This window comes from Pseudomonas sp. PDM22 (assembly GCF_014851965.1).
Taxonomy (GTDB): domain Bacteria; phylum Pseudomonadota; class Gammaproteobacteria; order Pseudomonadales; family Pseudomonadaceae; genus Pseudomonas.
The window spans coordinates 1-57,671 of sequence record NZ_JACVAR010000009.1; the positions used below are offsets into that span (position 1 = coordinate 1).

The following is a 57,671-nucleotide window of genomic DNA, read 5'->3' on the forward strand; positions in this document are numbered from 1 at the left end:
AGGGCAGCAGCATCGATGCCACCCTGGTGGCTCACGATGCCGCTGGCAACAGTGCCGACGTGAAGGCCAGCCATGCGTACACCGTGGACCTGACCGCACCGGTAGCGACCCTGACCATCGACACCGTGGCCGGCGACGACATCGTCAACCTCGAGGAGTCGAAGGCCCAGCAGACCATCAGCGGCAAGGTTGTCGGCGAGTTCCAGGCCGGTGACGTGGTGAGCTTCAAGCTCAACGGCACCGACTACAGCGCCAAGGTAGCGGCAGACGGCAGCTGGAGCGTGAAGGTAGCCGGTGCGGACCTCGCAGCGGAAACCAACATCCACGCCACCCTGGTGGCTCATGATGTCGCCGGCAACGTCGGCCTCATCGTGGCCGATCATGGATACACAGTGGACATCACGGCGCCATCCAACCCGACCATCGATCAAGTCTACGACGACTATGGCAGTATCCAGGGACCGATACCGCAAGGTGGTGTAACCGACGACAAGACTCCAGCTTTGTCAGGCGGGGCCGACGCCGGTTCCACCGTGGTTATCTATGACAATGGTGTGAAAATCGGTACAGCCACAGCGACTGGTGATGGCAAGTGGACCTTCACTCCAAGTACCGACCTCAGCGAAGGCGAACACAAGTTCACCGTCGATGCGACCGATGCGGCCGGCAACACCAGCGCCAAGTCCGATGTGTTCGATATCATCACCGACTACCACACGGACAAGCCCGTCATTACCTCGGTGTTCGACGACGTCGGCAGCAAGACCGGCAATTTGAGTCCGGGCGATATCACCGACGATACCAAGCCGACTATCAGCGGTACCGCCGAAGCCAACAGCGTAGTCACCATCTATGACAAGGGGCTGGCAATCGGCAGTGCCACGACAGGTCCGGACGGCAAGTGGACCTTCGAGCCAACAACGGAGTTGGCAATCGGTGCGCACAGCCTCACGGTTCAGGCTACTGACCTGGTGGGTAACGTCAGTGTCCCGTCCGATAGCTTCGCCTTCACGGTGCAGTTGGGTTCCATCGGTTTCGAGGACTTCGAGGAGTACTCCACCTACCAGAACGGTGTAACGCTGAAATCTGGTGTAACCGTCAGTTGGACGGGCAACACTTCCGTTGCCGGTGCCGCTGTGGAGTACGGCGGTAGTGTGGCGCAGGGCGTAACAGGTAAGGAGTTTATTCTGTGGCAGGGTACTGTCAGGATGACGCTTCCTGACGGAGGCAGTCCTTTCGTCTCCATCGCCTCCGGAGGAGTGGATGGAGCCGGTACGTCGCATATCAAATACTACGACAGTCAGGGTTCGCTGTTGGGTACTGTTGCTATTGCGGGAGGTCTCGGCTGGAAGACTAACAAGTTCACTGCACCAGATGGCAAGATCGTCGCCTACTTGGAAATCGACACGGTCGACCTTGCTGGTATCGCCCTTGACCACTTGGTCTGGGGCGCGGAAGGTGTCGCCAGCCACGCCATGCTGCTGAGTTCGACGAACCCTGTGAGCAGCGAGGCGCTGGATACCTCGCTGGCGGACCCGGCGGCACAGCAGTCGACCGTCACACCGGAAGGTCAGGATAGCAGCGTCTACACGGCACAAGCGATGCAGGCGCTGGGGCTGAGTATGCCGAATGCTATGCATGTCATTTCTGGTATGACCGACACTTACTACGGCGCTAACGATGGCAGCGTGGTTACCCTGAAGTACGTCGCCGACCAGTACCTGGCCAGTGACGCCAACAAAGGCATCCACGGCGGTGACGGTGTCGACGTGCTGAAACTGACCGGGCACGACCAGGTGCTCGACCTGACGCTGGCCACTTCTCAGGGCAAGCTGACCGGGATGGAGGTCATCGACCTCGGTGGCGCAGGCCACAACACCCTGACGCTGTCGCTCAAGGACGTGCTGGAAAACGGCCAGGCCGACCTGTTCCACAGCACCGACAAGCACAGCGTGCAGATGCTGGTGCAGGGCGACGCCAGCGATACCGTCAACCTGGCTCAACTGCAGGGTAAGGACGGTGCGACGGGTGGCAGCTGGACCGACAAGGGCGCCGTGATGGTTGGTGGCACCTCCTACGAGGTCTACCAGCACTCCAGCCTGGACGCCGAACTTCTGGTCCAGCAGGCGGTGAAGGTCAACCTGGTCTAAGCGCTGGCCGGTGCGCGGCATCCGCCGCGCACCGGCACTCCTCACCCTTTTCTAGAACGTACCCTGCCGCCAGGCGGCGGGGTACTGGAGATACGAACATGGCAATTTCCCTTATCCGCCCGCTGCGTCAGGCCGTCTGCCTGGCCGTGCTGGGCCTGGCTGTGAGCCAGGGCGCCGTTGCGGCGACGAAGTCCATCTATGGCGAAACCTATACCCGCGAGGAACATGTCATCGCGCAACAGGCGCAAATCGTGATGTTCCGTGGCAACGACGGCGGCAAGCAGGCCGCCCACGTCTACATCGACGGCCAACTGCAGAGCGCGCTGATGCCCGGTGGCTACACCGTGTTCTGCACCCCCGCGGGCGAGCACTCGGTGGAGTCGTACATTGGCGATGCGCCGCAGTACACCGGCAAGCGCAACCCGCAGAGCTACGCCAAGCTCGACGGCGGCCAGACCTACGTCCTGGAAGCGCCGGTTGGCGCCAACCAGAGCACGCCGATCGTGCACACCGGCAAGGACGCCGAGCAGAGCCTGCAGGGCATGCGTCGGCAGATCCACGTGATCAGCCGTGCCGCCTCGGTGGTGCCGTGCCAGACGCAGACCAAGACCACTGTGGGCCTGCGCAGCGACGTGCTGTTCAAGTTCGGCAAGAGTGGCTACAACGACCTGACGCCGGAAGGCCACGCCCAGTTGCGTCAGGTTGTGCAGCAGATCCAGGGGCAGGGCGATGCCATTCAGAGCATCGAAGTGGTGGGTCACGCGGACCCGATCGGCAAGGCCCTGGCGAACCAGCGTCTGTCGCTGCAACGTGCCGAGACGGTGCGTCGGGTGCTGCTGGAGCAGGGCATTCGCTCCGAGCTGGTACAGGCCTCCGGTCGTGGCAGCAGCGAGCCGGTGGTGCAGTGCAACAGTGGCTCGCTGAAGTCGCGCATTGCCTGCAACGAACCTAACCGCCGGGTAGAGCTGGTCATCCAGGGGCTGCACACCAGCGAGTAAGCCTGGCCCGGTGAACAGTGCCAGGGAGTGGTCCCTGGTGCTGTGCCGGCAAAGAGCATCCCTTCGAGCCCGACAGCGTTCCACCTACCTCGCGTTGTCAGGCTCGAAGGGGGCACCTCCACACAAGGGCGTGCCGAATGCCCCGCAAACATCCCTCCCGGGGATATCTCTAGTCTCCCTCCCGCCCCAGATGCTCCTTGCGCCACGCCGCCGGCGAGACGCCGAACTGCACCGCGAACCAACGGGTGAAGGAGCTGGGCATCGAATACCCCAGCAGGTCGGCGATGCGCCCCAGTGAATAGCGCGGGTTTTCCATGTAGCGCAGCACCAGCTCGCGCCTGACCTCGTTGATCAGGTCGGAGAAGGTCACGCCGTTGTCTTCCAGCCGGCGTTGCAGCGTGCGCACGTTCAGCCCCAGCGACTGGGCGATCTGTTCGATGGTCGCGCGGCCCATGGGCAGCAGCAGGTAGATGGACTTGCGCACCTCGTTCAGGGTGCTGCCGTCGGTGGCGCCGGGCAGGGAGTCGACGAAGCTGCGTGCATGCCGCGCCATGGCCGGGTCGGCCATGGGGTTGGCGGCGTCCAGGTCGGCGGCGGGGATGACGATGCCGTTGAACTCGCTGCCGAACTCGATCTTGCAGCCGAACACCCGGCGATGCACCTGCATGTCCGCCGGGGCGTCGTGGCTGAAGTTCACGCTGATCGGCCGCCAGTGCGGGCCGAGGAGGGCGGCGCAGAGGCGGTAGAGGGTGCCCAGGGCCAGTTCCAGGCCCTGGCGCATGGGCATCGGCGGCACGGTGAGGAGCTCTTCGCGCAGGATCGCCAGCTTGCCTTCCTGGTCGATGTACAGGGCCAGGGATTCGTTGAGCAGATGGCGGTAGCGAATGATGGTGTCGATGGCCTCGCGCAGCGTCGCCTGGTGCGACAGCAGCAGGCTGATCACGCCGAAGTCGGCGAGCTGCCGCGATTCGGCCATGCGCAGGCCGAAGGTCTCGCAGCCGCTGATGCGCGCCGATTCCTCCAGCAGGGTCACCGCCGTGGCAACGGGGATGCGCTGCTCCGGGTGCTCGAGCATGGACTGGGACAGGCCCACCGCGCTCAGCTGCTGATGCGGGTTGAGGCCCAGGTGGCGGGCCACTTCCAGGTAGTTGGTGAGGGCCGCAATGCGAACCATTGGGGTCATGCCGATCGCCTTCTTGTTCTTGTGGTTGCTCCGTGCCGAAGGGGTCCGTGGACGCCCTGTGGCCAGAGTGCACGCTGGCTGGGTCGATGACGTCAGATTCTAGCGACAGCTGTTACCAATCGTGTACGAAAGTTCTCACTTCGGCCAGTGCCTGCGGCGCTCTGGAATGCACCGTACGTCCCGGTAGGCCCGCCACGCGTGGAGTCGGCGGGACAGCAGGCTGGCCGGGGCCTGTCATCAAATGCGAAGTGCCTGACGCTCAATGCAAAGCACCTTCACCGGTGCACCTCTACTGTCTGTCCAACAAGTTCGAAATCACCCAAAGGTGAACCGGTGAGCAACAACAAGACTTCCACCACCGTCCTCATGGTCCCCGGCTTGCGCGACCACGTCGCCGAGCACTGGCAGACCCTGCTTGAGCAGCGCCTGCCCAATGTGCGCAGCGTACCGCCGCTGACCGAGAACAAGCTGGACCTGAATGCCCGCATCGAAGCCATCCAGCGTGAGCTGGAAAGCATCGACGGCGAGGTGATCCTGGTTGCCCACAGTGCGGGTGTACTGATGGTCGCTCACTGGGCGGCACGCTACAGCCGGCCGATCAAGGGCGCGCTGCTGGCTACTCCGCCGGATCTCGACGGTGACTGGCCGGCGCACTACCCCAAGCCTGCGGTCCTGGCCGAGATGGGCTGGTCGCCGCTACCGCTGGAGCCGCTGCCGTTCCCCACACTGGTGGCCTGCAGCGACAACGACCCGCTGGCGAGCCCCGAGGCAGTCCAGTGCATGGCCCGCCACTGGCGCGCCAGCGTGGTGGAGCTGGGCCGGGTCGGCCACCTCAACCCCGCTTCGGGATTCGGCGACTGGCCAGAGGCCGAGACGCTGATCCAGATGCTGGATAGCTGATTCACCCAGGCCATTCACTGAACCAAGCAACCCCCAGTTCCGGCGCTCGCGCCGGGGCAGGCCCCCGTGCGCCCTGGCGCACGGCCAAAGGGGCTGCGGGACGGGCCCGGAAAGCGTCCCGACCACAACAAGAAACGGAGCACACGAATGCATCATCAGAGCAACCCCCTGCAACGCTGCCTGCTGGCGACCGCAGTCCTCGCTGCCATGGCCGGCCAACCGCTGCTGGCCTTCGAGCTGGACACCGGCAACCCGGACTTTTCGATCCGCTTCGACAACACCGTCAAGCTCAGCTACGGGCAGCGCGTCGAGTCGCCCAACAGCAAGATCGCCGGCACCGCCAACACCAACGACGGCGACCGCAACTTCTCCTCCGGCACCCCGGTGACCCAGCGTTTCGACCTGCTCAGCGAACTGGACTTCGTCTACCGCGACAGCATGGGCTTCCGCCTGTCCGCCGCCGGCTGGTACGACCACGCCTACGATGATGTCGGCTCCGACAACCCGTTCCCCGGTCAGAAGGGCAACGCCGGCCACCTGGTCAGCCGCAACGGCACGGTGATCGCCCCGCGTGGCGCGCAGCCGGCCACCCACGGCCTGAGCAACTTCGCCGACCGCTACTACAACGGCCCGTCCGGTGAACTGCTCGATGCCTTCGTCTTCGCCAGCCACCAGGTCGGCGACGACATGCAGCTCAGCGGCAAGCTCGGTCGCCACACCATCTACTGGGGCGAGACCCTGTTCAGCGCCGCCAACGGCATCAACTACGGCCAGTCGGCCCTGGACCTGGGCAAGCTGTACAACGTGCCCGGCACCGAGGCCAAAGAGCTGTTCATGCCGCGCAACCAGCTGTCCGCCTCGCTGACGGTCAACCCCGAGCTGACCCTGGCCGCGCAGTATTTCCTCGAGTTCGAGAACTCGCGCTTCCCCGAAGGTGGCACCTACATGGGCCCCTACGACATGCTCAACGACGGCGGCAACGTCTTCTGGCTGCCGCTGCCCGCGCTCAACGCCTTCTACGGCGCCCCGCGCGGCCATGACCGCGAGCCGGACAACACCGGCGACTTCGGCCTGATGGCCAAGTGGAGCCCGGAATGGCTCGACGGCACCCTGGGCTTCTACTACCGCAATACCTCCGACACCCTGCCGGCGGTACTGGTGAATGCGCCGAACCTGCACAAGCCCGGCCTGGCCGGCCTGCAGGGGATGAACTACGTCACCGCCTACGCCGACGACATCGACATCTATGGCATCAGCCTGTCCAAGGAAATCGGCGGCGTGAGCGTCGGCATGGACCTGAACTACCGCGAGAACATGCCGCTGGCGAGCAACTTCACCACGGTCAACTCCACGCTCTATGCAGCCTCCAAGCGCGGCGCTGTCAACGGCGCCAACCTGATCGGCGAGATGCCCAGCGATGGCGACACCGGCCTGGCCCGCGGCAAGACCTTCCACGTCGTGCTCAACGGCCTGGTGACCTTCGGCGCCACCCCGCTGTGGGACGCCTCGTCGCTGGCCGTGGAAGGCACCCTGACGCACCTGATCGACGTCACCGAAGGCGAGCAGACCTTCAAGGGCGACTCCAGCTACCGCGGTGTCGACAAGGTCACCACCAACGCCTACGCCATGTCCGCCAACTTCACCCCGACCTGGTACCAGGCCTTCCCGGGCGTCGATCTGTCCATGCCCATGGCCTACAACGTCGGCCTGCACGGCAACTCGGCGGTGCAGCTGGGCGGCAACGAAGACGCTGGCAGCTACTCGGTCGGCGTGGCCGCGGACTTCCACCAGAAATACCGTCTGGACCTGAAATACGTCGACGCCTTCGGCCCCTTCGATACCTGCGAGAGCGGCCGCGACAACAACACCCCCGGCGCCAACGGCCAGTACCAGTGCATCCCCGGCCAGATCACCTCGCAAGGCGGCCTCGCGCCCCTGCTGAAGGACCGCGGCATGGTTACCGCTTCCCTGAAGGCCACCTTCTGATTTCACGTAAGGCCTCGACTTCGAGGCAGGAGAAAAACAGCATGAACTTCAAGCCCACCCTGATCGCCACCGCCCTCGGCCTGACCCTCTGCGGTCTGGCCCAGGCCGCCGTTTCCCCGCAGGACGCCGCCCAGCTGGGCAGCACCCTGACCCTGGTCGGCGCCGAGAAAGCCGCCAGCAGCGATGGCGCGATTCCCGCCTATGCCGGCGGCCTGACCACCGCCCCGGCCAGCTTCAAGGCCGGCGACAGCATGCGTCCGGACCCGTTCGCCAGCGACAAGCCGGTGCTGGTGATCGACGGCAAGAACGTCGACCAGTACAAGAACCAGCTGTCGGCCACCACCGTCGAGCTGGCCAAGCGTTATCCGACCTTCCGCGTCGACGTCTACCCGACCCACCGCAGCGCCGCGCTGCCGGACACCGTGCTGGAGAACAGCAAGAAGAACGCCGTCACCGCGCAGTCCCTGGAAGGCGGCACCGCCATCGACAACGCCCTGCCGGGCGTGCCGTTCCCGATTCCGAAGACCGGCGCCGAGGCGATGTGGAACTTCCTGCTGCGCTACCAGGGCGTGAACATCAAGGCCAAGTACGACTCCTGGAACGTCGATGCCTCGGGCAGCGCCAACCTCGCCACCACCGGCCAGGCCTTCATCAACTACCCGGTGTACGAAGACCTCACCCAGCCGGTGAAGGGCTCCGAGGTCTACTACCAGATGAAGCTGTACTACAGCGGCCCGGCCCGCCGCGCCGGTGAGGCGATGATGCTCAAGGACGCCGCCAACCCGCTGCAGCAGCCGCGTCGCGCCTGGCAGTACCTGCCCGGCCAGCGCCGCGTGAAGCTGGCACCGAACCTGGCCTACGACACCCCGAACCCCGGCATGGCCGGCGCCGGCACCTACGACGACGTGTTCGTCTTCAACGGTGCGCTGGACCGCTATGACTGGAAGCTGGTGGGCAAGCAGGAAATGATCGTGCCCTACAACACCTACCGCCTGACCTACGCCAGCGACATCAAGCCGGTGGTCACGCCCAACCACCTGTCGCCGGACTATGTGCGCTGGGAGAAGCACCGCGTGTGGGTCGTCGAAGGCACCCTGAAGTCCGGCGCGCGGCACATCTACGCCAAGCGTCGCTTCTACCTCGATGAAGACAGCTGGGTGGCCGTGGCCTCTGACCAGTACGACGCCCGTGGCCAACTCTATCGCGGCTCCTTCGCCTTCCTCAGCCAGAGCTACGACAAGCGCATCCCGGACGCCACGCCGTTCATGATCTACGACCTGACTGCCGGCTCCTACAACATCAACGGCGTCGTCGGCCCGTACGGCGGCATCAGCTACATCGACCCGCTGGCCAAGACCCAGTGGTCCCCCGAGGCGCTGGCCGGTAGCGGCATTCGCTGATGAAGGGCGCGGCGGCCCGGCTTGATGCCAAGCGGGGTCGCCGCGGCTCCTGCAGCGAAAGCTGCCGGAAAAGATGCGAAGAGAGTTGTGAGGAAAGCACCATGCAGATCCCCTTCAAGCGCCTGATGCTCCTGGGCGCCTTGCTTCTGGCGGGCGGCGCTCAAGCCGGCGCAACGGTCGCAGAGTTCGTCGATGTACTCGACCAGCCGGCGCCCCACAGCGCCGTTCCCTGCCATGTGCCGCTGCTGGCCGTCACCCGCGTCGACAAGCGCCTGGTGAGCGTCGGCCAGCGCGGCCACATTCTCTATTCCGATGACGGCGGCACCAGCTGGCTGCAGGCCGAGGTGCCGGTCAGCTCCGACCTCACCGCCGTGCGCTTCCCCACGCCGCAGGACGGTTGGGCGGTGGGCCACGACGGCGTGGTGCTGCACAGCGCCGACGGCGGCAAGCACTGGGAGCGCCAGCTCGACGGCCGGCAGATCGGCCAGCTGATGCTCGACTACTACGCCGCCCACCCGCAGCCGGACAACGCCACCTGGCTGGACCAGGCGCGCCGGTACCAGGAGGAGGGCGCCGACAAGCCGTTCCTCGACCTGTGGTTCCGCGACGCGAAGGAAGGCTTCGTGGTCGGCGCCTTCAACCTGATCCTGCACACCAGTGACGGCGGGCGCACCTGGGAGCCCTGGAACCACCGCATCGACAACCCGCAGGCACTGCACCTGACCGCCATGGCGGCCAGCGGCGATGACCTGTTCGTCGTCGGCGAGCAGGGCCTGCTGTTGCGCCTTTCCCCGCAACAGGAGGGCCAACAGCAGCGCTTCGTCGCCCTGCAGTCGCCCTACGCCGGCAGCTTCTTCGGTGTGGTCGCGCGGCCGGGCCTGGTGTTCGCCTACGGCCTGCGCGGCCACGCGATCCGCAGCCTCGACGGCGGCGAAAGCTGGAACACCGTGGACACGGGCCTGCCGGTCAGCCTGACCGCCGCCAGCTTCGACGCCAACGGCCGGCTGTACCTGTTCAGCCAGGCCGGCCAGGGCCTGGTCAGCGATGACAGCGGCGCCAGCTTCAAAGCCCTGGACCTGGCCGAGCGCCTGCCTGTCAGCGGCGCAGTGGCCGGTCCCGGACGCCTGCTGCTGGTCGGCGCTCGTGGCGTACGCGAGAACGCGATGCCGGTGCGCTGAGCGCACCGGTGTTTCACCCGTTCAAGAACCATAAGAACAAGAGATAGAGAGACAGCCTCATGGTCGACCTGAAGCAAGGCGAGATGCCTGTAGTCCGCGAACTGCGGGACTTTGACACCCACAGCGGCAACCTGCTGGAGCGCCTGGTGTTCAACCACCGCGCGCTGTTCATCGCCCTGATCGCGCTGGTCACCCTGGTGCTGGGCTACATGGCCGTGACCCGCCTGGAGATGCGTCCGGCCTTCGAGAAGATGATCCCGCACAGCGATCCCTATATCCGCAATTACCTGGACAACCGCGCCGCATTGCGCGGCCTGGGCAACTCCGTGCGGGTGGTGGTGGAGAACCCCAACGGCGACATCTTCGACCCGGCCTACATCGACAGCCTGCGGCAGATCAGCGACCAGCTGTTCCTCAGCCACGGCGTCGACCGCGCCTGGATGAAGTCGCTGTGGTCCCCGGCGGTGCGCTGGACCGAGGTCACCGAGGAAGGCTTCCAGGGCGGCCCGGTGATGCCCGACGGCTACGACGGCAAGCCCGAGTCCATCGGCCAGCTGCGCCAGAACATCGCCCGCGCCGGCATCGTCGGCAGCCTGGTGGGCAACGACTTCCGCTCGAGCATGCTGGTGGTGCCGCTGCTGGACCGCGACTCGGCCACCGGCAAGGGCATCGACTACCGCGAGTTCTCCCGCGCCCTCGACGACCTGCGGCTGAAGTACGAATACCTGGGCGACGCCCGCGCCTTCGCTGCTGGAGAGGAGGGTAAAGGTCCGGTGCGCCTGCACGTGATCGGCTTCGCCAAGCTGGTGGGTGACCTGATCGACGGCCTGGTGCGGGTGATGTTGTTCTTCGGCCTGGCGGTGGTCACCGCCTTCGTCATCATCTTCTTCTACACCCGCTGCCTGCGCAGCAGTCTGCTGGTGATCGGCTGCTCGCTGCTGGCGGTGGTCTGGCAGCTCGGGCTGGTGGCCTGGCTGGGCTACGCGCTGGACCCGTATTCGATCCTCGTGCCGTTCCTGATCTTCGCCATCGGCGTGTCCCACGCCACCCAGAAGATGAACGGCATCATGCAGGACATCGGCCGTGGCACCCACAAGCAGGTGGCCGCGCGCAACACCTTCCGCCGCCTGTTCCTGGCCGGCGTCACCGCGCTGCTGTCGGACGCCGTGGGTTTCGCCGTGCTGATGCTGATCGACATCCCGGTGATCCAGGACCTGGCCATCGCCGCCAGCATCGGCGTGGCGGTGCTGATCTTCACCTCGCTGCTGATGATGCCGGTGGCGCTGTCCTACGTCGGCGTCAGCCCGAAGGCCGCCGCGCGTGCCCTGCGCGAGGATCGCCAGGTGGACCAGCATGCTGGCCTGGGCAAGCTGTGGGACCTGCTGGACCGCTTCACCGAGCGCCGCTGGGCCAGTGTCACCCTGATCATCGCCGCGCTGCTGGGTGCCGGCGGTCTGCTGGTCAGCCAGCACCTGCAGATCGGCGACCTCGACGCCGGTGCTCCGGAGCTGCGCGCCGACTCGCGCTACAACCGTGACAACGCCTACATCACCAGCCACTACGCACTCTCCAGCGACCTCTTCGCGGTGATGGTGAAGACCGCGCCGGAAGGCTGCCTGAACTACCGCACGCTGATCCTCGCCGATCGCCTGGGCTGGGCGCTGCAACAGCATGAAGGCGTGCAGGCGACCACTTCGCTGGTCACCGCGGTACGGCAGATCACCGCCGGCACCTACGAGGGCAACCCCAAGTTCGCCAGCCTGCAGCGCAACCAGGACGTGCTCAACTACGCCGCCCAGCAGGCTTCGGTGAACACGCCGGAGCTGTTCAACACCGAATGCTCGCTGATGCCGGTGATCGCCTTCCTCAAGGACCACAAGGCGCAGACCCTCGACGAAGTGGCCGGCATCGCCGAGAACTTCGCCCGCGCCAACAGCACGCCGGACCGCCAGTTCCTGCTGGCCGCCGGCAGCGCCGGGATCGAAGCGGCGACCAACCGCGTGGTGCGCGAGGCCAACCACCGCATGCTGTTCTACGTCTACGCGGCGGTGGGCATATTCTGCCTGATCACCTTCCGCAGCTGGCGCGCAACCCTGGTGGCGCTGCTGCCGCTGGTGCTCACCTCGATCCTCTGCGAGGCGCTGATGGTGATGATGGGCATTGGCGTGAAGGTCGCCACGCTGCCGGTGATCGCGCTGGGCGTGGGGATCGGGGTGGACTACGCGTTGTACCTGCTCAGTGTGCAGCTACAGATGCAGCGCGCCGGGTTGCCGCTGTCGGTGGCTTACAAACAGGCCGTGGCTTTCACCGGCAAGGTCGTCGCGCTGGTCGGCGTGACCCTGGCGGCGGGCGTCATCACCTGGGCCTGGTCGCCGATCAAGTTCCAGGCCGACATGGGGATTCTGCTGACCTTCATGTTCCTGTGGAACATGCTCGGGGCGCTGATCCTGATTCCGGCGTTGTCGCATTTCCTGCTGGGTGGGAAGAAGCTCTGAGCCAGCCTTGGGCGCGCTCACCGTCGCGCTCAGGTTCCCCCGTAGGGCGCATAACCCGGAACGGGTTATCCGCCGCTCCCACGACGGCGGATAACGCTGGCGCGTTATCCGCCCTACGGTCCTAAAGAGGCAACAGGCAAACCTCGAACGTAGGATGGGTGGAGCGCAGCGATACCCATGCTGTCGCCGTACGGAATCGATGGGTATCGCTGCGCTCCACGCCATCCTACGAGGTGTTCCTCCTGTCGCTTCTGTGAAAGGCAACACCCCATCAATCAAACGCCGGAATCGCCTCCAGCTCATGCAGCAGCCAGTCGGCGAACTCCCGCGCCAGGGCCTGGTTGCCGTGGGGCGGGATGATCAGGAAGTAGGGGTGGGGCGCCGGGAAGTCGATGTCGAACAGGCGCACCAACCGTCCCTGATGCAGCTCCTCGCCGGCGAGGATGTGGTCGCTGATGGTCACGCCGCCGCCGGCCAGGGCGGCGCGGATGGTCAGGTAGGCGTCGGGCAGGAAGACGTTCTGCCGTGCCTGCAGGCCGGGCACGCCGGCGGCAAGAAAGTAGCGGCTCCAGTCGAAGCCGTCGTCCTCGTGCAGCAGCACCTGGCGCGCCAGGTCGCGGGGTTTGCGCAGGTGTTCCTGGGTGTTGAGCAGGCGCGGGCTGCACACCGGAAAGTAGCGGATATCGCCCAGCGCGGCGAAGCGCTGGCCTTCGATGTGCGTCTCGCCGAAGGAAATCACCATGTCTACCTGGCCCAGGTCGCTGCTCATTGGCAGCAGGTGCAGGGCGACTTCCTGGTAGTTGCGCAGGAATTTCTCCAGCAGCGATGACACCCGTGCCAATAGCGCCGGGGCGCAGGCGATGCGCAGTTCGCCGGCGGGCTCCTCGGTGGGCAGCGCGCGGCGGATGTCGCGCAGCTGGTCGAAGGCACTGCTGATCTGCTGGCTCAGCTGGCGCCCGGCCGGGGTCAGCTTGACGCCCTTGCCCTGGCGCTCCACCAGCGCCATGCCCAGTTCTTCCTCGAGCTTCTTCACCTGGTGGCTGACCGCTCCGTGGGTGACGTGCAGCTCCAGCGCCGCGCGGCTGATGCTGCCCTGGCGAACCAGCGCCTCGAAAGCGCGCAGGGCGATGAGCGAGGGCATGCGAAACGCACTGTTCTGACGCATGAAGGACCTTCTTTCGTGAATTTGACTAACGATTCAGGTGGAAATCTATTGAATTGTCGTTAGTTAAATTTGCACAGAAGATGAGCCCAAGCCAACACCGATCAACAAGAAAAAACGGCTGGAGATCCGCCATGCAGCATTTCGTCGACTTGCTCGGCCTGGGCAAGCGCTACGGCAACCTGCAGGTCCTGAGCGACCTCAGCCTGAGCATCCGCCAGGGCGAATTCCTCACGCTTCTGGGCCCATCCGGCTCCGGTAAAAGCACCACGCTGATGATGCTCGCCGGCTTCGTCGAGCCCAGCGAAGGGCGCATCGAGCAGGACGGCCGCGACATCACCCATCTGTCCCCCGACCAGCGCGAGTTCGGCGTGGTGTTCCAGGGCTACGCGCTGTTCCCGCACATGAGCGTTGCGCAGAACGTCGCTTACCCGCTGCGCATCCGCAAGGTGCCGGGCGCGGAGATCGAGCGCCGGGTCGCCGAGGTGCTGGAACGCGTCGGCCTGGCCGGCATGGGCGAGCGCGGCATCAGCCAACTGTCCGGCGGCCAGCAACAGCGCGTGGCGCTGGCCCGCGCGCTGGTGTTCAAGCCGAAATTGCTGCTGCTCGACGAGCCGCTGTCTGCCCTCGACCGCCGCCTGCGCCAGGAGATGCAAGGCGAGCTGGCGCGCATGCACAAGGACTTCGGCACCACCTTCGTCTTCGTCACCCACGACCAGGAAGAAGCCCTGGCGCTTTCCGACCGTATCGCCGTGTTCAACAAGGGCCGCCTGGAACAGATCGGCACCCCGCGCGAGGTCTACGAACGCCCGGCCAGCCGCTTCGTCGCCAACTTCCTCGGCGACACCAACCTGCTGGAGGTCGGCGTGGTGCGGCGCGAGGCCGAAGCCACGCTCTGCGATTTCCGTGGCCAGCACCTGCGCGTGGCCAATACGCCCAATGCCGGCCAGGGCGGCAAGAGCTGGCTGGCGGTGCGCCCGGAACACATCGACCTGCGCCCGCTGCAGGACGCCGGCCGCGACAACGGCCTCTGCGCCACCGCAGGCCCCGCGACCTACCAGGGTGCCCACGTCAATCTCGAACTGACCCTGGAGCAGGGCGATCGCCTCGACCTGCGCCTGCCGGTGTCGCACCCGCTGCTGGGCAGCCTGCGCAGCGGCCAGCGCTACTGGTGCAGCTGGTCGCCGCAGCACTGCCACCTGTTGTCCGCCTGACTAACCCATAACGAAAACAAATGATCGGGGAGCAATCACATGAGCGACTCTATAAAAGCAGGCCGAGGCTTCATCGAAGACGCCATCGAGATCGCCGCCCAGAAGGGCGAGCGCGCCGGCATCAGCCGCCGCGATTTCAACCGCAGCCTGCTGCTGCTCGCCGCCGCCAGTGCGCTGCCGTTCGGCGCCGGCGGCCGGGCCTTCGCAGCCGGCGGCAACCTGGTGCTGGCCAACTGGGGCGGCGATGCGGTGCCGGCCTTCGAGAAGAGCTTCGGCGGCTTCGACCAGGCTTCCGGGCTGACCCTGAAAGTCGACGGCAGTGGCCCCACCGAGGGCGCGCTGAAGACCCAGGTAAGCAGCGGCGCGGTGCGCTGGGACGTGTGCGACGGCGAGATGTATTCGTCCTACCGGCTGGGCAAGGACAAGTTCCTCACCCCCATCGACTTCGGCATCGTCGACAAATCGCTGATCGGCTACGGCGACGTACATGACTTCGGCCTCGCCAACTACACCTACAGCTACGTGATCGGCTACGACCACGAGCAGTTCGGCAAGAACCCGCCCAAGTCCTGGGCCGACTTCTGGGACGTGAAGAAGTACCCGGGCAAGCGCACCCTCTACAAGTGGATGAGCGCCAACCTCGAGTGCGCGCTGCTGGCCGACGGCGTTCCGCCGGAACAGCTCTACCCGCTGGACGTGGACCGCGCGCTGCGCAAGATCGAGGAGCTGCTGCCGCACATCGCCACCCACTGGTCCACCGGCGCCGAGTCGCAGCAGCTGATCCGCGATGGCGAGGTGAGCATGGCGCAGATGTGGCACACCCGCGCCGAACTGGTGAAGAACGACACCGCCGGCAAGATCGACTGGAGCTTCGACGGCGGCATCGTCTCGCCTTCGGTGTGGATGGTGCCCAAGGGTAACCCGGCCGGCGCCAAGGCGGCCATGGACTTCATCGCCTATGCCCTTCGTCCTGAAGTCCAGGCCAAGCTCATGGAGGTCTACAACATGGGCCCGGTGAACCTTGCGGCCAACGACCTGCTCAGCGCCCAGCTGCAGGCGATCAACCCCACCGCACCGGACAACCTGAAGAAGCAGGTGTCGCTGAACAACAAGTGGCACGCCGAACACTACGGCGAAACCCTGGAGCGCTACCTCGCGCTGATCGGTGGCTGAGATGCGACGTTTCGCACCGGGCGTGCTGCCGGTCTACGGCCTGCTGATCCTGCCCCTGCCTGTGCTCGTCGTGGTCGGCTACCTGTTGCCGACCCTCGGCGTGCTCGGCTGGAGCTTCAGCCTGCCGGAGTGGGGCACGCAGAACTACGCGGCCATCGCCGACAACGCCAACCTGCAGGCGGTGATCTGGCGCACCCTGCGCATCTGCCTGCTGACCACCGCGATCAGCGTCGCCATCGCCTACCTGATCGCCTACCGCTGGCGTTTCGCGACGCCGCGCGGCCGGCAGCTGATCGAGCTGTTCGTGCTGCTGCCGTTCTGGCTGTCGATGCTGATCCGCGCCTTCGCCTGGCTGGTGCTGCTGCGCAACGGTGGGCTGGTCAGCCAGGGCCTGATGGCCACCGGCTGGTTCGACGCGCCGCCGCCGCTGGTGCGCAACGAACTGGGCGCGCTGATCGGCATGGTGCACTTCATGGTGCCTTACGCGGTGCTGCCGCTGCTGTCTTCGCTGAAGCAGGTGGACGACAGCCTGCTGCGCGCTTCCAGCAGCCTGGGTGCGAGCCACTGGCAGACGCTCAAGGACATCTTCATCCCGCTGACCTTGCCGGGCGTGGTCGCCGCGTCCGCCATCGTCTTCGTGTTCAGCCTCGGCTGCTTCGTCACCCCGGCGCTGCTGGGCGGCGGCAAGGCCGCGATGCTCGCCGAGTACATCTACGTGCAGATGTTCCAGCTCTCCAACTGGGGCCTGGGCGCAGCGCTGAGCATCGTGCTGATGCTGCTGGTGGTGGGTTGCGCGCTGCTGTTCGGACAACTCATCGGCTTCCGCCGCCTGCTCGGGAGGAATGAGCTGTGACCCCGCAGGGAACCTTCGTCTCCGCCATGCCCAAGCCGGGCAAGCCGCAACTGCCGCGCCCGCCGCTGGGGCGCTGGCTGTCCTGGACCGCGCTGGTGCTGTCCGCGCTATTCCTGCTGCTGCCGATCCTGGTGATCGTGCCGCTGTCGTTCGGCAACCAGCGCTACCTGGCCTTCCCGGACGGCGGCTGGTCGCTGCGCCACTACGCGACGCTGTTCGATGGTGCCTGGCTGGTGTCGATCCTGCAGAGCCTCGGTCTGGCGCTGGTAGTCGGCGCGCTGTCCACGGCGCTGGCCTTCCTGTTCGCCACCGGCATCTGGCTGCAGCGGCGCTTTCGCACCGTGCTGACGCTGATCGTGTTGCTGCCGATGATCGTCCCGCAGGTGGTCTCGGCCATGTCGATCTACTACCTCGACGCGCGCCTGGGCATTCTCGACAACCTGCTGGGCGTCGGCTTCGGCCACCTGCTGATGGCGCTGCCGTATTCGGTGATCGCCATGCTGGTGGCCTACGCGCGGCTCGACCAGAGCCTGTACAAGGCCTCGCGCTCGCTGGGCGCCGGGCTCTGGCCAACGCTCTGGCACGTGCTGCTGCCCAACGTCCGTGGCGGCATCCTCGGCGGCTTCTTCATGGGCTTCGTGATGAGCTGGGAAGAAGTGGTGGTGACCCTGTTCACCAGCGGCCTGAACGTGGTGACGCTGCCCAAGCGCATCTGGGACGGCCTGCGCTACAACCTCGACCCGGCGATTGCCGCCGTGTCCACCCTGATGATCGTCCTGACCCTGGCGGTGATGCTGCTGCGCATGTACCTCGAACGGCATCGACCGCCTTCCTGATCCACCCTGATTTACATCCGGTCGCCACGCTGGCGACCAGCCAATCTGCCTGTCGCTTGCACCTTGTCCCTGAGGAGGGAATCCCCATGCTTACCGCTTTCCCCGCGCGCACCTACCGTCAACGCGTCGAAGCCGTCAAACGCCGCATGGCCGATCGTGGCCTGGATGCCCTGGTGGTCAACTACCCGGACAACATCAACTACCTGACCGGCTTCGACAGCCTGGGCTTCCTCTGGTACCAGGCGCTGATCATCTCGCCGAAGCTGGCGGAGCCGGTGTTCCTCACCCGTACCAGCGAGGAGCCCTGCACCTGGGAACTGTCGTGCATCAACGAGGCGATCTTCTATGACATCGCCAAGCAGGACCCGCTGAAGATCGTCGCCGACGTGCTCGCCCAGGCCGGCCTGTCCCAGGCGCGCATCGGCCTGGAAATGACCGCCTCGACCTTCTCCCCGGCGCAGTACAACGCGCTGCTGGGCTACATGCCCGAAGCGCGCTTCGAGGACGCCGGCCCCCTGGTCGCCGAGAACCGCCTGATCAAGACCGCCGAGGAAATCGAATACCAGCGCAGCGCCGCACGCATGGCCGACCAGGGCATGCTGGCCGCCTTCGAGGCACTGCGTCCGGGTATCTCCGAAGTGGAAGTGGCCGGCATCGTCGCCAACGCCCTGGGCCGCGCCGGCAGCGAGTACTCGGCGATCAGCCCGATGTGCGCCACCGGCCGCCGCAGCACCATGACCCACGCCATGCCACACCGCCAGACCATCAGCCATGGCGACGTGGTGATCCTCGAACACGCCGGCGTGTGCAACCGCTACCATGCCATCCTCATGCGCACCGCGGTGATCGGCAAACCCAGCCCGCGGGTGAAGGAAGTGGCGACCCTGCTCACCGAGGCCTTCAACGCCGCCATCGACATCGCCAAGCCGGGCACTCCGGTGGGCGAAGCCAACCGCGTGTGCAACCAGATTCTCGACCGCATCGACCTGTCGCGCACCCGCGTGCACCGCATTGGCTACAGCCTCGGCCTGGCCTACCCGCCGACCTGGCTGGAAGCGATGATGGTCGACGAGGCGGACGACCATGTGTTCCAGCCGAACATGTCGTTCTCCATCGAGCCCAACCTGTCCTTGTACAACGAAGGCTTCGGGATCAAGCTCGGCGACACCGTGCTGTGTGGCGAGAAGGGCTCGGCGAGCCTGTCGGAACTGCCGCCTGAGCTGACCATTATCGACTGATGGAGGTTCGCCCCCGGTCCGCGTAATGCCGGGGGCGAATCCGTGTTGCGTGTCTGCGCCTGCGCGCGCAGTGATGGAATCCGAGGGTTTCTGATGAGTCACACGATGGATATTTTCTGGCACGACGACGTGCTGCGCCACGACACCGCCGCCGGCGTATTCGAGGCGCCGCCCAGCGACCTGCTGGCCGAGCAGCTGCTGCACCCGGAGAGCAATCCCCGGCTGCTCAACATGCGCGCCATCCTCCAGCGCGGCCCGGTCGCCGACTCGCTGCGCTGGCACGCAGGTCGCCATGCCAGTGAAGAAGAACTGCTGCGCTTCCACGATGCCGATTACCTGCGCGGTATCTTCGAGGCGGACGCCCAGGGCAAGCGCTTCAGCAGCACCACGCTGATGTCCGCCGGCAGCCTCGCCGGCCTGCTGGCCGCCGCCGGCACCAGCCTGCTGGCGCTGGAAAGCGTGCTGGCCACCGGCAACCCGGCCATGGCGCTGGTGCGCCCGCCGGGTCACCACGCCGCGCCGGCCATGGCCGACGGCTACTGCTTCTTCAACAACGTCGGGGTTGCCGCGCGTGCCGCCCAGGCGGCGGGGCTTGAACGGGTCGCCATCGTCGACTGGGACGTGCACCACGGCAACGGCACCCAGGAAGGCTTCTACGACGATCCGTCGGTATTTACCGTGTCGCTGCACATGGACCACGGCGCCTGGGGCCCGAGCCACCCGCAGTCGGGAGCGGCGGATGAGCGCGGCTACGGCGCTGGGCTGGGCAGCAACCTCAACCTGCCGCTGCCCATGGGCTCGGGCGACCAGCTCTACGAGATGGTCTTCAGCCGCTTCGTCGAGCCAGCGCTGCGCGCGTTCAAGCCAGACCTGCTGATCATCGCCAATGGCCTGGATGCCTCGCAGTTCGACCCCAACGGCCGCCAACTGGTGACCATGCAGGGCTTCAACCGCCTGGCTCGCCGCGCCCGCGCGCTGGCCGACGAACTCTGCCAGGGACGCCTGCTGGTGGTGCAGGAGGGCGGCTACAACCCGGCCTACAGCGCCTACTGCCTGCATGCCGCGACCGAAGGCTTCCTCGGCCAGCCGTCCACGCTGCCCGACCCACTGGCCTACATGCCGGAACCGGCCGCGCGGGTGGAAGCCGACCTCGCCGCGCTGGACACCCGGCTGGCGACGGCGGGGTGGAAGTTCGCTTGAGCCATCAGCTCTGGCAGGGTCGGGCTGACCGGTAGGGCGGATAACGCGCCAGCGTTATCCGCCGCGGATGCCCCGGCGGATAACCTGTTCCAGGTTATGCGCCCTACGAGTCGGGCCGGCATGCCGCTGCGCTCTTTGTAGGATGGGTGGAGCGCAGCGATACCCATGCGGATGGCGCAGGAAACTGATGGGTATCGCTGCGCTCCACGCCATCCTACGAACTCTCTCTGACCTCGACATTCAACCGGCTAGCGATGATTGCGATAGCGCTCGGTCAGGGACTGCACGCGGGCGACGTAGGTTTGCGTCTCGGCGTAGGGCGGTATTCCGTTGTACTTGTCGACGGTCATCTCACCGGCGTTGTAGCTCGCCAGCGCCAGCCGCTGATTGCCGTTGAAGCGCTTGAGCAGCCAGGCCAGGTAGCGCACTCCGCCACGGATGTTCTGCCGCGCATCGAAGGGGTTGCTGACATTGAAACGCTCAGCGGTGTCGGGCATCAACTGCATCAGCCCCTGCGCGCCGGCGACGGAAATGGCGTTGGGCTGGAACGCCGATTCGGCATGGATCACCGCGCGCACCAGCGCTCGGTCGACACCGTAGCGCAGCGACGCGGCCTCGATCTCGCGGCGATAGGAACGGGTGTCCAGGCGCAGCGTGGCGACGTTGAAATCCTTCGGCGCCATGCACAGGTAGCAGCCCTTGATGTAATACACATCGATCACATCGACCCGCGCGGAGATCCCGACCGGGCGACGGCTCACGTACTGGCGAACGCCCTTGTGGACGAAGGTGTAAACCCGAACCCGCCCTGCGCCAGGCTCGTCCCCGCGCTCGCTCGCTGGCGCGGCCTTCGACCTGGCGCTGGCAGTCGCGCCCGACTTGCTGGTCTGGCTTGTCTTGCTGTTCTGAAGCGTGCAGCGCGCCCCGGCAACGGCGTGACTGGTGTGGCTGACGGTCCCGTCGCGGGCCTGGCATTTGAACAGGGCGTTGGCGTAGAGCGGAGCGACCAGCAGTGCCAGTCCGATGCAGCCAGGGAGGCTCCTGCGAGCCCATCGCCAGGTTCTGGAACTCATCAAACCGCTCCGCGCCGCGGGCGCCGATCAGGCTGGGGAAGCCTGATCCGGGTAAAGGAAAAGGGCCATCAGGGGCGGTCGTAGCCGGTTGATCCCGGGTGACCTGCCGTTTCGTTTCGCTAGTTATAGCCCTTTCAAACGGTTGTGGAGCTTGGGGGGACGTACGGCTTACCGGCGTTCCAGGTCAGGGTGCAGGTCCGCAGATTCGCGAGCAAGCTCGCTCCTACGCAGAGCGTGTGGCACTCCCTTGTAGGAGCGAGCTTGCTCGCGAACACCTGCAACGCCGAACTCAACCGAGAATGAAATACACCTTGCGCACCGGCGTGAGGTTTTCCCAGGTGCCCTTGAATCCCGCCGCGACCACGAAGGAATCCCCCGGCCCGAAGGTCTTCGCTACGCCATCGGCGTCGGTCAGGCGCACGCTGCCTTCGAGGATGTGGCACAGCTCGTCGTAGTCGCACTCGCAGCGTTCCAGGTGGACGCCGGCTTCCCAGATACCGGCGATGGCGTTCTTTTCCGGGGCGCTGAAGTGCCGCCAGCTGCGGCTCTGGTACGGCGCATCGACGATCGCCGGGTCGTTGATCTCGCGCTCCTGCGGGGCGAGATCGGGGTTGGCGAAGTCGATGACGTGGCGGGGCAGGGTGGACATGAGGTTCTCCATCAGGAATCGAAACCGACGCCGAAGGCATCGAAGGTCTTGAGCAGCAGATCGCGGCGGCCGGTGCGGTCTTCCTTGGCCAGCGAACGCTGAGCCAGGCGCACGCCGAGGTAGCGCAGCGGCTCGGGAGGGAAGGGGAAGGGCTTCTGCGAGGTCATGCGCAGTCGGGTGCGCTCAGTGCTTTCGCCGCCCAGCTGGTCGAGCATGTTCAGCGCAGCGAAGCGGCTGGCCGCCACGCCCTGGCCGGTGAAGCCCAGCGCATAGGCGACGCGCCCGCCGAGCACGCAGCCGGTGAACAGCGTGGTGCGCGCCGAGGTGTCGATGATGCCGCCCCAGGCATGGCTGAACTCGACTGGGCCGAGCTGCGGGAAGGCCTCGCGGAACTGTCCGGCCAGGCGCTGGAAGCTTTCCGGGCGCTGGGTCAGGGCCTCGTCGCGGCGGCTGCCGAAGTGATAGATGGCGTCGAAGCCGGCCCAGAGGATGCGGTTGTCGGCAGTCTTGCGCAGGTAGTGGAACTGGTTGCCGGCATCGGCGATGCCGTAGCGGTCGACCCAGCCGATGGCGCGCAGCTGGTCGTCGGTGAGCGGCTGGGTGACCAGCGAGTAGTCGTACACCGGGATCACGCTGGAGTTCAGGTGGCCCAGCAGCGGCGGGGCGATGTTGGTGGCCAGGGCGATCTGCCCGGCCTCCAGCTCGCCACGATCGCAGCGCAGCATCAGGCGGTCGCCGCGCTGGTGCAGCTCGTGCACCGGGGTGTTCTCGAACAGCTCGATGCCCTGCTCCAGGCATACCCGGCGCAGCTCGGCGGCCATCTTTGCCGGGTTGAGCAGCGCGTAGTTGGGTTCGAAAACGCCGGCCTTGTACAGCGGCGAGTCGAGTTTCTGCGCCAGTTCCGCGCCTTCTAGCCACTCGCAGTCGATGCCGAAGCGCTGGTAGTTGCTCTGCATGCCGCGCAGGCCTTCGACCTGCCAGGGCTGCATGGCGACGCTGAGCTTGCCGCGACGCTCGAACTCCACGTTCATCCCGAAGCGCTTCAGGTCCGCCTCGAACTCTTCGAGATTCTGACGGCCCAGGCGTACCAGGGTTTCAGCTTCTTCCGGCCAGCGGCGCAGGGCATTGCCTACGCCGTGGGAAATACTTGGCGCGCAGAAGCCACCGTTGCGCCCGCTCGCCTCGCCACCGCAGCGACGCGCCTCGACCACCGCGATGCTCGCGCCGGGCCAGCGCAGGCGGGCGTGCAGGGCGGTCCAGAGACCTGTGAAGCCGCCGCCGACCACCACCAGGTCGAAGCGGCGATCCGCTTCCAGCGCCGGTGCGGCGGGAGCGGGATCGAGAGTGTCGAGCCAGAAAGGTCGGGGAGTGGCGTGCGCAAGAAGGGCGGATGTCATCGGAAAACTCCGGCAGAATGTCGGAAGAAAAAGCGGTCTTCGGGCCGCGTCCGAGTTTTGTAATCGCTCCGGGGTGCCCAGGCATACGGCTAGTCGCTCTTTGCGGGCACGCCCGGAGCAGGACAAGCCGGCCAAGACCGGCAGGGGAAAACCATGAGCGCAGAAGCATGAGCGAAGAGCAGGGCTGGAGCGCCACGCTCGAAGGCACGACATACCAGCCCGACCCGGCGAGCGCCGTTACCCACGCGGTGGTCATGCGTTATCACCAGGCCTGGCGTCGTCATGACATCGAGGCGCTGATGGCGCTGTTCGACCCGCAGGTGGAGTACAACGATTTCTTCCAGGGTCGTCGGATTGCGCCGAACGAACTGCGCGAGTACCTGCTGACCAGCATGCCCGCAGCAGGGGATGAGTCGCAGGTCTACGCCGACCGCCTGCGGGTCGATGGCGACACCGCCTTCCTGCAGTATCAGGTGACCCTGCGTGGCACCCAGGGGCTGGTGTCCTTCCGCGCCACCGAGGCCTATACCGTGCGCGACGGGCGGATCATCCGCGTCAACGAGCACGCAGCGCTGATCGGCCAGCCGCAGAAAACCGCCAGCGAGCCGCAGCCGCGCATGGCCGACAGCCGCCTCGGGCTCTCCGCACGGCAGCTGAGCCTGCTGGGTGGCGACATCCAGCAGTACTTCCAGCAGACCCGGCCCTTCCTCAACCCCGACCTGGACATGCCCCAGGTCGCGGCGGCCACCGGCTACACGCGCAACCAGATTTCCTACTTCCTCAACCAGGTACTGGGGCTGAGCTTCTACCAGTACCTGAACCAGCTGCGGCTGCGCCACCTGCTCAGCCAGCTCGACGGCGCTACCAGCGTCACGCGCATCGATGAGCTGGCGCGGGCAGCGGGGTTCCGCTCGTTGTCGACCTTCTACCGCTGCTTCCGCGAGGAGACGGGGTTGTCGCCCAAGGCGTACCTGGAACAGAAGGCGGCTTCGTGAGCGGAGTGCTTTTGTAGGATGGCGTGGAGCGAAGCGATACCCATCGATCACGGGTGACCCTGGCGATGGGTATCGCAAGCTCCACCCATCCTACGGGGCTTCCCCTCGGCTTCGCAGCCGGGCGGTTTGCGAGCAAGCTCGCTCCTACAGACAGTCCCCTCCGCGCGTGCCCGCATGCACGGCGCCCGCGTTATCAACCCCGTGCCCATTTCCCTATGCTCGGCCCACAAGCATTCCAACAAGCTCAGGAGACCTTCGCATGCGCGACCAGCTCTATATCGATGGCCAATGGCAGGCACCCGCGCAAGGCGGCCGCTTCGAGGTGTACGAACCCTCCAGCGAAGCCGTACTGACTGAAGTCGCCGCTGCCACCGGCGAGGACGTGGATCGCGCCGTGCAGTCCGCGCGCCGGGCTTTCGATGAGGGCGAGTGGGGCCGCAGCAGTGGGAAGGAACGCGCCGGCTACCTGCGCGCCATCGCCGACAACCTGCGTGGCCGCCGCGAAGACCTGGCCCGCCTGGAGGTGCAGGACAACGGCAAGCCGCTGCCCGAGGCGCAGTGGGATATCGACGACGCCATCGGCTGCTTCGACTACTACGCCGAGCTGGCCGAAGGGCTGAATGACGAGGGCGAAGTGGTCGCGCTGCCCGACGAGCGTTTCGCCTGCCGCGTGCTGCGCGAGCCGGTCGGCGTGGCGGGGCAGATCATCCCGTGGAACTACCCGCTGCTGATGGCTTCGTGGAAGGTCGCGCCGGCGCTGGCCGCCGGTTGTACCGCCGTGCTCAAGCCTTCGGAACTGACCCCGCTGACTTCCCTGGAACTGGCCGCTGCCGCCGATGCGGTGGGCTTGCCCAGGGGCGTGCTCAACGTGGTCACCGGCCTGGGCCGTGACGCCGGTTCGCCGTTGTCGGCGCATCCGGGCGTGGACAAGCTGGCCTTCACCGGCAGCGTGCCGACCGGGCGCGCGATCATGCAGGCGGCGGCCCAGGACATCAAGAACGTCAGCCTGGAGCTGGGCGGCAAATCGGCGTTCATCGTCTTCGATGACGCGGATGTCGAGGCAGCCGTGGAGTGGATCCTGTTCGGCATCTTCTGGAACCAGGGCCAGGTGTGCAGCGCCACATCGCGCCTGCTGGTGCAGGACGGGCTGCATGATCGGCTGATCGAGCGCCTGGTGGAAGAAACCCGCCGCATCACCATCGGCAACGGCCTGGAACCAGGCGTGCTGCTCGGCCCGCTGGTCAGCGCCGGCCAGCACGCCAAGGTGTTGCAGGCCATCGCAGCCGGCGTGCGCGATGGGGCGAAGCTGGTCACTGGCGGCAAGCGTCCGGCCCATTGCGACAAGGGCTGGTTCGTCGAGCCGACAGTGTTCATCGACGCGCCGCTGGAGAGCGCCGTCTGGCGCGAGGAAATCTTCGGCCCGGTCCTCGCCGTGCGCCGCTTCAAGGACGAAGCCGAGGCGCTGCGCCTGGCCAACGACAGCCAGTTCGGTCTGGCGGCGGCGGTGATGTCCGCTGATCCGGCGCGTTGCCAGCGCGTGAGCCGCGGCCTGCGCGCGGGCATCGTCTGGGTCAACTGTTCGCAGCCGACCTTCACCCAGGCGCCGTGGGGCGGCTACAAGCAGAGCGGCATCGGCCGCGAGCTGGGCGTATGGGGGCTGGACAACTACCTGGAGACCAAGCAGGTCACCGAGTACCTCAGCGACCAGCCGTGGGGTTGGTACATCAAGTGATGTGAGGGGGCGGCGGATAACCTGTTCCAGGTTATTCGCCCTACGCCGGCATGCCCTTGTAGGGCGCATAACGCGCCAGCGTTATCCGCCGTTGGCGTTGCCTGCGTTGTTGTGCGTGTTTCTGCAGCGCTTCGGCGTAAGCGCGGATTCTGTGTTTCGCCCCCTCGGGCGACCAACTTTGCCAAACGACGGATGGCCGCCCCACGCAAAGTAGGCAAAGGTCTTGCCCCGGACATCCGGTTTTTCGCTTAGGCGAAAAATTCCCTCGTTGAACGGGGCGTTCGGAGTGCGCTGATGCTTCTCTGGAAGACTTAAGAGCCAAAGCCAAAGCTGGATCGGTGGGGCCCTTCGTAGGACCGAGGGGGACGCCTAGTCCTTGCTCGCGAACCGCACGGCACGGGGCATCAAACGCTCAGCGCCACCCGCCCCTTGCTGCGCAGGTAGAGGCCGTAGATCAGCCCGATCACCAGCCACGCGCTCCCCATGGCCAGCGCATGAATATCCATGCCATCGAGCACCGTCAGCACCACCGCGATGCCCACGATGGGCACAAGCCAGTGGGCGAACCAGCGCCGGCTGCGGCCCTTGATGCCCAGCTTGACCAGCACCGACAGGTGCAGCAGGACGAAGGCGGTGAGCGCGCCGAAGTTGACGAAGGAGGCGAGGGTGTCGATGCGCTCGCGCATCACCAGGGCGATGCCCAGCGACAGCAGGGTCGACAGCACCAGCGCCACATGCGGAGTGCCGTGGCGGCGGTGCAGGCGGGCGAACAGCGTTGGCAGCTGGCGGTCACGGCTCATGGCAAACAGCACACGGGAGACGCCGACCTGCATCGGCAGCGCGTTGGTCAGCCCAACCATCACCGCGATCACCCAGGCCAGCAGCAGGGCGACCCAGGGGCCGATCTGTGCTGCAGTCAGTTCGTAGATGGCCGCCGAGGCGTCCTTGATCGCCACACCCGGCATCAGGTTGCCCAGCACCCAGGTGGTCACCACGAACAGCGTCGCGCAGATGAACAGCACCAGCAGGATGGCGCGGCCGACCAGCCGGCGGTCGTTGTCCTTCACTTCTTCGGCGAGGGTGGAAATGGCATCGAAGCCCAGGAACGACAGCACGCAGATGGACGTGGCGGTGAACACCTTGCCGACATCGAAGGCGCTGTTGTCGAAGAACGGCGCGGCAGTCAGTGTGCCGGCGCCCTTGCCTTGCGACAGCGCGAACAGCGCCAGCGCCAGCAGGCCGAACATCACCGTGAACTGCAGGACCACCGAAACCATGCTGACGCGCGTAGTGACGGCGACGCCGAACCAGTTGATGCCCAGTGACACCGCCACCAGCAGCACCAGGCACAGCGCGCGGTCGAGGCCGGGAACCAGGATCTGCAGGCCCACCGACATGATCAGGAACACCAGGGCAGGGATCAGCAGGTAATCCAGCAGGATCAGCCAGCCGGCAACGAAGCCCGGAACCTCGCCCAGGCTGTGCCGGGCGAAACCATAGACGGAGCCGGCGCTCTGTACTTCGTTGGACAGCGTGGCGTAGCTCTGCGCGGTGAAGTACATGCAGATCGCGCCCAGCAGGTACGCCAGCGCGATCAGGCCGCCCGAGGCGTCCCAGACGAAGCCGAAGGTGGTCAGTGGCGCCATTGGCGCGATGTAGGCCATGCCATAGGCCACCAGGTCTTTCAGGCCGAGGGTGCGCTTGAGCTGCGCGCCCCCGTGGGGAACTGCAACGCCCATGATCAGGCTCCACTTTTATTGTTGTTGGAAGAAGGGCCCGCCTCGCTGGCGGGCCGCTGGCTCAGCCTGCGAAGGCGGCGTCGCGGTGGACCTCGCGGCCTTCGAGCAGGGTCAGCAGGACCTGGGTCTGACCGATCTCGTAGGGGGAGATGGCATAGAGGTCGCGGTCCAGCAGGATCAGGTCGGCGTACTTGCCCGGTGCAAGGCTGCCGGTACAGTCGTCGCGCCAGGCGGCGTGGGCGGCGTTGATCGTGTAACCCTTGATCGCATCCGCGATACCGATGCGGTGTTGCGCGGTCTGCACCGGGCTGTCGTTGCCCAGCGCCGGGTTCTGCCGGGTGAGGGCGCACTGGATGATCTGGAACGGATCGAAACCGGTCACCCCCCAGTCGCTGCTGAGCATGCAGGTCACGCCCTGGCGCACGAACTCGCCCAGCGGATAGATGTACTGGCTGCGCTCGGGGCCGATCATGGCTTCGACTATGGCGTCGGCCTCGGGGTTGGGTTGCGCCCACAGTGTCTGGTAGTTGGCCAGCGCGCCGAGCTGGTTGAAGCGCGGGATATCCGCCGGGTCGACCACCTGCAGGTGCGCCAGCTGGTGGCGTGAATCCCACTGGCCGTTACGCTCGCGGGCGACCTCCAGGCCGTTGAGCGCGGCACGCACGGCGCCGTCGCCGATGCTGTGCACGTGGATCTGGAAACCCTCGCGGTCGAAGGCGCTGAAGAACTCGTCGATCTGCTCCTGGCTGAACATCAGCTCGGCATTCCCGCCGGTATCGCTGCGGGGCGCGGCCAGCACCGCCGTGCCGTTCTCCAGCACGCCGTCGAGGAAGAACTTGGCCGAATGCAGGCGCACCCGGTCGCCTTGGTAAGTGGCGCGCAGGTCCTTGAGTTCGGCCATCTGCTCGGCCAGCGACTTGTGCGCGAAGATCTTCGACGTGGCGCAGACGCGCAGGGTCAGGTCACCGCGATCATGGGAGGCCTGGTAGTTCTTCAGGTAGTTGCGCGCGGCCATGGCGTCGAGCACGCCGGTGATGCCGCGCGCGTTGAAGGCCTTGCTGTAGTGCGCCATGGCCTGCAGGTAGTCGTCGTCGGTATAGCCGGGGGCGATGCGGTTCATCGCCCAGATGGCGTCTTCCACCAGCCAGCCCTTCGGCGTGCCGTCGGCCAGGCGCAGGTATTCGCCGTTATCCGGCTCGACGCTGCCCGGGCGCACGCCGGCCAGTTCGAAGGCGGCGCTGTTGGCCCAGCCGTTGTGGTAGTCGCTGGCGAACATCAGCGCCGGACGGCCGTCGGTGACGCTGTCGAGCAGCTCCTTGGTGAGCTGTTCGGGCGTGAAGCGTGCAGAGGAGAAACCGACGCCGCGAATCCAGGGTTTTTCCGGGTGCGCCTGGGCGAAGGTGCGGATGGTTTCCAGCAGCTCGTCGAGGGTGGTGGCGTCATACAGCGAGGCGTTGTGGTAGAGGTCGGCGGCGCTGAGCTGGAAGTGTACGTGGGTGTCCTGCAGGCCCGGCAGCATCAGCCGGCCGCCGGCGTCGATGCGGCGGGTGGCACTGTTGGCCAGCGCCTCGATCTCGACATTGGTGCCGACGGCGAGGATGCGACCGCGCTGAATGGCGATGGCCTCGGCGCGCGGTTGGCGCTCGTTCATCGTGCGGATGTCGGCGTGGGTGATGATCAGCTCGGCGGAGGTGGACATGGTGACTCCAGGCAAGGCGGAAGGGTTCGAAAGGATCAGGGCCTGACGGGATCGAACGGGGCGTCATCGCGGAGGCTGCGTATCGCCCGGATGACGGTCGTTCGTCCACGCTGGAAACGGCGCTGGGGAGAGAGCAGGGCGGACTTGCCAAGCGCGTCACCGAACGCGGCACGGGGACGCATCAGGACGAGCGCAGGTAAGCGGGCAAGGCAGCTTATTTTCATTTCTGAGTTCAAAATGCGTGACGATGAGGCAGGGTGGCTTTCCATGGGGAAAGGGCCTTTCTCTTGATTCTTGTTGGCGTTGCGCAGAGGCTAAGGGCCTTCCAGGCGGCGAGTAAGCGGCGCCTTGGAATAACACTTGGGAAAATTCGGACTCAATCGTGGACAAGCTCAACAGCCTGCAGCTATTCGTCATCAGCGCCGAACTCGGCAGCTTCAGCCGCGCCGCCGAGGAGCTGGGCAAGACGCCTTCGGCGGTGGCCAAGTCGGTCGGGCAGTTGGAGCAGGAAGTGGGTGCGCGGCTGTTCGAGCGCACCACCCGCAGCATGGCGCTGACCGAGGCCGGGCAGCTCTATCTGGAAACAGCACGGGAAGTGCTGGAGCGCATGCGCGAGTCCGAGGAGGAAATCGCCCAGCTGCACCACAGCCTCAAGGGGCGCCTGCGCATCAATGGCCCGTTGGCGTTCGGTCGACCCTTCCTCAACGGCGCCTGCGCCAGCTTCATGCGCAAGCACCCGGACATGAGCCTGCAGGTCGACCTGACCGATGCCTACATCGACATGCTTGATGGTCGCTACGACCTTGCCCTGCGCCTGGGACACAGCGACCTGCCGGGGCTGATCGCGCAACCGGTCGGAGAGAGTCACATCGTGTTCTGCGCCAGCCCCGACTACCTGGAGCGCTGCGGCGTGCCGGAGCGGCCCGAGCAACTGGTGGAGCACGAATGCCTGGTCTATCGCCACCCGGCGCTGGGCGAGAGCTGGCTGATCGAGCGGGCCGGCGAGCGGCTGTTGCTACCGCGCAGCGGGCGCTTGAACAGCGATAACCAGGAATTGCTGCTGGAGGCCTGCCTGGCCGGGCAGGGCGTGCTGCCGTGCCCGGTCTGGAGCGTGCTGCCGTACCTGCGGGACGGGCGGTTGCGGACGATCCTCGATGACTGCCATTTTGACCCCAAGGCCTTGGGGTCGGAGTTGCTGGCGGTGTACCCGAGCACGCGAAGGGCAACGCGCAAGATCATCGCGTTCATCGAGCATCTGCGGGATTACCTGCGGGAGCAGAGGTTGGTGTAAGACGTACAACCGTTCGCGGTGGTACGCCGCTCCATTGTAGGAGCGGGCCATGCCCGCGATCCGCCGGCAGGGCCGGCGCCAGCATTGCAGAGTTGCTTCGGCTTGGGTGTATTGCGCCGCCACGGCGTGCGCGCGGGCTTCTTGTTTCGCCCCCTCGGGCGACCTTCTTTGGCAAACGACGGATGGCCGCCCCACCCAAAGAAGGCAAAGGTCTTGCCCCGGACATCCGGTTTTTCGCTTGGGGCGAAAAATACCCTCGTTGAACGGGGCATTCGGAGTGCTCGGATGTTTCGCTGGAAGACTTAAGAGCCAAAGCCAAAGCCGGTCGCTGCGTATTTGTAGGATGGGTGGAGCGCAGCGATACCCATGCTGTCGGTGTGAGGCATTGATGGGTATCGCTGCGCTCCACGCCATCCTACGTTGAGCCGCTGTCAGACCAACCCCTTCCCCTGCAGATGCTCGCGCAGGTAGTCGATGAACACCCGCACCTTGCGCGTGCTGCGGCGGTGCGGCAGGTAGAGCACATGCACCCAGGGCCCGAAGGCGCTCTGGTCGCGCCAGCAGTCGGGGAGCTGTTCCACCAGTTCGCCGCTTTCCAGGTAGGGCAGTGCGCTCCATTGCGGGAGGAACTGCAGCCCCTGGCCGTCGAGCAGGCAGGAGAGCAGGAAGTCGTAGTTGTCGCTGGCGATGCGCGGCACCGGCTGGCGGATGCGGATGCGTTCGCCGTCCTTCTGCACCCACCAGAAGTTCCGGTTCAGCAGCGGGTGACGGAAGATCAGCCAGTCGTGCTGCTCGTAGTTCTCCAGCGTCACGTCCAGGCCCTTTTCCGCGAGGTATTTGGGGCTGGCGCAGAGCATCAGGCGGTTTTCGAGCAGCGGCTGGGCGATCACGTCCGGCAGGTCGATGGGGCCGTCGCGCAGGGCGATGTCGTAGCCGCCTTCCACCAGGTCGACGAACTCGTCCAGCAGGTCTACTTCCAGGCGTACCTGTGGGTGCTCGCGCAGGAAGCGGCAGCACACCGCGTTGAAGAAGGCCGGGGCGAAGGAGGGCGGTGAGACGATGCGCAGGCTGCCGCGCAGCTCGGTCTGCAACTGCTCGACTTCCTCGCTGGCACGCTGCAACTGCATCAGCGCCGAGCGCGCGCCTTCCAGGTAGATGTGCCCGGCCTCGGTCAGCGCCATGCGCCTTGTGGTGCGCTCGAACAGGCGCTGGCCCAGGTCGGCCTCCAGCTGCGCCACGCCTTTGGTGATCGCTGATGGCGTCTTGCCCAGCTGTTCGGCGGCGCGGCTGAAGCCGCCGTGGTCGGCCGTGGCGACGAACATGGTGAGCGCAGTCATCTTGTCCAAGGATTGCTTCCTGATAGGAACAGAAGTTGTGCGGGAAGTCAGTGTTAAAGCCGAGGAGGCTTTTGCTTAACCTTCGTCACAGATCAACAATAACGAAGGCTCTGCGATGAAACTACTGATTCCGGCGCTGGTGTCGGCGGCTTGCGCTTTTTCCTCGATGGAAACTATGGCCGCCGTCGACCTCATCTTCCACGGCGGCAAGGTCTACACCGCCGAACCCGGCCAGGCGCTGCAACAGGCGGTGGCGGTGGAGAACGGTCGCATCTTCGCCGTCGGCTCCGACGCGCAGATCCTCAAGCTGCAGCAACCGGCGACCCAGGTCATCGACCTGCACGGTCAGGTGCTGATGCCCGGCTTCATCGACGCCCACACCCACCTGGTCAAGGGCGGCCTGCAGATGCTCCAGGCCAACCTGGACAACCAGGACCTGCCGCTCGCCGAGTTCGAGAGCAAGCTGCGCCAGTGGCGCGACGACGGTCGTGCGCGGCGTGGCCAGTTCCTCTATGTCGGTGGTGTGCCCACGGCGTATTGGGACGAGCTGGGCGAGCTGCAGCAGCGCTTCAACCGGGGCGAATGGGCAAAGCAGCCGATCCTCCTGGCCGGCGGTGACTATCACACCGGCTGGGCCAACCAGGCGCTGCTCGACCTCGCCGGGATCGACGCCGCCAAGGTCAAGTCGCTGAAGGGCGAGGAGCAGGCCACCATCGGCCACGACGCCGACGGCAAGCCCAACGGCTTCCTGGTGGATGCCGGCCTCTTCCCGGTGCAGGCACTGCTGCCGCTGGCCAGCAACGACGAGCTGCTCAAGGCCCTGAAGGGCGCGCAGAGCTATTACCACGAACTGGGCATCACCGCCTGGATGGAACCCCTGGCCAACGAGAACCCCGGCGGCGACATCCACAACGATTCCGTCGGCGTACTGCCGGCCTACAGGATGCTGGCGCAAGAGGGCGGGCTGACCGCGCACGTCGCGGCCCTGCTGATGGCCGACTCCAAGGCGACCCCCGCCGACCTCGACGAGCTGGACAAGGTACGCCAGCAGTTCATCGGCGTGGACAACCTGACCCTGCCGGGCATCAAGATCTTCGCCGACGGAGTGGCCGAGTTACCCGCGCAGAGTGCGGCCATGCTGGAGCCCTACAGCAACTCGAAGAAGTACGGCGAACTGCTGATCGACCCCAAGCATTTCGGTGAGCTGGTCAGCGCGGCCGACGCCCGTGGCTGGCTGGTGCACATCCACGCCATTGGCGACCGCGCGGTACGTGAATCGCTCAACGGCATCGAGCAGGCGCGCAAGGATCGCCACAGCGGCATCCCGCATTCGATCACCCACCTGCAGATGGTCAACCCCAGGGACTTCCCACGCTTCAAGGCGCTCGACGTGATCGCCGCCATGCAGCTGTACTGGGCCGCCGCCGACGAGAACAGCGTCGACCTGGTCAAGCCCTACGTCAGCGCCATGGCCTTCCTGCACATGTATCCGGCGCGCTCGCTGCTGAAGAACGGCGCGACCATTTCCGGCGCCAGCGACTGGCCGATCACCACGCCCGATCCCTGGAAGGCCATCTACCAGGCGATCCAGCGCGTCGGCCCGAAGGGCGTGCTCAACGCCGCCGAGGACATCGACCGGCAGACCATGTTCCAGGCCTACACCCTCAATGCCGCGCGCACCATGCGCCTGGAACAGAGCATCGGTTCGCTCAAGCCGGGCAAGCAGGCCGACCTGATCCTGCTCGACCGCGACGTGTTCACGGTCAAGCCCGAAGCACTGCGCGACACGCGGGTGCTCAAGACCTGGTTCGCCGGCCGCGAAGTCTATAGTCGTCCAGGCGACAAACTCTGATCCAACCGGAGCGCCCCGCGCTCCGGCCCGTTTAAAAAGCAATTGCAGGAGCCTTGCCGTGATTCTTCACACCTTCACCACCGACATCCGCGACCCGCTGCAGCGTGGCCGGCAGATCGGCGAAACCTTCGCCGAACAGATCCGCCAGACCGTGGCGCTGTACCTGGACTTCTTCCCGCGCGTCGGCGTGGAGTTGGACAAGGCGCGCGCCATCGGCGAAGCCAGCCTCGCGGCGCTGGCCGACTGGTGCCCGGCCCTGGCCAGGGAAGTCGAAGGCCTGGCGCTGGGCGTGTCCTTGCCGCTGTGGCAGCTGGCGGCGCTGAATGCACGCACCGAAATTCTCGCGGTGATGCCCGAGCAACCGGTGGAAGGCGAGTGCTCCACCTCCGTCCATGCCCCGGCTGGCGCTGCTGCCCCGCGCAGCCTGCAGACCTGGGACTGGCACGACAGCCTGGTGCCCCACGGCCTGCTGCTGGGCTTCACCGGTAGCACCGGCCTGACCGCCAAGCTGTTCACCGAGTTCGGCATGCTCGGCAAGATCGGCGTGAACAGCGCAGGGCTTGGCGTGCACTTCAACATCCTGCACCACGCCAGTGACGACGGCAGCGCCGGCGTGCCGGTGCATGCCATCGCCCGCCGCGTGCTGGAAGAAGCCACCAGCGTTACCGAGGCCATCGACATGGCGCGCTCGGCGCGGGTCAGTGCGTCCACCGTGCTGACCGTCTTCACCCGCAATGACGTCCGTGCCCGTGCCGCCAGCATCGAGATGAGCCCGGCGCACACCGCCGTGGTGGTGCCGCGCGAGGATGGCTGGCTGCTGCACACCAACCACTTCCTCGACGGCGAACTGAGCTGGGGTGAGCGCACGGCCGACGTGTCCACCACCTACGCGCGCCTGGAGCACCTCAAGGCCGGCACTGCCGGCATGACTGGCAAGGCCCTGCGCGAGCGCGCCGATGCCTTCTGCGGCGCCGACGGCGACCAGGCGGTGGTGTGCTTCCACCCGGACATGTCCGAGCCGGACACCGAACGCTGGGAAACCTTGCTGAGCATCGGCCTGGATACCAATGGCTGCGCGCTGGAGTACGTGGCCGGCACGCCGAAGAAGCTGGCGGATGAGGGGTTCCTGCGGTTCTGACGCTCCTCCTCCCGTCGTAGGGCGCATAACGCGCCAGCGTTATCCGCCGCCGAGCTACCGGCGGATAACCCGTTTTGGATTGCGCGCCCTACGTATCACCACTTGCCAAACCAACGCCCCGTGACGGCCCGCCGGCCGCCGCGCGGGTTTCGTGTTGCCACAAAAACAAGAGTGAACCGCCATGATCGACCACACGCCCGCAGCTCCCGGCTCGCGCTCGGCCTTTCGCACCTTCTGCGTCTCCGGCATGGGCACCGCGCTGGAGTTCTACGATTTCGTCATCTACGGCTACGCCGCCGCACTGATCTTCCCGCAGCTGTTCTTCCCCGGCATGGATCGCCTGACCGCCGTGTTGGTCGCCTTCGCGGCGTTCGGCGCCGGCTTCTTCGCCCGCCCGCTGGGCGGCGTGGTGTTCGGCCACCTGGGGGACCGCTACGGTCGGCAGAAGGCGCTGGTCGCCACCCTCGTGCTGATGGGCCTGAGCACCCTGCTGATCGGCTTCCTGCCGACCCACGCCAGCATCGGCGCGGCCGCGCCGGTTCTGCTGGTGCTGCTGCGCCTGGTGCAGGGTTTTGCCGCCGGCGGCGAGTGGGGCGGAGCAGCGCTGTTCGGCATCGAGGTCGCGCCCAAGGGGCGTCGTGGCCTGTGGGGCAGCTTCACGAGCATGGGCATCGGCATCGGCGGCATCTTCGGTTCGGCGGTGTTCGCCATCGTCAGCTTCGCCTTCGACGACGACCTCAGCGGCATCGCCTGGCGCATCCCGTTCTGGCTCGGTGGCCTGCTGGTGCTGGTCGGCCTCTATGCGCGCCTGCAGAACACCGCGCCGCAGCCCAAGGCCGCGCCGCAAGCCGAGGCGCGCATGCCGCTGATGGAGGCTTTCCGCCGTCGCCCGCGCGAGCTGCTGCTGTGCATCGGCATCGCCTTCGGCTACGTCACCATTGCCTATATCGGCAGTACCTTCTTCCTCGCCTACGCGACCGACATCGGCTACAGCAGCAGCCATGCCTTGCTGTTCGACTTCTCGCTGTCGGTGGCCATCGTCGCCTCCGCGCCGTTCTTCGGGCACCTGTCGGACCGCTTCGGCCGCCGCGCGGTGATGATCTTCGGCGCGGCCATCATGGCGCTCGGGCTGTTCGCCTTCTTCCCGCTGATCGGCCTGCACAACCTGCCGCTGGCGCTGCTGGCCTATGTCGCCGTGGGCTTCTTCATGGGCGCGACCCAGGGGCCGATCCCGGCCTTCCTCGCCGAGCAGTTCCCGCGGGAAATGCGCTACTCGGGCATCTCGTTCAGCTACCAGATCGGCGCGGCACTGGGCGGCGGCACGGCGTCGAGCATCGCCACCGCCATCCTCATCGCCACCGGGCGCAACCCGTTCGGCGTGGCGCTCTACGGCGCGGCGGCGCTCTTGTTGGTGGCGGTGTGCTCCTGGCTGCTGCGGGAAACCTCGCGCCTGCCCATGGAAGTGATCGACCGCGACGACGCCGCGCCAGACGCCGTCCCGGTGCAGGCGGTCAACTGACCGCTCGTGCCCTGGTGCCCGGCACGAGGCCGAGCACCAGAGCGCAGCCGAGCAGGATGATCAGCGCGCCCACGCCCTGCATCAGCGACAGGCTTTCGCCCAGCACCAGTGCACCCACCAGCACGGCGACCACGGTGACGACGAATTCCACGCTGATGGTTTTCGTGGCGCCGATACGCGCGACGAGCTGGAAGTACACGACGTAGTTCACCGCGCTGAGCACGCAGCCGCACAGCAGCAGGAAGAGGAAGTCGATTGGCTGCGGCGTGCCGGGCACCGGCACCCAGATCAACAGCGGCAGGGTTATTAACCCGCCGATCAGGAAGGCGCCGCAGGTCACTTCCCAGGGCCCGGCGGTGCGCAGTTTCAGGCTGGCGTAGTTGCTGCCGAAGGCCGCGCACACCGCGCCGAACACCGAGGCCGCGCTGCCGAGGATGAATTCGTGGGTGATTGGCACCGCCGGGAAGCCCACCAGCAGCACCATCCCGCAGAAGCCCAGCACCAGCCCGCCCAGTCCGCTCCAGGTGATGCGCTCAAGGCCCCAGAGGCGGCCGATGAGCATGGAGAACAGCGGAATGCCGGCGACGAAGATCGCCGCCATGGCCGTGCCGATGCGCGGGGTGGCGTAGGTCATGCCGATCAGCTGGCCGGCCACCGTGGTGGCGCCGACCACGCAGAGTGGCTTCCACAGCCCTTCGAAATTCAGCCGGCGCCCGGATAGTTTGGCCACCGCGAACAACGTGAAGCTGGCGATCAGCGCGCGGAAGCTGACTGCGCCAACCCAGCCGAACCCGGCGATGGCCTTGAGCAGCACGAGAAAGGACAGCCCCCAGCCGATCGCAAGGAACAGATAGGCGGCAAGGTCGCGCGGTTGCATACGACTCCGGTGGCACAAGGCAGAAGAGGGCCACCGAAAAGCGGCGGCGAATGCGTCCATCTTGCCGGGCGCCCGTGGCGCTTGGGAAGGCGGCGCACCGACGTTTTTCTATCTGCCAGCGGCGCCCTCAACTGCTGGCATTGCAACCTGGCACGACAGTGCGCCGGCGAAGCAGTCTCTGCCAGGCGTTCTACGCCCGCCTGTTCGCCAGGGCCTGCGGATTCGCCATGTTCTTCGGTGTTCCTTCGAAGAACGCCACCACGTTGTCGAAGGCATCGCCGAAGTACAGCTCGTAGCCGTTCTTCTCCACGTATCCCAGGTGTGGGGTGCAGAGCGCGCGGGGATGTTTCAGCAAGTCGTTGTCGGCGGCGAGCAGCGGCTCCTGCTCGAAGACGTCCACGGCCGCGTAGCCAGGCCGACCGGCGTCCAGGGCCTGCAACAGCGCGCCGGGGGCGATGAGCTCGGCGCGGCTGATGTTCACCAGCAGGGCGCTGGGCTTCATGCCCGCGAGGTCCGCGAAGGTGACGCCATGGCGAGTGCTTTCGGACAGGCGCAGGTTGAGGCTGAGGATATCCGCCTCGGCGAAGAAGGCCGCGCGCGAAGCCGCCGCCTGATGACCGTCGGCGATGGCGGCGGCCCGGCTGTTGTCGCTGCCCCAGACCAGCACAGGCATGTCGAACGCCTGGGCATAGCGCGCCAGGCGCTGGCCGATCTTGCCGTAGCCCCAGATGCCCAGCGTCTGCCCGGCCAGCGCGTGGCCCAGGTTGACCTGCCATTGCCCGGCCTGGAAGGCTTCGATGGCCGGGACGAGCTGCCGGCGCGCCGTGAGAATGAGCGCCCAGGCCAGTTCCGCAGGTGCCACGGGCGAGCCCCGTCCCTCGGTCACCACGATGCCGCGCTCGGTGCAGGCGTCCAGGTCGAGGTGGCCGGACACCTTGCCGGTCTGGCTGATCAGCTTGAGCCTGGGCAGCCTGTCGAGCAGCGCAGCGTCGATGCGGGTGCGCTCGCGGGTGAGCACCAGCGCGTCGGCCTCGGCGAAACGCGCGGCCAGCTCGTCCGCCGAAGCGGGGCCCAGGTCATGCAGCACGCGCACGTCGTGCCCGGCCAATTGGCTGTAGCAGTCCAGCGTGCGTATCACGTCCTGGTAGTCATCGGGGATGACGATGTTCATGGGGAGTCCGCCTCTGCGGTCGTTTGGATTACCGCAGGACGATATCCGATCTTCAGAAGGCTTTCGATCCAGAGTGGAGCTTCAGCATTCCTGATGCCTGAACGGCCAACAAGTCGTGCAAGGCATCGCCCAGCTACTCGCAGGCCAGAAACAGCCCGCACAAGGGCGGGCTGAAAACTGTGGCAGGTTCGTGCGTGGCCTCAGCGTGACGCGCGGGCTTCCGCCTCCAGCAGTCTGGCCGCGTCGCCCACACGCATCCATACGCCGCCCTGCCATTCCAGCATGGCCAGCGAATGGTCCTGCACCCTGCGCTGGAAATAGCGCGGGCCGTTGCCTTGCTGCAGCTGCGAATCCCGCAGCACCGGCACCACCTCGTTGCTCAGCCACTGCCGCAGGTTGCGGTTTTCCGGGTGGAAGAAATAGAGCAACAGCAGCGTATACAGGCCGCTTTCGCTGACCAGCAATTCGTCCTCGCGGCAGCCCGCCAACTGCTCCCAGCGGTACTGGTCCGGGTCGAGCTTGCGCGGCACGCGGGCGCTGAAGTGGGTGTTGGTCAGGCGCGCCAGGTCGCGGGCGACGAACCAGGCCTGGTGGTCGATCATCAGCGCGCGCAGGGTGCGGTCGAAGCGGTGGAAGGTCTGGGCAATCAGGCCGGGGTTGGCCGGGAATTCGATCCTTGGGGTCATGGCGTTCTCCTTGCTCAGGGCAGGAAGTACAGCGAGAAAACCGCCCCCGAAAGGGAAGGGAGGCGGACCGTGCAAGGGTGGAAACCGGTTGATCAAACCAAAGACCGGCCGGGCCGAAGCCCGCCTCGCACGGTCCGCCATAGACAGCCAGAGCTACCCCGGTCTGGTAAGAGACCGGGCTATCTCCGCTACGGCATAAGTCTGATCAAACAGGTTTCCACACCTGGCCACGGCTGTTCCGTGGCGGGAGAAACGCTAAGCAGAGGCTTTGTAGGACCGCAATGCCGATGGCGAGTCAGGAACTTCCCGGAAGCCAGCGCTGCGCCGGAAGGATACTTCGCGGCGTAGGAGACAGGTTCAGGAAAGGTGGGAGAGGGTGACAGTCCAGGTGGTTCGCGTATGTAGGCTGGTTCGCCACGACTGGAAGGAAGGCGGATAACACGGCGGGTCATTCGTCCTACAGCTGGAGTGGGCCACTACAGACGGCCGCTCAGCCCCGGCTGGCGCCGCGCACGCTCTGCCTCGAACGGGTGACGCTGGATACCTTGCAGCCTATCGCGCCAAGGCTGCGTGACAGAGGGGGGGTATCCGGTCATACGCCCGCTTCCGGCCGATTGGTGCCTGTGATGTGGGGCAGTTGCCGACCCATAGCGGTCAGTCGATAGATGTTACGAAGCGGGTATCGATACCGAGACACGGTGAGGGCTGCGAGTTGATGAATACGGCTGCTTCATCTCCGTTGTTCAGAAAGACTAAGTAGTCACCGGTCTCAAAAGAAACTCTAAATCCGACAAGCCGAGGCTCCTGTCCAGTCGCAGTATCGAGCACCCCCTCGACGTCACGAACGATCGCTCCCTCCAGATGATCCGCCGATAAGCCAGCAAGGAGGTTTTCTCTCTTCCAAGCGCAAGAAGCGTTGGGCTCTATCTCGAAGAAGACAGGCGTATCAAGCGGTAATGAGTCCGCTCCAACGCTCTCGCCATCACTCAAGAGGTACATGGATAAAACCTCACCTTCGCCGAAGCACCACTCAAGAAAGCCCACGTCTCCTGGGTGTTTCTCGCCATTGAAATAGTATTGGTCATGCCACAGCGCGCTCAGTCGTTTGCCCATAAGCAAGCGGGCGTCGCGTAGATCTCGCGCGGCTCTGTGGGATGAAAACGAAAGGCGGCCAGACATCAGGTTGCTCCCGTGGGGCAGATTGACAATAGATACTACACAGGCCTCAGAACATCCGCTTCTGGCCGTTTTCTGCCTCTGGCGAGAGACCGCTACCGACCCAGGGCGGACGCTCATTTGCCCTGTCCGGCGGCAAGTAGAACGGCCGATGCAATCAGGTTGGATGTTCAGTGTTGCGCTGAAATTCGAATCCGTGCTGAATGGCTTCGCTTCAAGGGTGGCAGTCGCCCGTCTGCTGGATCTGCTATCAATGGAGCCTGGCTCAGGCTGACCTGATCCTGCCCCCTAACGCGGAGACACCCATGCCACATGTCATTATCAAAATGCTCGAAGGCCGAAGTGAGGCCCTCAAGGTCGAGCTGACAGAAGAAATCGCGAATGCATTGAAGTCGGTCGTCGGGTGCGGGGACGAATCGATATCCGTAGCCATTGAGGATGTGGCGCCTGCGGACTGGAAACGGACGGTTTACGACACCGATATCCTCGGTGCAGGCGACAACCTCTACAAGAAGCCAGGTTACAAGCCCTGAGCTTGGTATCCGCGCGGCCTCGACCCTGCCCAGGCTTCTTGCCTATTCTCGCGGTGCTGCCGCGTCGGCGTGGCCGCGCAAGGACTTGAGGTCCAGCCTGGGCGCGATGCCAAACAGACGACTGTACTCGCGGCTGAACTGGGAGGGGCTTTCATACCCGACCGAGAAGGCCGCCCGTGACACATCCAGGTGCTCATTGAGCATCAGCCGACGAGCCTCGTTCAGGCGCAACCACTTCTGGTATTGCAGCGGGCTCATGGCGGTCAGCTGGCGGAAGTGGTGATGGAAGGTCGGCGGGCTCATTTGAACCCTTGCCGCCAGCTCTTCGATCCGCAGAGGCAAGTGGAAGTTCTGCTTCAGCCAGTCGACGGCCTTGGCGATCCGGTATCCCTGGCTATCCACCGAGGCGATTTGCCGCAAACGCGCTGCCTGGTCGCTTCGCAGCAGGCGGAAGTGGATCTCGCGCTGGATCAGCGGGGCCAGCACGGGAATCGCATCGGGGTCGTCCAGCAAGTCCACCAGACGTCCGAACGAGGAGAGCAGGCCTGGGCTCATGGTGCCGATCCCCACCCCTCTGCTGACAGCCCGCTCGCGGGTCGGTGGCAGGCCGCCCTGGGCGATGAGTTCGGCCAGGATGCGAAGGTCGAGCTTCAGCACCAGTCCTACGCAAGGGGCGTCCTCGCTGGCTTGCAGCACTTCCGAATTGGCCGGCAGATCCAGCGAGGTGACGAGAAAGCGCGATGGGTCATAGGCATATCCCTCCGCGCCCACCCAGAGCTGTTTCTCGCCCTGGGCGACGAGGACGATGCTGGGCTCGACCATGCAGATGCACGGCGGTGACGGGCTGTTGCGGCGGAACAGGCTGAGCCCGGCGATTGCAGTGGAAACGTCGCTCGGTTCGGCGATGCGCGCGGCAATGGCCTGTGCCATCGACTGGGCTGGATGCGGGGTGAGATCGGTCATGCTGTTCGGGTCTGACACCTGTTTCGCTAGAAGCTACCGCGAGCTTCGGCTCGCTTTCCATCAAAAAGCTGCACGCCCAGAGGATCAGGCAAGTAATCCAGTGGATTGCGCTACTGATTCAGCCGCGCCTGACCGGACAATGGCCTCCACGAATTGAAGGAGGGCCATTCCCATGCAAGTCAACGCTTATGGTGCCCACGCGGGCAATCAACCCCTTGAGCCGCTGCGTATAAGCCGACGTGCTCCGAATGCCCACGACGTGCAGATCGAGATCGCTTTCTGTGGCATCTGCCACTCGGACCTGCACCAGGTGCGCTCCGAGTGGGAGGGTACGCAGTACCCTTGCGTACCGGGCCATGAGATTGTCGGACGGGTGACCCAGGTCGGCGCGCATGTCTCTGCCTTCAAGCCGGGCGATCTGGTCGGTGTCGGCTGCATTGTCGACAGCTGCCAGCACTGCGAAGACTGCGATGCCGGCCTGGAGAACTATTGCGATGGCATGATCGGCACCTACAACTTCCCGACGCCGGACGCGCCGGGCTGGACGCTGGGTGGTTACTCCCAGGCGATCGTCGTGCACGAGCGCTATGTTCTGCGCATCGGCCACCCCGAGGAGCAATTGGCCGCGGTCGCGCCGCTGCTGTGTGCGGGCATCACCACCTACTCTCCGTTGCGCCACTGGAATGCCGGCCCCGGCAAGAAGGTCGGTGTGGTTGGCATCGGCGGCCTTGGTCACATGGGGATCAAGCTGGCCCACGCCATGGGGGCTCATGTGGTGGCCTTCACCACGTCCGAGAACAAGCGCGAAGCCGCTCTGGAACTGGGTGCCGACGAGGTGGTGGTCTCCCGCGACGCCAGTCAGATGGCGGTCCATGCCAAGAGCTTCGACTTCATCCTCAACACCGTGGCGGCGCCCCATGACCTGGATGCCTTCCTGGTCCTGCTCAAGCGCGACGGGGCCATGACGCTGGTGGGTGCGCCGGCATCGCCGCATACCTCGCCGAACGTCTTCAACCTGATCATGAAGCGCCGCACGCTGGCTGGCTCGATGATCGGCGGCATTGCGGAAACCCAGGAGATGCTCGATTTCTGCGCAGAGCACGGCATCGTTGCCGATATCGAACTGGTGCGCGCCGAGCAGATCAACGAAGCGTACGAGCGCATGCTGCGCGGCGAGGTCAAGTACCGCTTCGTGATCGATAACGCCAGCCTCGCCGGCTGAGGGGCGCTGCCGATGACGTCTTCTTCCCGCCCAGCCGCCGCGGAACAGGGTTCCTGGGGCGCGGTGCTCGCCATGTCGATGGCGGCCTTCGCCCTGGTTGCCTCCGAGTTCATGCCGGTGAGCCTGCTGACGCCCATCGCCGCCGACCTGGGGGTCTCCGAAGGTCAGGCAGGGCAGGGCATCTCGGTCTCCGGGTTGTTCGCCTTGCTCACCAGTCTGATGATTGCCGCAGTCGCGGCGCGGGTCAGCCGCAAGCCGCTGCTGATTGCACTGACCTTGCTGATGGTGCTGTCAGGTGCGTTGGTGGCTTTCGCCCCGAATTACGCGTGGTTCATGGCCGGGCGTGCGCTGATCGGCATCGCCATCGGCGGCTTCTGGTCGTTGTCAGCGGCTACCGCGATGCGCCTGGTGCCACAGGACCAGGTGTCGCGCGCGCTGGCCATCGTCAATGGCGGAAACGCCCTGGCCACGGTGATCGCTGCGCCCCTGGGCAGCTACCTTGGCGCGCTGATCGGCTGGCGCGGTGCTTTCTTCTGCGTCGTTCCGGTGGCCGTGGCCGCCGCGCTCTGGCTATGGATGAGCCTGCCGGCGCTTCGCATCGAGTCCCGTGCCGCCAGCAGCAATGTCTTTCGTCTGTTGCGCCGGGGCCCGGTGGCTTGGGGCATGCTCGCCGTCAGCGTTTTCTTCATGGGCCAGTTCATGTTGTTCACCTACCTGCGCCCGTTCCTCGAGACGGTTACCCAGGTCAGCCCTTCGGGTCTGTCGCTCACGCTTCTGGTGCTGGGGGTGGCCGGGCTGGCCGGAACCTTCCTGATCGAGGCATTCCTCAAGAGCGGGCTCTACCGAACGCTGATGCTCATCCCGCTGCTGATGGCGCTGCTGGCGCTCGCGCTGATCGGCGTCGGAGCTTCGTCGGTGGCCACCGCCGCGCTGCTGGGGCTCTGGGGTCTGGTTGCGACGGCCGCGCCGGTAGGCTGGTGGACCTGGCTGGCTCGCAGTCTGCCGGATGACGCAGAGGCAGGTGGCGGCCTGATGGTGGCTATCGTTCAGCTGGCCATCGCGCTGGGGGCCACCGTGGGCGGGGTGGTCTTCGATCTGCAAGGCTATCGGGCAACCTTCGAACTCAGCGCTTTCGTGCTGTTGCTGGCCGCTGGGTTCGCGTTCATGGCCTCACGGGAGAACGCATCCGGTTGCGCGTCGGCTTCCCCGAGCGGGTGCTGAGCGGGGCGATTCATGAGCCCTGCTAATGAGAGCTATCGGCAAGCGGCGGCTGTGCAGGGCGGGGCCCATGCTACCGTCCGAAGAGAACACCAAGACCAACCAACGTGATAGCGGGTGAGCCATGGAACTGCGGATCAACCAGAAAACCTATGAGGTCGACGCCGAGGCGGACACGCCGCTGTTGTGGGTCATTCGCGACGACCTGGGACTGACCGGAACCAAATACGGCTGCGGCCTGGCCCAGTGCGGCGCCTGCTCGGTGCTGGTCGACGGCAATGTCGTGCGCTCCTGCGTCACGCCCGTCGCTGGCGTGGTGGGCCGTGAAGTCACCACCATCGAAGCCATCGAGGAGGACGAGGTGGGCAAGCGGGTCGTGACGGCATGGGTCGAGCACCAGGTGGCGCAATGCGGCTACTGCCAGTCCGGGCAGGTCATGGCGGCCACGGCCCTGCTCAAGCAGACCCCGGAACCGACGGATGCACAGATCGACGCCGCGATGATCAACCTGTGCCGCTGCGGCACCTACAACGCCATCCATGCCGCCGTCCACGATCTGGCAACGGCTGCCGCCACCTCGCAGGAGAAGGTCTGATGAGCCAGCCTATCGAGTTCGAAGACCGCGGTGAGGCCGTCAACCTATCGCGCCGGCGCTTCCTCCTGGCCTCCGCCGGTGCTGCGGCTGGCGCGCTGGTACTGGGCTTCGGCCTGCCGTTGGGGTCGGCCAGGATGCAAGCCCTGGCGGCGCCCGGCGAGCGCGGCACGCAGGTGGGCGCCTTCCTGGAAATCCGCCCGGACAACCGAGTGCGCCTGCTGTGCCCCTTCATCGAAGGCGGGCAGGGCACTTATACCGCGATGGCGCAGATCGTCGGCGAGGAGTTGGACGCCGATCCTGCAACCTTCCTGGTCGAGAGCGCGCCGCCGGGCGAAGCCTACGTGGTGATGGACAACGGCCTGCGGATCACCGGCGGGAGCATGTCGGTGCGCATGAGCTACGACACCATGCGCCGGCTCGGCGCGCTGGCCAGGGCGATGCTGCTGCAGGCGGCGGCCGCGCAGTGGAAGGTGCCTGTCGCGAACCTGAGCACCGAGCCGGGCCGGGTGCTGCATGCCGCCTCGGGCCGCTCGCTGACCTACGGCGAACTGGCCGCCCACGCGCTGGATCTGCCGGTACCCGACGCCGCCAGTGTCACCCTGCGTGATCCCGCCCAGTTCCGTTGGATCGGCAAGCCGGTGCGCCGGGTGGACAGCTACGAGAAGTCCACGGGCAAGGCGTTGTACACCATCGACATGAAGGTCGACGGCATGCTCCATGCTGCCGTCCAGCATGCGCCGCGCCTGGGCATGACGGTGGGCGAACTGCGCAATGAAGATCAGGTCAGGGCGATGAAAGGTGTCCATTCGGTACACCGCCTCGACGGTGCGGTAGCGGTGGTCGCCGAGCGCTGGTGGCATGCCAGGCGCGCGGCGGAAGCCATCCAGGTGCAATGGCAGGAGCCGGCGGCGGATTCGCCGCTGCGAATCATGCCGGCGGATTTCTCCAGCGTGGCCTATCGCGAGCAACTGGCCAGGCAGACCGACCCTGGGCGCGAAGCCGAGAAGGAAGGCGATGCGCAAGGTGCCCTGTCCAAGGCCGCCACCCGGGTCGAGGCCACCTACTACAACCAGTATCTCAACCACGCCCAGCTGGAGCCGCCCGCCACACTGGTGCGGTTCAATGCCGATGGCTCGCTGGACATCTGGCTGCCCAACCAGGCCCAGGACATGTTCCTGGGGGATATCGCTAAACGCGCAGGGGTCGATCCGGCCAGGGTCAAGCTGCACACGCCGTTGCTTGGCGGCTTCTTCGGCCGGCACTTTCTCTACCCCACTGCCAATCCCTATCCGCAGGCCATCGAGCTGGCGAAGGCCGTGGGACGCCCGATCAAGCTGATCTGGAGCCGCGAGGAAGAGTTTCTGCGTGACGTGTTGCGGCCGATGGCGGTGGTCAGGTTCCGTGCCGCGCTGGACGACAAGGGCCTGCCCGTGGCGCTGGAAGCCGTCAGCGCTACCGAAGGGCCGACGGAGGGCATTGCCGGCAAGCAGGGCGACAAGCTCGACCCCACCGCGCTCGAGGGCCTGGCCGGCAAGTCCTATGCGATCCCCAATCGACGCATCGCCCAGGTCTATGCCAAGGGGCCGGTGATGCTGGGCTATTGGCGCTCGGTGGGCAATTCGCTCAACGACTTCTTCTACGAAGCCTTCCTCGATGAACTGGCCGACAAGGGTGGCCACGATCCCTTCGAGCTGCGCCTGCACCTGTTGCAGGGCAATGCGCGGCTGCTGCACCTGCTGAAAACCGTGGGCGAACTCTCGGGGGGCTGGAAGCGCGGGCCGTTCGACGCCCCGGATGGTTCGCGCCGAGCGCGAGGCGTGGCCATGGCTTCGCCTTTCGGCACGGAGACCGCCGTGATTGCCGAAGTGTCCATCGAGAATGGGCAGGTCAGGGTGCATGACATCTGGCAGGCAATCGACCCGGGCAGCATCGTCAACCCGGCCATCGTCGAGGCCCAGGTCAATGGCGCGGTGTCCCTGGGCTTGTCCCAGGCCCTGGTGGAGGAAGCCGTCTACGTTGACGGCAAGCCACGTGCGCGCAATTACGACCTCTATCCCATCCTGCCGCCCTCACGCATGGCGCGGGTGCATGTGAAGGTGATCGAGAGCGGCGCGAAGATGGGCGGGATCGGCGAGCCGCCGTTGCCGGCTGTGGCGCCGGCGGTAGCCAACGCGGTGTCCAGACTCACCGGCCAGCGCATCCGCAGCATGCCGCTGTCGGCTTATGACTTCAGCAAAACCGTCTGACCGGAGGCCTTGCCCATGAGCAGACGCCCATTCGCAGGATATGTCGGCGCGCTGGCGCTGGCCGGTGTCGCAGCCGCGTGCCTGATGGCCTGGTATGGGACTCGCCAGCCAGGTTCGACTTTCGATTCCGCCGTCAGCAACGCAACCGACGAAGCGTTGGTCCGCCAGGGTGAGTACGTCGCCCGTGCCAGCGATTGCGTGGCTTGCCACAGCCTGCCAGACGGCCCGGCCTTCGCCGGCGGTTTGAAGATGGCCACCCCGCTGGGTGCGATCTACGCCACCAACATCACGCCGGACGACAACGCGGGAATCGGCAAGTACAGCCTGGCGGACTTTGACCGTGCTGTGCGCCACGGCGTGGCGCCGGGCGGCCGGCGACTCTATCCGGCGATGCCCTATCCGTCCTATGCCAAGCTCCGCGATGAGGATGTGCGCGCCTTGTACGCCTTCTTCATGTCGGGCGTCCGGCCATCCGAGCGGGCCAACACGGCCAGCGAGATACCCTGGCCGTTGAACATGCGCTGGCCCATCGCGCTGTGGAATGCGCTGTTCACCGACTCCTCGCCCTTCACCGATCAAGCGGGCAAGGACGCACAGTGGAACCGTGGCGCCTATCTCGTACAGGGCGCCGGGCACTGTGGCAGCTGCCACACCCCGCGCGGCCTGGCCTTCAACGAGAAGGCCCTGAGCGAGTCAGGCACGCCATTCCTGGCCGGCGCTCTGCTCGATGGCTGGTATGCCCCGAGTCTGCGCAACGACCCCAACACCGGGCTGGGACGCTGGAGCGAAGAGGAGGTTGCGCGGTTCCTCAAGACGGGCCGCAACCAGCATGCGGTGGTCTACGGATCGATGACCGAGGCGTTCAACAACTCCACGCAGTTCCTGACCGATGCGGACCTCGGCGCCATCGCCCATTACCTCAAGTCCCTGCCTGGCGACCCTGTTCGTGACGGGCCTGCCTGGCAGTACCAGAGTGCCGAGGCTGCGGCCTTCAGTTCGCCCGGCGGCCATCTCTATCTGACACGCTGCGCGAGCTGTCATGGCGCCGACGGCAAGGGCCAGAACGAATGGATGCCGCCGCTGGCCGGTGCTACTTCGGCGATGACGCCAATCGCCGATTCGGCCATCAACATCAGCCTCAACGGGGCGCTGCGCGTGGTCAGCGCCGGGGTGCCGGATGCGTACCGCATGCCGGCCTTCCGCGAGCAGTTGTCGGACCAGGAGATCGCCGCTGTCGTGAGCTTCGTGCGGACCACCTGGGGAAACCAGGGCGGCAAGGTGGACCCGAAGGCAGTCGCCCGGCTGCGCGAGCATACCGATCCGGCCAGTCCGACGCCGATCGTGCTGCATATGCGTTGAGGCAGGCATGACAGACACACTGACTCCACCCATCTCAAGCACTGCCAGGCCATGGCCGGGAACGCCGGCGAGCCGCTCGCGGGAGTTCGCTGATGGATAACGCTGGCGCGGTGAAGTTTGCCTGCGTGGGTTGCGGTGCCTGTTGCCGTGGCCGGTTCGTACCGCTGACCGGGGACGAAGCCTTTGCCTGGCTGGCCCGCGGTGGCGATGTGGCGATCCTGCTGGAAGCATTCCTGCTCGAGCCGGCGCGAAGCCATGAGCCACGCTACGCCCATGACAGTGGTCGCGCTGGCGTTGGCCGGTCGGGCTCTGCAGACCTCAATGTCATCGCCATATTTGCCGGCGTGGCTCAGCCGCAATGCCCGAACCTCGGCGACGATAACCTTTGTGCAATCTATGCGGAGCGGCCCCTGGTTTGCCGGATCTATCCGATGGAGATCAATCCTTTCATCCCGCTGAACCCCTTGGCGAAGGATTGTCCGCCGGAATCCTGGGGCCGCGCCGACAGTGACGTGCTGGTAGCCACCGATCACCGTGTGAATCCCGAGTTCGCCGCGTTGATCGAGGCGTCGCGCGAGGCTGATCGACGCGATGCTGCATCGAAGCTGTCTATCTGCCAGGACTTGGGATATTCGGTGGCGGGTTGGAAAGGCAATGGGCTGACGCTTTACCTGCCAGAGCGGCAACGTCTTGTCGAAGCTTTTTCCGCCGCGACGCAGCGGCAGGTGATCGCTTCGCAGTGGACTGTACAGGTGCAGGGGAGGGCGTTGGAGGACTCACTGCAGCGCCGGGGAATCCGATTGAACGACACCGCCGGCGAGCACGTTTTTGTGCCGGCTGGGCAATGAGGTTGCGGAGCCTGGATGGAAAGTATCGATCTGTTGGTCCTGCGAAACGCCCGTGACTGGCTGGCCGCGGGCGAGCGCGTGATGCTGGTGACGGTGGCGCGCACCTGGGGTTCTTCTCCGCGGCCGGTGGGCTCGATGATGGCCCTGCGCAACGACGGCCGGGTTGTAGGCAGCGTGTCGGGCGGATGCATCGAGGATGACCTCATTCATCGACATACCACTGCCTACGGCGGAACAGGGTTGCCACAAGCTCGCCCCCAGCTGGTTCGCTATGGCGTGAGCGCTGAAGAAGCACACCGTTTTGGCTTGCCTTGTGGCGGCACGCTGGAGCTGATCCTTGAGTTCGAGCCCGACCTGGCTGCTCTGCAACAACTGCTGGGGCGCCTCGACCAGGGGCAACTGATGCGGCGCAAGCTGGACATCGAGACGGGGCGAACGAGCCTCGAGAGCACGGCAACACCGGATGAGTTCATCTTCGACGGCCGGCGGATGGTCAGCACGCTGGGCCCGGGCTACCGCATGTTGCTGATCGGTGCCGGCGCGCTGGCCGAGTACGTCGCCACGATGGCGCAGTTCAACGGGTTCCAGGTCACCCTCTGCGACCCTCGCCCACAGTACCTGGAGAGTTGGAGCGTTGCTGGCGTGCAGCGCATTCAGGACATGCCGGATGACGTCGTCAGAGCTTTCGCGCCGGATGTCCGCAGTTGCGTCATCGCGCTCAGTCACGATCCGAAGCTGGACGATCTGGCTTTGCTGGAGGCGCTGCGTGGCCCGGCGTTCTACATCGGGGCGATTGGCTCGCGGCGCAACAGCGAAAGCCGGCGCGCTCGCCTGATCGAGCATTTTGGCGAGACGCAGGAGTCGCTCCAACGACTGCGCGGGCCCATCGGCATCTATATCGGCAGCAAGACCCCGCCGGAAATCGCAGTCAGTGTCATGGCGGAAGTTCTCGCTGCCAAGAACGCCGTCGCTCTGCCTGCGGAACTCGCGGTATCCCATGCCAAGCAACTGCAGGATCGGCGCCGCCGGGCCTGATCGATCACGCCAACCTATCTTCGGAGATGACCAGCATGAGCAAGAAAATTGTCGATGCCGTCCTGTGCGGAGCGGCCATGCAGGCTGCCGTGGCCAGCGCCGCTGAGCCGGCAACTGCAAACACGCAGCAGATCAGCCGTGCCGGAACGCAGGCGTCGATGGCAGGTCCGGAGCAGTACTTCACCGGGCGCGTGCGGATCGATCCGGTCTGGCCTGCCGACGATCAGATCAATGCCTCGGGTGGTCTGGTGACCTTCGAGCCCGGAGCCCGTTCGGCCTGGCACACCCACCCGGCAGGGCAGCGGCTGTTAGTCACTACCGGGGTCGGCCTCACCCAGGAGTGGGGCAAGCCGGTTCAGGTCATTCGCCCTGGCGATGTGGTCTGGTGCCCGGCCGGCGTCAAGCATTGGCATGGCGCCGCACCGGGTACCGCCATGACCCACCTGGCGGTCACTGGCTCGGTGAATGGAAAGAATGTCGAATGGATGGAGAAAGTCACCGATGAACAATACAACGCCGAGCGGGCTGACTGACCCGCGCCGGGCGGCCCGCGCACTCGGGGTTGCCCTGGGCCTGGTTTGTACGCTGGGCGTCATGACACAGACACTGGCCGCACAGGAGAACCGATCCATGGCTGAGAACGACACATCAACCCCTCAGAGTGACACGCTCGATGATCGCCAGCGAAGCATCGTGCCCATCGCCGCCTTCGCGGCAGCGGGGGATATTGCTGGTCTGAACCGTGCGATCAATCAGGGACTGGATGCCGGGCTGACCATCAGCGAGGCGCGCGAGGTGCTGGTCCAGCTGTACGCCTATGCAGGCTTTCCTAGAAGCCTGAATGCACTGGGCGAGTTGATGAAGGTGGTACAGGCACGCAAGCAGCAAGGAATCGTGGACCAACCGGGGCGCGGACCCGGCAAATCGATTCCCAAAGGGGATGAGCTTCTGGCGGCGGGTACCGCAAACCAGACCAGGTTGTCCGGCGCCCCGGTGGAAGGTGCTTTGTTCGACTTCGCGCCGGTCGCCAATGAATACCTGCGCACGCATCTTTTCGGCGACATCTTCGAGCGTGACAACCTGGATTGGCAAAGTCGGGAAATTGCCACCGTGGCGATGCTCTCTGCACTGGAGGGCGTAGCGCCACAACTGCAGGCCCATATCCGTATCGCCATGAACACGGGGGTTACGCCGCAGCAGCTCCGTCAGCTGATCCGGGTGCTGGCCGAACAGGTCAGTGCCGACGCATCGCGGCGGGCAAGCGAGGCGTTGGAATTGCATCTGGCTGCCAAGTAACCGAGCGTCGCACACGGTCGGGACGATGGATCGAATACTCGCAACGTCCGTTCCTGGCGGATTTCTGCCTGCGACGTGGGCAAATGCCGACCCATGGCGAGCGTTCAGGAATGCTAAAGCAGCCGCTCGATCAGCCCTGGCGCAATTGCCGTGGTGTCGCGTTCAGGAATCGACGCATCAAGCGCCGCAGAGCTGTTGCGTCCTGGTAACCGACCTGCGCCGAGACCGCTTCGACGGAGTATTCGCCAGACTCGAGCAGCGCTCGGGCCCTGCTCAACTGCACTCGCTGGATGAGTTGCCGAGTGGAATGCCCCGTCGCCTTGTGGACGTGACGCGACAGGGTCCGCTCGGACATGCCGACGCTCGCGGCAAGTGCCTTGACGCCGGGCAGCTCCGGCAGCGAGTCCTCGATCTGTGCGGTCAGGCGTGAGACCAGGGCATTTCCCTGCACCAGCATGGCGGGGATCACGAATGGCGACTGCAGTTGTCGGCGGTCGAGCAGGAGAGCTTTGCTTACGGAGTTGGCGATTTCGGGCGACAAGCGCCGCCGTAGCAGATGCAGCATGAGGTCTGTTTGAGCGAAGGCGGCCCCCGCGGTGGTCAAGGGAGGATCGGCCAGCACCATGAAGTCCGGGTCGACACGGCAGCCCGGAGCGATTTCCTGCAGGTGTGGCGCCAGCCACCAGGAGGTTGTCACCCGTCGCCCGTCCAGTAGCCCTGCCGCATGCAGCAGGAAGACGGCAGAGCATGACGCGGCAATCTCCTTGCCGTTTGCGACGTGAGTCTTTAGCGCCGAGATCAACGGGCTCGCCCAAGGCTCTTCGAGGCGCTGCTGAAGCAGGTCGATGTCACTGACGCCAATACCCGGTATGACCCAGCAGGAGTTGTCCTGGGCGTCATGCTCGATGGGGGCCACCTGCAGTTGCAGACCATGCCCCAGCGTCACCGATCCGGGTTGAGGGCCACATATCCGCCAACGTGGCGCGGCCAGGCCGTGCCGCTCGCCGACGCTGACTGCGGTGGCGAGTATGTCCAGAGTGGAGGCCACGCTCGAGGCAAATGCTCCCGGTATGACCACAATGGTGAAATCGTGCATTGTCCGATTATGCTCGAAAGAGGGCAGATCGGACACTTTTGCCAGCGGCGGACGCCAGGCTCAATAGCGCCTCAATCCATCGTCAAGGTTTCAGCCATGCCCAACATCCTGATCAAGGTACCGACCGGCGCATTCAGCGATCAGCAGCGAGCGCGACTGTTGACTCGCGTCAGCGAGACAGCCATCGCTCATGAGCGCATAGGAAACGATCCTCGGCAGCGCAGCCTGTGCTGGGTGCTCATCGAGGAGGTTCGGGCTGCCGACTGGACCTGTGGCGGCCTTGGCGTGCATGCCCATGCCATTCCCTGCATCGTCATGGTCAAGGTACCTGCCGGTGTCCTCGATGAGCAGATGCGCAAGGACTACGTGCTCGGCCTGCACCAGGCAATCGAAGAAAGCGCAGAGCCGGATGACGGACGCATGCTGATGACTTCGATACAGCTGACGGACACTCCCGATGGCACATGGGGTGCGAACGGCAGTCTTTGGCGCCTGGCCGATTTCACCCGAGCTGCCGGGTACCGGCATCTTCTCCCTGGTGCCTAGACGGCCATACCAGGTCGGGAGGCAAGGAGCGGCCACAATCCTTCCTCCCGCATACATCCGCGATTGGCCGTTCGCTGCCCTTGTTCAGCGGTAGCTATCGGCCCCTGGCAGACATCAGCCAGATAAATACCGCGGCAATACACCTTGCCGCGCATTCATGAAGATTGCCCAGCTTCCCATGGGGTTGATATGATAATTATTCCCATTTGCGCCTGGAAGATGATTGGTGATGACGAGCCAGGGCCCGATCCGGCAGCTGGAGGTCGGCGACCTCTATAAGGAACAGCATCGCTGGCTGCGTGGCTGGTTGCGCAGTCGTGTGGATTGCAGCCAACTGGCGGCTGACCTGGTTCAGGACGTCTTCCTCCGCCTGCTCGGCAGTACCGACCGGCAGGGGCGCATCGAAGCGGTGCGTGAGCCACGCAGCTTTCTGGCGACGGTCGCGCGCCGGTTGATGATCGATCACTTCCGTCGTCAGCGCCTGGAGCGTGCGTGGCTGCAGGCGCTGGCCGAGGTGCCGGAAGCCCTGGACATATCCGCCGAGGATCGGCTGATCCTCATGGAAACCCTGGTTGAACTCGACGCCATGCTTGCCGCGCTCGGCGACAAGGTGCGCCAGGCCTTCCTGTTATCCCAGCTCGACGGCATGACCTACCGCTGCATTGCCCAGACTCTTGGCGTGTCGCTCGTCACGGTGAACCGCTACATCGCCAAGGCCTCGCGTCATTGCATGCTCTACAGCCTGGAGCACGGCTTGTGAGCGGCGCCGGCATCAGCGCCGCGCAACTGGATTCCATCGAACAGGCGGCAGACTGGTTCAGCCTGTTTGCCAGCGGTGACGCGGTTGCCGCGGATCGCGAAGCCTGGCAGCGCTGGCTGAATGCATCCCCGCACAACGGTTGGGCCTGGCAGCAGGCTGAGAGATTGCAGCGGCGCATGCAGGGGATGCCCGGTGATTTCAGCGGACGTGTCTTCGGCCTTGCGCGGGAGGATAGGCGCAGCAACCGTCGCACCGTACTCAAAGGCATGCTGCTGGCCCTCGGGACGGGCGCTCTCGGGCTGGCCGGGTACCGCGAGGTCGAGCAGGGCGCGCTGTTCGCCGATTACCGCAGTGCCATTGGCGAGCGGCTACCGGTCACCCTCGCCGATGGCAGCCAGTTGCTGCTCAATACCCAGAGCGCCCTGGACGTCGCTTATGCCGACGGGCAATGCCGGGTGACCTTGCGCAGCGGTGAAGTGCTGGTGAACGCCCTGGCCGGCTCGAGCCTTAGCGTGACAACGGGGCAGGGCGACGTCCGTGCCGTGGGCGGGCGTTTTTCGGTGCGCCAGTTCGATGCTGTATCTCAGGTAGAGGCCTACAGCGGGCAGGTGCAGGTGCAGCCGAAGTACGCATCGGGTGTTACCACGCTGGATCAGGGGCGGGCCTGTCGGTTCGGTGCCGTCGAGGTGGTCTCCACGCGGAGGCTGGATTACGCAGCGGATGCCTGGTCTCGCGGGCTGCTGATCGCCAACGACCAGCGCCTGGCCGACTTCCTGGCCGACCTGGGGCGCTACCGGCCCGGCCTGCTGCGCTGCGACCCGCAGGTTGCGGACTTGCGCCTGAGCGGCACCTTCGAGCTGGACGACACTGAACAGACTTTTCGTGCGCTGGCCAGCGCCTTGCCGGTGCGCGTGGAGCGTCGCACACGCTTCTGGATCACGGTCGTGCCGGCCTGATCGACAAGAAATAATTCATGTGGGGTGATATCAATTCGCATCTTCGTTCGACCCATGAAAGACGGCCGATTCATACGGTCGGTGACCATGAGAGAAGGACGACGATGAATTCCCCGCATTTCCCCCCGGCAAATTCCCTGCACCCTCTGCGCGCTCGTGTGCGGCTGGCCATCCTCTGTTCCGCCTTGCTGGCGCCCCTGCCGGCGCTGGCCGATACCGGCGCCGCACAGCGCTACCAGATTGCTGCGGGTGAACTTGGTCAGGTGCTGACGCGCTTTGCTGCCGAGTCGGGGATCGTGCTGTCGTTCGATTCGCGCTTGACCCGCGGCCTGAACAGCACGGGCCTGGACGGCCGCTTCCCGGTGGAAGAGGGGTTGCGCACCCTGCTTGCCGGAACGGGCATTCGCGCCGTGCGGGAAAGTGATGGCCGCTTTACCCTGGTGGCCGCGTCCACCGAAGGCGCGCTGGAGATGGACGCCACTTCGGTGATCGGCCAGGGCCTGGGAGAAACCACCGAACACACCGGCTCCTACACCACCGGCAGCACCAGCACCGCCACCAAGCTGCCGTCGTCGCTGCGCGAAACGCCGCAGTCGGTGACGGTGATGACTCGCCAGCGCATCGACGACCAGGCCCTGGCCGACCTCAATGACGTTGTACAGAACACCCCGGGCATGGTCATCCGGCGCACGGGACCGGAGCGCTCCACCTACTACGCCCGCGGTTTTGCCCTCGACAACATCATGTACGACGGCCTGCCCACCAGCCTCGACAGTTCCCAGCTGTCCCAGGACCTGCTGTCCGCAGACATGGCCATGTACGACCGGGTGGAAGTGGTGCGCGGTGCCACCGGCCTGATGCAGGGTGCCGGAAACCCGGCCGCGGCCATCAACCTGATTCGCAAGCGTCCTACGCCAACCTTCCAGGCCAGCATCCAGGGCAGCGCCGGCACCTGGGACCGCTACCGCACCGACCTCGACGTGTCCGGCCCGCTGACCGACAACGGTGCCGTGCGCGGCCGGCTGGTCACCGCCTACCAGACCCAGGGCAGCTTCCGCGATTCATTGGATAACGAGCGCAACCTGTTCTACGGAATCGTGGAAGCCGATCTGAACGACAGCACCACCCTGACAGTCAGCGCGTCGCGCCAGCAGGACGACTACAACGGCAACGGCTGGACCGGCCTGCCCGTGGGCTTTGACGGCAGCGACCTGAAGCTGTCGCGTTCCACCTCGCTGAGCAATGACTGGGAGTACTGGAACAAGACCAGCACCTCCGCGTATGCCGCCCTCGAACACGCCCTCGACAATGGCTGGAAACTCAACCTGTCGGCCACCAGGACCTGGGCCGACCTGGACATGCTGGGCACCTACATACTCGGGCGCACCGCCACCCAGACCTATGACCAGTACGTCGGCGCCGGCCATTACCGGGAGAGCCAGAACAGCTTCGATGCCTACGCCAGTGGCCCGTTCCGCCTGATGGACCGCGACCACGAACTGGTGTTCGGCGCCAGCCATCGCCGCGTGGTGTTCAATGGTGATGTGCCGCCAAACGTGCTGCTGCACAGCAATATCGATATCTACAACTGGAACGGCGACACCCCGAAGATTGCCAGCCAGACCAAATACGGTTGGCAGAACACCAACGCCAAGCTCAACAGCGTTTACGCGACCACCCGACTGAGCCTGGCCGACCCGCTGAAGCTGATTCTGGGCAGTCGCCTGGACTGGTACGAAAACGATACCAGCGCGCCCTACAAAGGCACGGAGACGGAGCTGAAGGTCAACCGTCACGTCACCAAGTACGCCGGCCTGGTCTATGACCTGGACGCGCATCACTCGGTCTACGTCAGCTACACCGACATCTTCAAGCCGCAGAGCTACTTCGATACTTCAGGCTCGGTCATCGAACCCATCACCGGCAAGAACTACGAGCTGGGCATCAAGGGGGAGTATTTCGATGGTGCGCTGAACGCTTCCGCCGCCATCTTCCAGCTGGACCAGGAGAACCGCGCCAAGGCCATCACCGACCAGAGCCTTTGCCCCAGCTACCCCACGACCTCGTGCTACGAGGCGGCCGGCGAGGTGCGCAGCAAAGGCATCGAACTGGAACTGCAAGGTCAGCTCACGCCCAACTGGCAGCTGGGCGCCGGTTACACCTTCACCGAAGCCAAATACCGCAAGGATGCGAACAAGGCCAACGAAGGGCGCCTGTTCGATACCGACATACCACGACACCTGTTCAAGATGAGCACGACCTACACCTTGCCCGGCGCGCTTGACCAGTGGCGCATCGGTAGCTCCCTCTACAGGCAGAACCGCATCTACAACAAAGGCACCACCTACATGGTCGAACAGGACGCCTTCACGCTGGTGGACTTCATGGTGGGGTTCAAGCCGACCGCCCATATCGATGCACAGTTGAACCTGAACAATGCGTTCGACAAGAAGTACTACAACTCGCTGAGTTCCTCCGTCACGGTGCCAAGCAACGTGTATGGCGAGCCGAGGAACATGATGCTGTCGGTCAAGTACAGTTTCTGAAGCGGCTGGCCGGGCAGGCGACGGAGGTGGCTCAGCTGTGCCGCGCCTGGCTCGCCTGCACCACCCGGTGCGCCGGCACGCGCAGTTGCGTCAGCAGGTAGTCGGCGAACTCCGGGGAGAAGGGCTGCAGGGCAATGGCGCGCTCCATGCAGCCC

The 57,671-nt window shown here is 65.6% G+C and carries 48 protein-coding genes (1 of these 48 running past the window's edge); 33 read left to right on the plus strand and 15 right to left on the minus strand.

Annotation, left to right across the window (positions count from 1 at the left end):
* Together IB255_RS26345 and IB255_RS26350 are read left to right on the plus strand one after the other, a co-directional pair.
* On the plus strand, nt 1-2,150 hold a 2,150-nt coding region (locus IB255_RS26345), incomplete at its 5' end, for an Ig-like domain-containing protein (RefSeq protein WP_192211070.1).
* Nucleotides 2,151-2,248: 98 nt separating this feature from the next.
* Nucleotides 2,249-3,148 carry an OmpA family protein gene (locus tag IB255_RS26350; protein ID WP_192211071.1) on the plus strand — a complete coding sequence of 300 codons (900 nt, stop codon included), beginning with the start codon at nt 2,249-2,251 and terminating at the stop codon, nt 3,146-3,148.
* Nucleotides 3,149-3,317: 169 nt separating this feature from the next.
* On the opposite strand, the gene IB255_RS26355 is transcribed toward IB255_RS26350, so the two are convergent.
* Nucleotides 3,318-4,322, minus strand: a complete 1,005-nt coding sequence (locus IB255_RS26355; RefSeq protein ID WP_192211127.1) for an AraC family transcriptional regulator — start codon at nt 4,320-4,322, stop codon at nt 3,318-3,320.
* Nucleotides 4,323-4,697: 375 nt separating this feature from the next.
* On the opposite strand from IB255_RS26355, the gene IB255_RS26360 reads away from it, so the two are divergent.
* The 5 genes from IB255_RS26360 to IB255_RS26380 all read left to right on the plus strand — a co-directional run bounded on the left by IB255_RS26360 (nt 4,698) and on the right by IB255_RS26380 (nt 12,290).
* Nucleotides 4,698-5,231: an alpha/beta hydrolase gene (locus IB255_RS26360; protein WP_225595056.1), complete on the plus strand. Its 534-nt coding sequence runs from the start codon at nt 4,698-4,700 to the stop codon at nt 5,229-5,231.
* Between the two features lie 147 nt (nt 5,232-5,378).
* Entirely contained in the window at nt 5,379-7,217 is a 1,839-nt protein-coding gene (locus IB255_RS26365; RefSeq protein ID WP_151186767.1) for a DUF1302 domain-containing protein, read from the plus strand.
* Nucleotides 7,218-7,258: 41 nt separating this feature from the next.
* Nucleotides 7,259-8,617, plus strand: coding sequence for a DUF1329 domain-containing protein (locus IB255_RS26370; RefSeq protein WP_151186768.1), 1,359 nt, complete (start codon nt 7,259-7,261; stop codon nt 8,615-8,617).
* Nucleotides 8,618-8,718: 101 nt separating this feature from the next.
* Nucleotides 8,719-9,795: a WD40/YVTN/BNR-like repeat-containing protein gene (locus tag IB255_RS26375; protein ID WP_192211073.1), complete on the plus strand. Its 1,077-nt coding sequence runs from the start codon at nt 8,719-8,721 to the stop codon at nt 9,793-9,795.
* 59 nt (nt 9,796-9,854) lie between these two features.
* Nucleotides 9,855-12,290, plus strand: coding sequence for an efflux RND transporter permease subunit (locus IB255_RS26380; RefSeq protein ID WP_081516853.1), 2,436 nt, complete (start codon nt 9,855-9,857; stop codon nt 12,288-12,290).
* A 271-nt stretch (nt 12,291-12,561) separates the two neighbouring features.
* Here IB255_RS26380 and IB255_RS26385 read toward each other — a convergent pair whose 3' ends face one another.
* Nucleotides 12,562-13,455, minus strand: a complete 894-nt coding sequence (locus tag IB255_RS26385; RefSeq protein WP_081516854.1) for a LysR substrate-binding domain-containing protein — start codon at nt 13,453-13,455, stop codon at nt 12,562-12,564.
* Nucleotides 13,456-13,586: 131 nt separating this feature from the next.
* Here IB255_RS26385 and IB255_RS26390 point away from each other — a divergent pair, with 131 nt between their 5' ends.
* From IB255_RS26390 to IB255_RS26415, 6 genes are all read left to right on the plus strand, one after another.
* Complete coding sequence (locus IB255_RS26390) at nt 13,587-14,666, plus strand: ABC transporter ATP-binding protein (RefSeq protein ID WP_151186770.1); 1,080 nt, start codon at nt 13,587-13,589, stop codon at nt 14,664-14,666.
* A 39-nt stretch (nt 14,667-14,705) separates the two neighbouring features.
* Nucleotides 14,706-15,839: an ABC transporter substrate-binding protein gene (locus tag IB255_RS26395; RefSeq protein WP_167523173.1), complete on the plus strand. Its 1,134-nt coding sequence runs from the start codon at nt 14,706-14,708 to the stop codon at nt 15,837-15,839.
* 1 nt (nt 15,840) lies between these two features.
* Complete coding sequence (locus IB255_RS26400) at nt 15,841-16,692, plus strand: ABC transporter permease (RefSeq protein WP_151186771.1); 852 nt, start codon at nt 15,841-15,843, stop codon at nt 16,690-16,692.
* Nucleotides 16,689-17,528: an ABC transporter permease gene (locus tag IB255_RS26405; protein ID WP_218035510.1), complete on the plus strand. Its 840-nt coding sequence runs from the start codon at nt 16,689-16,691 to the stop codon at nt 17,526-17,528. Before IB255_RS26400 ends, IB255_RS26405 begins: the two co-directional genes overlap by 4 nt.
* Before the next feature lie 86 nt (nt 17,529-17,614).
* Entirely contained in the window at nt 17,615-18,766 is a 1,152-nt protein-coding gene (locus IB255_RS26410; RefSeq protein ID WP_081516858.1) for a M24 family metallopeptidase, read from the plus strand.
* A gap of 105 nt (nt 18,767-18,871) precedes the next feature.
* Nucleotides 18,872-19,966: a hypothetical protein gene (locus IB255_RS26415; RefSeq protein WP_192211074.1), complete on the plus strand. Its 1,095-nt coding sequence runs from the start codon at nt 18,872-18,874 to the stop codon at nt 19,964-19,966.
* A 248-nt stretch (nt 19,967-20,214) separates the two neighbouring features.
* Here the strand turns inward: IB255_RS26415 and IB255_RS26420 are convergent, their stop codons facing one another.
* The 3 genes from IB255_RS26420 to IB255_RS26430 all read right to left on the minus strand — a co-directional run bounded on the left by IB255_RS26420 (nt 20,215) and on the right by IB255_RS26430 (nt 23,085).
* Nucleotides 20,215-21,039 (minus strand): lytic transglycosylase domain-containing protein, encoded by an 825-nt coding sequence (locus tag IB255_RS26420; protein WP_081516860.1) that lies wholly within the window; start codon nt 21,037-21,039, stop codon nt 20,215-20,217.
* A gap of 289 nt (nt 21,040-21,328) precedes the next feature.
* Nucleotides 21,329-21,688: a cupin domain-containing protein gene (locus IB255_RS26425; protein ID WP_081516861.1), complete on the minus strand. Its 360-nt coding sequence runs from the start codon at nt 21,686-21,688 to the stop codon at nt 21,329-21,331.
* Between the two features lie 11 nt (nt 21,689-21,699).
* Entirely contained in the window at nt 21,700-23,085 is a 1,386-nt protein-coding gene (locus IB255_RS26430; protein ID WP_081516862.1) for an NAD(P)/FAD-dependent oxidoreductase, read from the minus strand.
* A 254-nt stretch (nt 23,086-23,339) separates the two neighbouring features.
* Between IB255_RS26430 and IB255_RS26435 the strand changes: the two genes are divergently transcribed.
* Both IB255_RS26435 and IB255_RS26440 read left to right on the plus strand, forming a co-directional pair.
* Entirely contained in the window at nt 23,340-24,080 is a 741-nt protein-coding gene (locus tag IB255_RS26435) for a nuclear transport factor 2 family protein (protein WP_225595057.1), read from the plus strand.
* A 259-nt stretch (nt 24,081-24,339) separates the two neighbouring features.
* Nucleotides 24,340-25,812 carry an aldehyde dehydrogenase family protein gene (locus IB255_RS26440; RefSeq protein ID WP_081516864.1) on the plus strand — a complete coding sequence of 491 codons (1,473 nt, stop codon included), beginning with the start codon at nt 24,340-24,342 and terminating at the stop codon, nt 25,810-25,812.
* Between the two features lie 404 nt (nt 25,813-26,216).
* Here IB255_RS26440 and IB255_RS26445 read toward each other — a convergent pair whose 3' ends face one another.
* Together IB255_RS26445 and IB255_RS26450 are read right to left on the minus strand one after the other, a co-directional pair.
* The gene (locus IB255_RS26445; RefSeq protein ID WP_192211076.1) at nt 26,217-27,551 is read right to left on the minus strand and encodes an APC family permease; all 1,335 of its coding nucleotides are present in this window, start codon (nt 27,549-27,551) and stop codon (nt 26,217-26,219) included.
* A gap of 61 nt (nt 27,552-27,612) precedes the next feature.
* A complete protein-coding gene (locus tag IB255_RS26450) occupies nt 27,613-29,250 on the minus strand; it encodes an amidohydrolase (protein WP_081516866.1) in 1,638 nt (545 codons plus the stop codon).
* Nucleotides 29,251-29,632: 382 nt separating this feature from the next.
* On the opposite strand from IB255_RS26450, the gene IB255_RS26455 reads away from it, so the two are divergent.
* Nucleotides 29,633-30,541, plus strand: a complete 909-nt coding sequence (locus tag IB255_RS26455; protein ID WP_081516867.1) for a LysR family transcriptional regulator — start codon at nt 29,633-29,635, stop codon at nt 30,539-30,541.
* Nucleotides 30,542-30,972: 431 nt separating this feature from the next.
* On the opposite strand, the gene IB255_RS26460 is transcribed toward IB255_RS26455, so the two are convergent.
* Nucleotides 30,973-31,887 carry a LysR family transcriptional regulator gene (locus IB255_RS26460; protein WP_151186779.1) on the minus strand — a complete coding sequence of 305 codons (915 nt, stop codon included), beginning with the start codon at nt 31,885-31,887 and terminating at the stop codon, nt 30,973-30,975.
* A gap of 106 nt (nt 31,888-31,993) precedes the next feature.
* Here IB255_RS26460 and IB255_RS26465 point away from each other — a divergent pair, with 106 nt between their 5' ends.
* The 3 genes from IB255_RS26465 to IB255_RS26475 all read left to right on the plus strand — a co-directional run bounded on the left by IB255_RS26465 (nt 31,994) and on the right by IB255_RS26475 (nt 36,387).
* Nucleotides 31,994-33,730: an amidohydrolase gene (locus tag IB255_RS26465; protein WP_081516869.1), complete on the plus strand. Its 1,737-nt coding sequence runs from the start codon at nt 31,994-31,996 to the stop codon at nt 33,728-33,730.
* 58 nt (nt 33,731-33,788) lie between these two features.
* Nucleotides 33,789-34,868, plus strand: a complete 1,080-nt coding sequence (locus tag IB255_RS26470; RefSeq protein ID WP_192211077.1) for a C45 family autoproteolytic acyltransferase/hydolase — start codon at nt 33,789-33,791, stop codon at nt 34,866-34,868.
* 181 nt (nt 34,869-35,049) lie between these two features.
* A complete protein-coding gene (locus IB255_RS26475) occupies nt 35,050-36,387 on the plus strand; it encodes an MFS transporter (protein ID WP_192211078.1) in 1,338 nt (445 codons plus the stop codon).
* Here IB255_RS26475 and IB255_RS26480 read toward each other — a convergent pair.
* The 4 genes from IB255_RS26480 to IB255_RS26495 all read right to left on the minus strand — a co-directional run bounded on the left by IB255_RS26480 (nt 36,380) and on the right by IB255_RS26495 (nt 40,300).
* The gene (locus IB255_RS26480) at nt 36,380-37,264 is read right to left on the minus strand and encodes a DMT family transporter (protein WP_192211079.1); all 885 of its coding nucleotides are present in this window, start codon (nt 37,262-37,264) and stop codon (nt 36,380-36,382) included. The genes IB255_RS26475 and IB255_RS26480 overlap by 8 nt on opposite strands.
* A gap of 190 nt (nt 37,265-37,454) precedes the next feature.
* The gene (locus IB255_RS26485) at nt 37,455-38,435 is read right to left on the minus strand and encodes a D-2-hydroxyacid dehydrogenase family protein (RefSeq protein WP_192211080.1); all 981 of its coding nucleotides are present in this window, start codon (nt 38,433-38,435) and stop codon (nt 37,455-37,457) included.
* A gap of 200 nt (nt 38,436-38,635) precedes the next feature.
* Nucleotides 38,636-39,121, minus strand: coding sequence for a hypothetical protein (locus IB255_RS26490; protein WP_081516874.1), 486 nt, complete (start codon nt 39,119-39,121; stop codon nt 38,636-38,638).
* A 654-nt stretch (nt 39,122-39,775) separates the two neighbouring features.
* On the minus strand, nt 39,776-40,300 hold the full coding sequence (locus tag IB255_RS26495) for a hypothetical protein (protein WP_192211081.1): 525 nt from the start codon (nt 40,298-40,300) through the stop codon (nt 39,776-39,778).
* A gap of 302 nt (nt 40,301-40,602) precedes the next feature.
* Between IB255_RS26495 and IB255_RS26500 the strand changes: the two genes are divergently transcribed.
* The gene (locus IB255_RS26500; protein WP_081516876.1) at nt 40,603-40,830 is read left to right on the plus strand and encodes a tautomerase family protein; all 228 of its coding nucleotides are present in this window, start codon (nt 40,603-40,605) and stop codon (nt 40,828-40,830) included.
* Nucleotides 40,831-40,872: 42 nt separating this feature from the next.
* On the opposite strand, the gene IB255_RS26505 is transcribed toward IB255_RS26500, so the two are convergent.
* The gene (locus IB255_RS26505; RefSeq protein ID WP_192211082.1) at nt 40,873-41,793 is read right to left on the minus strand and encodes an AraC family transcriptional regulator; all 921 of its coding nucleotides are present in this window, start codon (nt 41,791-41,793) and stop codon (nt 40,873-40,875) included.
* A 172-nt stretch (nt 41,794-41,965) separates the two neighbouring features.
* On the opposite strand from IB255_RS26505, the gene IB255_RS26510 reads away from it, so the two are divergent.
* The 9 genes from IB255_RS26510 (at nt 41,966) to IB255_RS26550 (ending at nt 51,612) form a co-directional block, all read left to right on the plus strand.
* On the plus strand, nt 41,966-43,015 hold the full coding sequence (locus IB255_RS26510; protein ID WP_192211083.1) for an NAD(P)-dependent alcohol dehydrogenase: 1,050 nt from the start codon (nt 41,966-41,968) through the stop codon (nt 43,013-43,015).
* 12 nt (nt 43,016-43,027) lie between these two features.
* A complete protein-coding gene (locus tag IB255_RS26515; RefSeq protein ID WP_225595050.1) occupies nt 43,028-44,236 on the plus strand; it encodes an MFS transporter in 1,209 nt (402 codons plus the stop codon).
* 121 nt (nt 44,237-44,357) lie between these two features.
* Nucleotides 44,358-44,828, plus strand: a complete 471-nt coding sequence (locus tag IB255_RS26520) for a (2Fe-2S)-binding protein (RefSeq protein WP_081516880.1) — start codon at nt 44,358-44,360, stop codon at nt 44,826-44,828.
* Complete coding sequence (locus IB255_RS26525; RefSeq protein ID WP_192211084.1) at nt 44,828-47,074, plus strand: xanthine dehydrogenase family protein molybdopterin-binding subunit; 2,247 nt, start codon at nt 44,828-44,830, stop codon at nt 47,072-47,074. Before IB255_RS26520 ends, IB255_RS26525 begins: the two co-directional genes overlap by 1 nt.
* A 15-nt stretch (nt 47,075-47,089) precedes the next feature.
* Complete coding sequence (locus IB255_RS26530) at nt 47,090-48,433, plus strand: c-type cytochrome (protein ID WP_192211085.1); 1,344 nt, start codon at nt 47,090-47,092, stop codon at nt 48,431-48,433.
* 92 nt (nt 48,434-48,525) lie between these two features.
* Entirely contained in the window at nt 48,526-49,281 is a 756-nt protein-coding gene (locus IB255_RS26535; RefSeq protein ID WP_192211086.1) for a YkgJ family cysteine cluster protein, read from the plus strand.
* A 15-nt stretch (nt 49,282-49,296) separates the two neighbouring features.
* Nucleotides 49,297-50,316, plus strand: a complete 1,020-nt coding sequence (locus IB255_RS26540) for an XdhC family protein (RefSeq protein ID WP_151186790.1) — start codon at nt 49,297-49,299, stop codon at nt 50,314-50,316.
* Nucleotides 50,317-50,351: 35 nt separating this feature from the next.
* Nucleotides 50,352-50,849: a cupin domain-containing protein gene (locus IB255_RS26545; RefSeq protein WP_065084604.1), complete on the plus strand. Its 498-nt coding sequence runs from the start codon at nt 50,352-50,354 to the stop codon at nt 50,847-50,849.
* Nucleotides 50,818-51,612: a carboxymuconolactone decarboxylase family protein gene (locus IB255_RS26550; RefSeq protein WP_412548138.1), complete on the plus strand. Its 795-nt coding sequence runs from the start codon at nt 50,818-50,820 to the stop codon at nt 51,610-51,612. The genes IB255_RS26545 and IB255_RS26550 overlap by 32 nt, the downstream gene beginning before the upstream one ends.
* A 130-nt stretch (nt 51,613-51,742) precedes the next feature.
* Here IB255_RS26550 and IB255_RS26555 read toward each other — a convergent pair whose 3' ends face one another.
* The gene (locus tag IB255_RS26555; RefSeq protein ID WP_192211088.1) at nt 51,743-52,708 is read right to left on the minus strand and encodes a GlxA family transcriptional regulator; all 966 of its coding nucleotides are present in this window, start codon (nt 52,706-52,708) and stop codon (nt 51,743-51,745) included.
* Nucleotides 52,709-52,804: 96 nt separating this feature from the next.
* Between IB255_RS26555 and IB255_RS26560 the strand changes: the two genes are divergently transcribed.
* From IB255_RS26560 to IB255_RS26575, 4 genes are all read left to right on the plus strand, one after another.
* Complete coding sequence (locus IB255_RS26560) at nt 52,805-53,254, plus strand: tautomerase family protein (protein ID WP_192211089.1); 450 nt, start codon at nt 52,805-52,807, stop codon at nt 53,252-53,254.
* A gap of 229 nt (nt 53,255-53,483) precedes the next feature.
* Nucleotides 53,484-54,014, plus strand: a complete 531-nt coding sequence (locus IB255_RS26565) for a sigma-70 family RNA polymerase sigma factor (RefSeq protein WP_081516888.1) — start codon at nt 53,484-53,486, stop codon at nt 54,012-54,014.
* Nucleotides 54,011-54,970: a FecR domain-containing protein gene (locus IB255_RS26570; RefSeq protein WP_230986106.1), complete on the plus strand. Its 960-nt coding sequence runs from the start codon at nt 54,011-54,013 to the stop codon at nt 54,968-54,970. Before IB255_RS26565 ends, IB255_RS26570 begins: the two co-directional genes overlap by 4 nt.
* 104 nt (nt 54,971-55,074) lie before the next feature.
* Nucleotides 55,075-57,516, plus strand: a complete 2,442-nt coding sequence (locus tag IB255_RS26575; protein ID WP_192211090.1) for a TonB-dependent siderophore receptor — start codon at nt 55,075-55,077, stop codon at nt 57,514-57,516.
* 31 nt (nt 57,517-57,547) lie between these two features.
* Here the strand turns inward: IB255_RS26575 and IB255_RS26580 are convergent, their stop codons facing one another.
* On the minus strand, nt 57,548-57,671 hold the end of the coding sequence (locus tag IB255_RS26580) for a group II truncated hemoglobin (protein ID WP_081516890.1). It continues 296 nt past the right edge of the window; the window shows 124 of its 420 coding nt (coding positions 297-420); its start codon lies off the right edge, out of view — the gene reads right to left on this strand; the stop codon is at nt 57,548-57,550.

Bases quoted from the DNA above. Each gene is read 5' to 3' on its own strand.
- IB255_RS26350 (WP_192211071.1), top strand. From the start codon at position 2,249: ATGGCAATTTCCCTTATCCGCCCGCTGCGTCAGGCCGTCTGCCTGGCC.
- IB255_RS26355 (WP_192211127.1), bottom strand. From the start codon at position 4,322: ATGGTTCGCATTGCGGCCCTCACCAACTACCTGGAAGTGGCCCGCCAC.
- IB255_RS26360 (WP_225595056.1), top strand. From the start codon at position 4,698: ATGGTCCCCGGCTTGCGCGACCACGTCGCCGAGCACTGGCAGACCCTG.
- IB255_RS26365 (WP_151186767.1), top strand. From the start codon at position 5,379: ATGCATCATCAGAGCAACCCCCTGCAACGCTGCCTGCTGGCGACCGCA.
- IB255_RS26370 (WP_151186768.1), top strand. From the start codon at position 7,259: ATGAACTTCAAGCCCACCCTGATCGCCACCGCCCTCGGCCTGACCCTC.
- IB255_RS26375 (WP_192211073.1), top strand. From the start codon at position 8,719: ATGCAGATCCCCTTCAAGCGCCTGATGCTCCTGGGCGCCTTGCTTCTG.
- IB255_RS26380 (WP_081516853.1), top strand. From the start codon at position 9,855: ATGGTCGACCTGAAGCAAGGCGAGATGCCTGTAGTCCGCGAACTGCGG.
- IB255_RS26385 (WP_081516854.1), bottom strand. From the start codon at position 13,455: ATGCGTCAGAACAGTGCGTTTCGCATGCCCTCGCTCATCGCCCTGCGC.
- IB255_RS26390 (WP_151186770.1), top strand. From the start codon at position 13,587: ATGCAGCATTTCGTCGACTTGCTCGGCCTGGGCAAGCGCTACGGCAAC.
- IB255_RS26395 (WP_167523173.1), top strand. From the start codon at position 14,706: ATGAGCGACTCTATAAAAGCAGGCCGAGGCTTCATCGAAGACGCCATC.
- IB255_RS26400 (WP_151186771.1), top strand. From the start codon at position 15,841: ATGCGACGTTTCGCACCGGGCGTGCTGCCGGTCTACGGCCTGCTGATC.
- IB255_RS26410 (WP_081516858.1), top strand. From the start codon at position 17,615: ATGCTTACCGCTTTCCCCGCGCGCACCTACCGTCAACGCGTCGAAGCC.
- IB255_RS26415 (WP_192211074.1), top strand. From the start codon at position 18,872: ATGGATATTTTCTGGCACGACGACGTGCTGCGCCACGACACCGCCGCC.
- IB255_RS26420 (WP_081516860.1), bottom strand. From the start codon at position 21,039: ATGAGTTCCAGAACCTGGCGATGGGCTCGCAGGAGCCTCCCTGGCTGC.
- IB255_RS26425 (WP_081516861.1), bottom strand. From the start codon at position 21,688: ATGTCCACCCTGCCCCGCCACGTCATCGACTTCGCCAACCCCGATCTC.
- IB255_RS26430 (WP_081516862.1), bottom strand. From the start codon at position 23,085: ATGACATCCGCCCTTCTTGCGCACGCCACTCCCCGACCTTTCTGGCTC.
- IB255_RS26435 (WP_225595057.1), top strand. From the start codon at position 23,340: ATGCGTTATCACCAGGCCTGGCGTCGTCATGACATCGAGGCGCTGATG.
- IB255_RS26440 (WP_081516864.1), top strand. From the start codon at position 24,340: ATGCGCGACCAGCTCTATATCGATGGCCAATGGCAGGCACCCGCGCAA.
- IB255_RS26445 (WP_192211076.1), bottom strand. From the start codon at position 27,551: ATGGGCGTTGCAGTTCCCCACGGGGGCGCGCAGCTCAAGCGCACCCTC.
- IB255_RS26450 (WP_081516866.1), bottom strand. From the start codon at position 29,250: ATGTCCACCTCCGCCGAGCTGATCATCACCCACGCCGACATCCGCACG.
- IB255_RS26465 (WP_081516869.1), top strand. From the start codon at position 31,994: ATGAAACTACTGATTCCGGCGCTGGTGTCGGCGGCTTGCGCTTTTTCC.
- IB255_RS26475 (WP_192211078.1), top strand. From the start codon at position 35,050: ATGATCGACCACACGCCCGCAGCTCCCGGCTCGCGCTCGGCCTTTCGC.
- IB255_RS26480 (WP_192211079.1), bottom strand. From the start codon at position 37,264: ATGCAACCGCGCGACCTTGCCGCCTATCTGTTCCTTGCGATCGGCTGG.
- IB255_RS26485 (WP_192211080.1), bottom strand. From the start codon at position 38,435: ATGAACATCGTCATCCCCGATGACTACCAGGACGTGATACGCACGCTG.
- IB255_RS26490 (WP_081516874.1), bottom strand. From the start codon at position 39,121: ATGACCCCAAGGATCGAATTCCCGGCCAACCCCGGCCTGATTGCCCAG.
- IB255_RS26495 (WP_192211081.1), bottom strand. From the start codon at position 40,300: ATGTCTGGCCGCCTTTCGTTTTCATCCCACAGAGCCGCGCGAGATCTA.
- IB255_RS26500 (WP_081516876.1), top strand. From the start codon at position 40,603: ATGCCACATGTCATTATCAAAATGCTCGAAGGCCGAAGTGAGGCCCTC.
- IB255_RS26505 (WP_192211082.1), bottom strand. From the start codon at position 41,793: ATGACCGATCTCACCCCGCATCCAGCCCAGTCGATGGCACAGGCCATT.
- IB255_RS26510 (WP_192211083.1), top strand. From the start codon at position 41,966: ATGCAAGTCAACGCTTATGGTGCCCACGCGGGCAATCAACCCCTTGAG.
- IB255_RS26515 (WP_225595050.1), top strand. From the start codon at position 43,028: ATGACGTCTTCTTCCCGCCCAGCCGCCGCGGAACAGGGTTCCTGGGGC.
- IB255_RS26520 (WP_081516880.1), top strand. From the start codon at position 44,358: ATGGAACTGCGGATCAACCAGAAAACCTATGAGGTCGACGCCGAGGCG.
- IB255_RS26525 (WP_192211084.1), top strand. From the start codon at position 44,828: ATGAGCCAGCCTATCGAGTTCGAAGACCGCGGTGAGGCCGTCAACCTA.
- IB255_RS26530 (WP_192211085.1), top strand. From the start codon at position 47,090: ATGAGCAGACGCCCATTCGCAGGATATGTCGGCGCGCTGGCGCTGGCC.
- IB255_RS26535 (WP_192211086.1), top strand. From the start codon at position 48,526: ATGGATAACGCTGGCGCGGTGAAGTTTGCCTGCGTGGGTTGCGGTGCC.
- IB255_RS26540 (WP_151186790.1), top strand. From the start codon at position 49,297: ATGGAAAGTATCGATCTGTTGGTCCTGCGAAACGCCCGTGACTGGCTG.
- IB255_RS26545 (WP_065084604.1), top strand. From the start codon at position 50,352: ATGAGCAAGAAAATTGTCGATGCCGTCCTGTGCGGAGCGGCCATGCAG.
- IB255_RS26550 (WP_412548138.1), top strand. From the start codon at position 50,818: ATGAACAATACAACGCCGAGCGGGCTGACTGACCCGCGCCGGGCGGCC.
- IB255_RS26555 (WP_192211088.1), bottom strand. From the start codon at position 52,708: ATGCACGATTTCACCATTGTGGTCATACCGGGAGCATTTGCCTCGAGC.
- IB255_RS26560 (WP_192211089.1), top strand. From the start codon at position 52,805: ATGCCCAACATCCTGATCAAGGTACCGACCGGCGCATTCAGCGATCAG.
- IB255_RS26565 (WP_081516888.1), top strand. From the start codon at position 53,484: ATGACGAGCCAGGGCCCGATCCGGCAGCTGGAGGTCGGCGACCTCTAT.
- IB255_RS26575 (WP_192211090.1), top strand. From the start codon at position 55,075: ATGAATTCCCCGCATTTCCCCCCGGCAAATTCCCTGCACCCTCTGCGC.